This is a genomic window from Vreelandella sp. V005 (assembly GCF_052645115.1).
On the sequence record NZ_JBQXYA010000005.1, the window covers coordinates 170,070 to 227,740 of the forward strand.

Annotated in this window: 49 protein-coding genes, 1 tRNA gene and 1 pseudogene (2 of these 51 cut by a window edge); 20 read left to right on the plus strand and 31 right to left on the minus strand. The window is 53.6% G+C overall.

All coding sequences use genetic code 11. The annotated features are described in order from the left end of the window. The 3 genes from ACUN8H_RS13370 to ACUN8H_RS13380 form a co-directional block, all read left to right on the plus strand. Nucleotides 1-349: the 3' end of an argininosuccinate synthase gene (locus tag ACUN8H_RS13370; protein WP_445532566.1), read on the plus strand. 872 nt of this gene lie to the left of the window's left edge; only the last 349 of its 1,221 coding nucleotides appear in the window; its start codon lies off the left edge, out of view; the stop codon is at nt 347-349. 66 nt (nt 350-415) lie between these two features. Continuing rightward, nucleotides 416-748, plus strand: a complete 333-nt coding sequence (locus tag ACUN8H_RS13375) for an HlyU family transcriptional regulator (RefSeq protein ID WP_445532567.1) — start codon at nt 416-418, stop codon at nt 746-748. Between the two features lie 33 nt (nt 749-781). Next, a complete protein-coding gene (locus tag ACUN8H_RS13380) occupies nt 782-1,915 on the plus strand; it encodes a DUF294 nucleotidyltransferase-like domain-containing protein (protein WP_445532568.1) in 1,134 nt (377 codons plus the stop codon). A 31-nt stretch (nt 1,916-1,946) separates the two neighbouring features. Here ACUN8H_RS13380 and ACUN8H_RS13385 read toward each other — a convergent pair whose 3' ends face one another. The 4 genes from ACUN8H_RS13385 to ACUN8H_RS13400 are packed head-to-tail and all read right to left on the minus strand — an operon-like array spanning nt 1,947 to nt 7,349. Next, complete coding sequence (locus tag ACUN8H_RS13385; protein WP_445532569.1) at nt 1,947-4,706, minus strand: ATP-binding protein; 2,760 nt, start codon at nt 4,704-4,706, stop codon at nt 1,947-1,949. Between the two features lie 2 nt (nt 4,707-4,708). Further along, entirely contained in the window at nt 4,709-4,918 is a 210-nt protein-coding gene (locus ACUN8H_RS13390) for a hypothetical protein (RefSeq protein ID WP_445532570.1), read from the minus strand. Further along, nucleotides 4,915-6,978 (minus strand): exonuclease domain-containing protein, encoded by a 2,064-nt coding sequence (locus ACUN8H_RS13395; RefSeq protein ID WP_445532571.1) that lies wholly within the window; start codon nt 6,976-6,978, stop codon nt 4,915-4,917. Before ACUN8H_RS13395 ends, ACUN8H_RS13390 begins: the two co-directional genes overlap by 4 nt. Further along, complete coding sequence (locus tag ACUN8H_RS13400; protein ID WP_445532572.1) at nt 6,975-7,349, minus strand: response regulator transcription factor; 375 nt, start codon at nt 7,347-7,349, stop codon at nt 6,975-6,977. Before ACUN8H_RS13400 ends, ACUN8H_RS13395 begins: the two co-directional genes overlap by 4 nt. Nucleotides 7,350-7,543: 194 nt before the next feature. On the opposite strand from ACUN8H_RS13400, the gene ACUN8H_RS13405 reads away from it, so the two are divergent. Then, complete coding sequence (locus tag ACUN8H_RS13405; protein ID WP_445532573.1) at nt 7,544-8,611, plus strand: tRNA-queuosine alpha-mannosyltransferase domain-containing protein; 1,068 nt, start codon at nt 7,544-7,546, stop codon at nt 8,609-8,611. Nucleotides 8,612-8,637: 26 nt separating this feature from the next. Here ACUN8H_RS13405 and nth read toward each other — a convergent pair whose 3' ends face one another. From nth to ACUN8H_RS13465, 12 genes are all read right to left on the minus strand, one after another. Beyond that, nucleotides 8,638-9,276 (minus strand): endonuclease III, encoded by a 639-nt coding sequence (gene nth / locus ACUN8H_RS13410; protein WP_445532574.1) that lies wholly within the window; start codon nt 9,274-9,276, stop codon nt 8,638-8,640. A gap of 25 nt (nt 9,277-9,301) precedes the next feature. After that, the gene (locus ACUN8H_RS13415) at nt 9,302-10,003 is read right to left on the minus strand and encodes an electron transport complex subunit E (protein WP_445532626.1); all 702 of its coding nucleotides are present in this window, start codon (nt 10,001-10,003) and stop codon (nt 9,302-9,304) included. A gap of 26 nt (nt 10,004-10,029) precedes the next feature. Beyond that, nucleotides 10,030-10,665 (minus strand): electron transport complex subunit RsxG, encoded by a 636-nt coding sequence (gene rsxG, locus ACUN8H_RS13420; RefSeq protein ID WP_445532575.1) that lies wholly within the window; start codon nt 10,663-10,665, stop codon nt 10,030-10,032. Then, complete coding sequence (locus ACUN8H_RS13425) at nt 10,662-11,708, minus strand: RnfABCDGE type electron transport complex subunit D (RefSeq protein WP_445532576.1); 1,047 nt, start codon at nt 11,706-11,708, stop codon at nt 10,662-10,664. Before ACUN8H_RS13425 ends, rsxG begins: the two co-directional genes overlap by 4 nt. Beyond that, nucleotides 11,705-13,363: an electron transport complex subunit RsxC gene (gene rsxC, locus ACUN8H_RS13430; protein ID WP_445532577.1), complete on the minus strand. Its 1,659-nt coding sequence runs from the start codon at nt 13,361-13,363 to the stop codon at nt 11,705-11,707. The genes ACUN8H_RS13425 and rsxC overlap by 4 nt, the downstream gene beginning before the upstream one ends. Next, the gene (gene rsxB / locus ACUN8H_RS13435) at nt 13,347-13,958 is read right to left on the minus strand and encodes an electron transport complex subunit RsxB (protein WP_445532578.1); all 612 of its coding nucleotides are present in this window, start codon (nt 13,956-13,958) and stop codon (nt 13,347-13,349) included. The genes rsxC and rsxB overlap by 17 nt, the downstream gene beginning before the upstream one ends. Before the next feature lie 12 nt (nt 13,959-13,970). Beyond that, nucleotides 13,971-14,552: an electron transport complex subunit RsxA gene (gene rsxA, locus ACUN8H_RS13440; RefSeq protein WP_445532579.1), complete on the minus strand. Its 582-nt coding sequence runs from the start codon at nt 14,550-14,552 to the stop codon at nt 13,971-13,973. Then, a complete protein-coding gene (locus ACUN8H_RS13445) occupies nt 14,549-16,147 on the minus strand; it encodes a sensor domain-containing diguanylate cyclase (protein ID WP_445532580.1) in 1,599 nt (532 codons plus the stop codon). Before ACUN8H_RS13445 ends, rsxA begins: the two co-directional genes overlap by 4 nt. A 103-nt stretch (nt 16,148-16,250) precedes the next feature. After that, the gene (gene metG / locus ACUN8H_RS13450; protein ID WP_445532581.1) at nt 16,251-18,287 is read right to left on the minus strand and encodes a methionine--tRNA ligase; all 2,037 of its coding nucleotides are present in this window, start codon (nt 18,285-18,287) and stop codon (nt 16,251-16,253) included. 106 nt (nt 18,288-18,393) lie between these two features. Further along, nucleotides 18,394-18,675: a hypothetical protein gene (locus tag ACUN8H_RS13455; RefSeq protein ID WP_445532582.1), complete on the minus strand. Its 282-nt coding sequence runs from the start codon at nt 18,673-18,675 to the stop codon at nt 18,394-18,396. A 166-nt stretch (nt 18,676-18,841) separates the two neighbouring features. After that, entirely contained in the window at nt 18,842-20,023 is a 1,182-nt protein-coding gene (locus ACUN8H_RS13460) for a 1-acyl-sn-glycerol-3-phosphate acyltransferase (protein ID WP_445532583.1), read from the minus strand. 81 nt (nt 20,024-20,104) lie between these two features. After that, the gene (locus ACUN8H_RS13465) at nt 20,105-21,034 is read right to left on the minus strand and encodes a recombination-associated protein RdgC (protein WP_445532584.1); all 930 of its coding nucleotides are present in this window, start codon (nt 21,032-21,034) and stop codon (nt 20,105-20,107) included. A gap of 178 nt (nt 21,035-21,212) precedes the next feature. Here ACUN8H_RS13465 and ACUN8H_RS13470 point away from each other — a divergent pair, with 178 nt between their 5' ends. From ACUN8H_RS13470 to ACUN8H_RS13510, 9 genes are all read left to right on the plus strand, one after another. After that, the gene (locus ACUN8H_RS13470) at nt 21,213-21,647 is read left to right on the plus strand and encodes an acyl-CoA thioesterase (protein WP_445532585.1); all 435 of its coding nucleotides are present in this window, start codon (nt 21,213-21,215) and stop codon (nt 21,645-21,647) included. A gap of 153 nt (nt 21,648-21,800) precedes the next feature. Beyond that, nucleotides 21,801-24,527 (plus strand): DNA gyrase subunit A, encoded by a 2,727-nt coding sequence (gene gyrA / locus ACUN8H_RS13475; protein WP_445532586.1) that lies wholly within the window; start codon nt 21,801-21,803, stop codon nt 24,525-24,527. Further along, entirely contained in the window at nt 24,511-25,614 is a 1,104-nt protein-coding gene (gene serC / locus ACUN8H_RS13480; RefSeq protein ID WP_445532587.1) for a 3-phosphoserine/phosphohydroxythreonine transaminase, read from the plus strand. Before gyrA ends, serC begins: the two co-directional genes overlap by 17 nt. Before the next feature lie 4 nt (nt 25,615-25,618). Then, nucleotides 25,619-26,710: a prephenate dehydratase gene (pheA, locus tag ACUN8H_RS13485; protein ID WP_445532588.1), complete on the plus strand. Its 1,092-nt coding sequence runs from the start codon at nt 25,619-25,621 to the stop codon at nt 26,708-26,710. 5 nt (nt 26,711-26,715) lie between these two features. Next, a complete protein-coding gene (locus tag ACUN8H_RS13490; RefSeq protein ID WP_445532589.1) occupies nt 26,716-28,995 on the plus strand; it encodes a bifunctional prephenate dehydrogenase/3-phosphoshikimate 1-carboxyvinyltransferase in 2,280 nt (759 codons plus the stop codon). After that, the gene (cmk, locus tag ACUN8H_RS13495) at nt 28,988-29,692 is read left to right on the plus strand and encodes a (d)CMP kinase (protein ID WP_445532590.1); all 705 of its coding nucleotides are present in this window, start codon (nt 28,988-28,990) and stop codon (nt 29,690-29,692) included. Before ACUN8H_RS13490 ends, cmk begins: the two co-directional genes overlap by 8 nt. A 183-nt stretch (nt 29,693-29,875) precedes the next feature. Beyond that, complete coding sequence (rpsA, locus tag ACUN8H_RS13500; protein WP_445532591.1) at nt 29,876-31,555, plus strand: 30S ribosomal protein S1; 1,680 nt, start codon at nt 29,876-29,878, stop codon at nt 31,553-31,555. A gap of 335 nt (nt 31,556-31,890) precedes the next feature. Next, entirely contained in the window at nt 31,891-32,265 is a 375-nt protein-coding gene (locus ACUN8H_RS13505) for a histone-like nucleoid-structuring protein, MvaT/MvaU family (protein WP_445532592.1), read from the plus strand. Between the two features lie 1,255 nt (nt 32,266-33,520). After that, the gene (locus ACUN8H_RS13510) at nt 33,521-33,871 is read left to right on the plus strand and encodes a hypothetical protein (RefSeq protein ID WP_445532593.1); all 351 of its coding nucleotides are present in this window, start codon (nt 33,521-33,523) and stop codon (nt 33,869-33,871) included. 24 nt (nt 33,872-33,895) lie between these two features. Here ACUN8H_RS13510 and ACUN8H_RS13515 read toward each other — a convergent pair whose 3' ends face one another. The 6 genes from ACUN8H_RS13515 to pilB form a co-directional block, all read right to left on the minus strand. Further along, nucleotides 33,896-34,771 (minus strand): DNA replication terminus site-binding protein, encoded by an 876-nt coding sequence (locus ACUN8H_RS13515; RefSeq protein ID WP_445532594.1) that lies wholly within the window; start codon nt 34,769-34,771, stop codon nt 33,896-33,898. 50 nt (nt 34,772-34,821) lie between these two features. Continuing rightward, entirely contained in the window at nt 34,822-35,055 is a 234-nt protein-coding gene (yacG, locus tag ACUN8H_RS13520; RefSeq protein ID WP_445532595.1) for a DNA gyrase inhibitor YacG, read from the minus strand. 33 nt (nt 35,056-35,088) lie between these two features. Further along, nucleotides 35,089-35,691 carry a dephospho-CoA kinase gene (gene coaE, locus ACUN8H_RS13525; protein WP_445532596.1) on the minus strand — a complete coding sequence of 201 codons (603 nt, stop codon included), beginning with the start codon at nt 35,689-35,691 and terminating at the stop codon, nt 35,089-35,091. 100 nt (nt 35,692-35,791) lie between these two features. Next, on the minus strand, nt 35,792-36,637 hold the full coding sequence (locus ACUN8H_RS13530; protein ID WP_445532597.1) for a prepilin peptidase: 846 nt from the start codon (nt 36,635-36,637) through the stop codon (nt 35,792-35,794). A gap of 33 nt (nt 36,638-36,670) precedes the next feature. Next, nucleotides 36,671-37,903: a type II secretion system F family protein gene (locus ACUN8H_RS13535; RefSeq protein WP_445532598.1), complete on the minus strand. Its 1,233-nt coding sequence runs from the start codon at nt 37,901-37,903 to the stop codon at nt 36,671-36,673. 3 nt (nt 37,904-37,906) lie between these two features. Then, a complete protein-coding gene (gene pilB, locus ACUN8H_RS13540) occupies nt 37,907-39,661 on the minus strand; it encodes a type IV-A pilus assembly ATPase PilB (RefSeq protein WP_445532599.1) in 1,755 nt (584 codons plus the stop codon). A gap of 241 nt (nt 39,662-39,902) precedes the next feature. Between pilB and ACUN8H_RS13545 the strand changes: the two genes are divergently transcribed. From ACUN8H_RS13545 to ACUN8H_RS13560, 4 genes are all read left to right on the plus strand, one after another. After that, on the plus strand, nt 39,903-40,403 hold the full coding sequence (locus tag ACUN8H_RS13545) for a pilin (protein WP_445532600.1): 501 nt from the start codon (nt 39,903-39,905) through the stop codon (nt 40,401-40,403). A 106-nt stretch (nt 40,404-40,509) separates the two neighbouring features. Beyond that, nucleotides 40,510-40,959 (plus strand): anti-virulence regulator CigR family protein, encoded by a 450-nt coding sequence (locus ACUN8H_RS13550; protein ID WP_445532601.1) that lies wholly within the window; start codon nt 40,510-40,512, stop codon nt 40,957-40,959. A gap of 85 nt (nt 40,960-41,044) precedes the next feature. Continuing rightward, on the plus strand, nt 41,045-41,860 hold the full coding sequence (locus ACUN8H_RS13555; protein WP_445532602.1) for an inositol monophosphatase family protein: 816 nt from the start codon (nt 41,045-41,047) through the stop codon (nt 41,858-41,860). Nucleotides 41,861-41,998: 138 nt separating this feature from the next. Then, nucleotides 41,999-42,075: transfer RNA gene (locus ACUN8H_RS13560), tRNA-Pro, on the plus strand. A 154-nt stretch (nt 42,076-42,229) separates the two neighbouring features. On the opposite strand, the gene ACUN8H_RS13565 is transcribed toward ACUN8H_RS13560, so the two are convergent. From ACUN8H_RS13565 to ACUN8H_RS13600, 8 genes are all read right to left on the minus strand, one after another. Beyond that, complete coding sequence (locus ACUN8H_RS13565) at nt 42,230-43,243, minus strand: SDR family oxidoreductase (protein WP_445532603.1); 1,014 nt, start codon at nt 43,241-43,243, stop codon at nt 42,230-42,232. Between the two features lie 652 nt (nt 43,244-43,895). Further along, nucleotides 43,896-45,053, minus strand: coding sequence for an alpha-hydroxy acid oxidase (locus ACUN8H_RS13570; RefSeq protein ID WP_445532604.1), 1,158 nt, complete (start codon nt 45,051-45,053; stop codon nt 43,896-43,898). Then, the gene (locus ACUN8H_RS13575) at nt 45,053-46,069 is read right to left on the minus strand and encodes a 2-hydroxyacid dehydrogenase (RefSeq protein WP_445532605.1); all 1,017 of its coding nucleotides are present in this window, start codon (nt 46,067-46,069) and stop codon (nt 45,053-45,055) included. The genes ACUN8H_RS13570 and ACUN8H_RS13575 overlap by 1 nt, the downstream gene beginning before the upstream one ends. Further along, nucleotides 46,062-46,991, minus strand: coding sequence for a dihydrodipicolinate synthase family protein (locus tag ACUN8H_RS13580; protein ID WP_445532606.1), 930 nt, complete (start codon nt 46,989-46,991; stop codon nt 46,062-46,064). Before ACUN8H_RS13580 ends, ACUN8H_RS13575 begins: the two co-directional genes overlap by 8 nt. A 27-nt stretch (nt 46,992-47,018) precedes the next feature. Then, nucleotides 47,019-48,140 (minus strand): mandelate racemase/muconate lactonizing enzyme family protein, encoded by a 1,122-nt coding sequence (locus ACUN8H_RS13585; protein ID WP_445532607.1) that lies wholly within the window; start codon nt 48,138-48,140, stop codon nt 47,019-47,021. A gap of 26 nt (nt 48,141-48,166) precedes the next feature. Continuing rightward, complete coding sequence (locus tag ACUN8H_RS13590) at nt 48,167-49,672, minus strand: tripartite tricarboxylate transporter permease (RefSeq protein WP_445532608.1); 1,506 nt, start codon at nt 49,670-49,672, stop codon at nt 48,167-48,169. A 101-nt stretch (nt 49,673-49,773) separates the two neighbouring features. Further along, the gene (locus ACUN8H_RS13595; RefSeq protein ID WP_445532609.1) at nt 49,774-50,274 is read right to left on the minus strand and encodes a tripartite tricarboxylate transporter TctB family protein; all 501 of its coding nucleotides are present in this window, start codon (nt 50,272-50,274) and stop codon (nt 49,774-49,776) included. Nucleotides 50,275-50,322: 48 nt separating this feature from the next. Beyond that, nucleotides 50,323-51,294 carry a tripartite tricarboxylate transporter substrate binding protein gene (locus tag ACUN8H_RS13600; protein WP_445532610.1) on the minus strand — a complete coding sequence of 324 codons (972 nt, stop codon included), beginning with the start codon at nt 51,292-51,294 and terminating at the stop codon, nt 50,323-50,325. A gap of 213 nt (nt 51,295-51,507) precedes the next feature. Here ACUN8H_RS13600 and ACUN8H_RS13605 point away from each other — a divergent pair, with 213 nt between their 5' ends. Together ACUN8H_RS13605 and ACUN8H_RS13610 are read left to right on the plus strand one after the other, a co-directional pair. Further along, entirely contained in the window at nt 51,508-53,301 is a 1,794-nt protein-coding gene (locus ACUN8H_RS13605) for an IlvD/Edd family dehydratase (RefSeq protein ID WP_445532611.1), read from the plus strand. Between the two features lie 59 nt (nt 53,302-53,360). Continuing rightward, a complete protein-coding gene (locus ACUN8H_RS13610; protein ID WP_445532612.1) occupies nt 53,361-54,062 on the plus strand; it encodes a GntR family transcriptional regulator in 702 nt (233 codons plus the stop codon). A 347-nt stretch (nt 54,063-54,409) separates the two neighbouring features. On the opposite strand, the pseudogene ACUN8H_RS13615 reads toward ACUN8H_RS13610, so the two are convergent. Next, nucleotides 54,410-55,264, minus strand: a pseudogene (locus ACUN8H_RS13615) (IS3 family transposase); the annotation flags it as partial. A gap of 668 nt (nt 55,265-55,932) precedes the next feature. Here ACUN8H_RS13615 and ACUN8H_RS13620 point away from each other — a divergent pair. Next, nucleotides 55,933-57,671 carry the 5' portion of a CHASE2 domain-containing protein gene (locus ACUN8H_RS13620; RefSeq protein ID WP_445532613.1) on the plus strand. 475 nt of this gene lie beyond the right edge of the window, so the window shows 1,739 of its 2,214 coding nt (coding positions 1-1,739); its start codon is at nt 55,933-55,935; the stop codon falls past the right edge of the window.

The window sequence follows — 57,671 nt, forward strand, 5'->3', positions numbered from 1 at the left end:
GATTGAGTCGCTCACCTTAGACCGCGAAGAAGCCCACCTGAAAGATCAGCTGATGCCGAAATACGCGGAAGTGATCTACAACGGTTACTGGTGGAGCCCTGAGCGTCGCATGTTGCAAGCGGCCATAGACGAAACCCAAAAGAATGTAGCGGGTGTCGTGCGGATGAAACTCTACAAGGGCAACGCCACCGTGGTGGGCCGCAAGTCTGATGAGTCGTTGTTTGATGAATCAATCGCGACGTTCGAAGATGACGCGGGCGCTTATAACCAGAAAGATGCCGAAGGCTTTATCAAGCTGAATGCGCTGCGTTTGCGTATTGCAGCAGGTAAAGGGCGTAAGCAGAGCTAACGCTAAAAGCGCAACCTTGCTAGGGCGGCAGCGTACAGCTGCCGCCCGGCATGTTAAGGAGCCACTATGCTAAAAAAATTATTATCCGGACTCTTTGGTGGTGATCGCCAAGCCGCTGCAGGCGCTACCACCAAAGCAGCTGATGCGGTTGAGTACAAAGGCTATGAGATTGTGTCTCAGCCAGATGATCAAAGCGGCCAATACCGTGTCAGCGGCTGGATTCGCAAGCAGGATGACGCCGGTGAAATCCTTGAACACCGCTTTGAGCGATCCGACATGCTGCCCGCCCGTGAAGCTTGCGATACCATGATGGTGACCAAAGCACAGCGCTATATCGATGAAGTGGGTGAGGGCATGTTTGCCCCCGATCCTCGTCGCGCTGGCGATCATGCCGAGTAAGGTTCATGCTCATCTTTAGCGAAGGAGAGGTGTATGCGTGTTATGCACCAAGCCTCACCCTGGCGCGCTCTATTTGATCAGCAAGGCCAGCTAACGACCTTGGCGCTTGATGCGCCGCTTCAGCCGCTTTTTGAGCAACGCCCTTCACCATCGGCTTCCCTCTCCGACGCCAATGCATGGCAACTCTCCCTCGTTGAAACCTTGGCGCATTACGATCTGCCCGCTTGGCGCATTAGCCAAGTGATCAGTGATCATAATGCATGGTTGTACCGGTGCGCTATTGCCCAATCGCTTGAAGAGATGCAGGCACAGGGGTGGGGGACACCTCCCGTCGATTACTGCGTGTTGCTATTGGGTTCGGCGGCCCGTTTTGAAAGCCTGCTGGGCCCTGATCAAGATAATGCGCTCATTATCGATGACTACCCTGACCATCGCCATGTGGAGATAGACGGCTACTTCCAGGCGTTAGGCGAGCGATTTACCCATCGGTTGGATGAGGCCGGCATGCTGCTATGCCGTGGCCATGTGATGGCGCGCTGGCCAATGTGGCGCAAACGGATAAGCGAGTGGTGCGCGCAGCTCGAAATTTGGAGCGCAGACCGCCGAGTAAAACGCGTTCAGCAGACCAATATCCTGCTTGATTTCTATCCGGTGGCCGGTAGCTCATCGCTTGCGATGCGGCTAGGCGAGAGCATTGCTTCGATACTCCCCAATGCACCGCTTTTTATGAACGAAATGGTGGCACTACTGGATGAATTGCCGGTAGCGCTTAATCGCTTGGGGCAGCTCGCCTCCAGCCCACACCTGGATGCGCCGCATGAGCATGCCATTAACCTAAAGCGTCAGGGCTTGCTGCCGTTGATCAGTGCTGCACGTTTACAATGCCTACAGCATGGACTGGGCGATATAGCGACACGGGAGCGATTGATGGCGCTAAGCCATTGCAAAGATGCGCTAACGCCGGCTGAGTCGGCACTGCTTATCGCCGCTTTCGAACGCCTTCAGCAGCGCCTATTGGATCAACAGCGCTATAACAAAGGCCGTGGTCAGGTTGCCGATGGGTGGATTGATCTACGTCGTCTACGTGAAGATCAGCGCCTGCTGTTAAAATTTGATCTTCAGCAGATCAGGGCGTTCGTTCAGCGTACCAAAAGCGCATCACGCTGATTGCCTTGCGGGCTGGGCAATCTATTCGCTTTCAAAGCGGAGGCGTGGCGGGCGTTGGCGCGGCGGGTAACTCCAGTGTGAGGCAGGCACCGCCTAACGTGCTGGCATCTTCCACCCAGAGCCGTCCTCCCAGATGCGCGATAATTCCCCTGCTAATCGGTAATCCTAAGCCACTGCCTCTTGGTCGACCGCGGGGGATATCGTCCTCCTGCTGGATTTGGTGAAATTTCTCAAACACTCGCTCTCGCTCTTCTGTACTAATGCCTGCCCCGTTATCTTCCACGCTTAAACGAAAATGGTGACGGTGGCGATACAGAGAAAGCCGTACTTTGGGCTGTTCACGATCGGCAAACTTACTCGCGTTATCAAGCAGGTTGATCACTACCTGCTCTAAACGGTCATGGTCGCCCACCACCATCGCGGGGTCAGCGGCTAAATCTACCTCAAGCGCAATACCGCGCTCTTGATGCAAATGCGCAATGGCATCGATGCTGTGGCGGGTGAGCGCGGCCAAATCGAGCGGTACTGGGTTAAGCGTTAAACGTCCGCTTTCAAGCCGCGCCAAGTCTAAAATCTCTTCGATTAGGCGTGAGAGCCGCTGGCTTTCGTGGACAATGACACCTAGAAAATGCTGGCGCTTCTCGTCTGGCAATTGACCGCTATCGCGTAAAATTTCAGCAAAGGCACGAATAGAAGTGAGCGGCGTTCGCAGTTCGTGGCTAACCATCGCGACAAACTCGTCCTTGAGGCGGTCCAGCTCGCGCAACCGCTCATTGGCACTGCGTAACTCTTCGCCGATTTGTACCAACTGCTGAGATTTCTGCTCTAAACGACGGTTGTACTCAAGGGTTTGAGAGGTGGTATCAAGAATGCTGAGAATCGACTCGATATCGAGCGCTTCGCCGCGTACCACCGAGTTGATCAATACCCGCGCTGAAGAGCTGCCCAGCGCGCCAGCCAATGCCTGCTCGGCACGCGTAATCAGCTCGGCGGGAGCGGGTTCGTCGGCCGCAAACGTGCTTTTAGCGTTACTATGGCTAAACACGCGGCGGGTGGTTTGCGCGCCCAGGTAGCGAACCAACAGCTCCCTGAGTGCCCCCTGGGTGGTTTGCCCACGCCAAAGTGACGTTGAGAGTGAGGTGGTTTGTAGATTGGGGTGCAGCGCTTCGGTAAACAGCGCCGCTTGGGTCTGCTCAAGGGGCGTTGGGCGGGTGAAAAGTGAAACGCCTACCAAGAGGCCGACGTTAGCTAGCATGCTCCACAGCAGCGAATGGGTATAGATATCCCACTCTTCGAGACCAAATAGCGCATAGGGCTTCAGCCAGCCAATGCCCAGCGGACCTTGCGTCAGTAGCGAGGCGTCTAACCAGCCGGACTGGGCAAAACCGGGTAGCAGTAGCGTATAACACCACACCAAAAAGCCCGCGATTAAGCCGGTAGTAGCGCCCTGGCGAGTGGCGCCACGCCAGTAAAGACCAATTAACAAGGCGGGAGCGAACTGCGCCGCCCCGGCGAAAGAGACCAGCCCAATAGTGACCAGGCTATAAGAGTCGCCAATCAGCGCATGGTAGAGGTAACCGAGCAGCAGGATAAGCAAGATAGCGACGCGACGGATCCCCAGCAGCCACCCGGCAAGCTCGCCTTTGGTACTCAGGTGCAGCCGCCGAGAGCGCAGCAATAGTGGCATCACCAGTTGGTTACTCACCATGGTGGAGAGCGCGATTGTCTCGACGATCACCATTCCCGTTGCTGCCGATAGTCCGCCAATAAAAACCAGCAGCGGCAGCCCTTCAAGCCCAGCCGACAGAGGCAGCGTTAGCACGAAGCTGTCGGGGTCGCCTGCGCTTGCCCCAAGCAACAGTCCGGCCAGCGCTATAGGTATAACGAACAAGTTGATCAGCAGCATATAGAGAGGGAACAGCCAACTGGCTCTGGCTAGGTGCTGCTCATCGACGTTTTCCACCACCAATACCTGGAATTGCCGGGGCAGCGTTAGAAAGGCCAGGAAGGCGAGAAGCAGCATGCCGACCCAGCCGGTCACTCCACCCGGAACGCTATCGAGTCGCATGCTATCTGCTAGTGCTGGCGTTGCGGCGACTTGGGCAAACAGCGCCCCCGGCCCCTCAAACATGACGAACACCACAAACAGGCCGACGGCCATGAAAGCAACCAGCTTGACCAGGGACTCCAAGGCAATGGCAGCCACCATGCCTTCGTGGCGTTCACTAGCATCTAAATGGCGCGTACCAAAGAGAATGATAAACACCGCCAGCACCATAGCGACCCAGAGCGACTTATCCATCCAAAAATGCTCATCCACTAGCGTAGTGTCGGCCGCGTTGGGGTAGTTGATGAGTACCGCGTGGCTCACGGTAATGGCCTTTAGCTGCAGCGCAATGTAAGGGGTAATGCTGATCAGCGCCATTAAGGCCACCAGGGCGCCTAAGCCGGTGCTTTTACCGTAGCGGGCACTGATAAAGTCGGCAATCGAGGTGATTCGCTGGCGGGCGGCGATGCGTACCATCTTGCGCACCACAAACGGCGCTAGCAGCATCGCCAGGGTGGGGCCCAGGTAAATAAGTAAAAAGCTTGGCCCATACTCGGCGGCACGCCCCACGCTGCCGTAAAAGGTCCAGGCGGTGCAGTAAACGGCAATGGAAAGAGCATAAACCGTGGGCGAACCAATCAATGATCGGCCTTGTTCGGCGCGTCGATCACCCCAGGCGGCGACCACAAACAGCAGCGCTAAATAACCAAAGGCAGTGCCCAGAATCACCGCTTCAGTGCGCATGGTTAAGGTCCCGCACGGTGTTCCATTAACCAGGCGGTTAACGCGATCACAGCTGCCCACGCACAAAATAGATAAAGCGGTAGCCAGCCAACGTTAAAGGCAGGGAGTCGATCGACCACGATAATCAGGGGCGGGCAGAACAGCAGCAGGGCAACGGCTACCAACGCCAATAAGCGTTCGGTTTGTCGCGATTTAATGCCTGTCTTTTTCATAAGGCGCTGGCATCCTGGCGGTCGAAGGCATTGGCTTGCAACGTAAGCAACTGTTCGAGGGTGTCGACGCCGCGGGCCTCTAAGCGTGGCAGTAGGGCCAGCCATAGCTCCGCGGTCACGCGAGCATCGCCTAATGCAGTGTGGCGAGTGCCGGGCGGAAACGCCAGATCGTAGCGTTGGGCAAGGCTATCCAGGTCATGCCCATCTAGGGCTTCATCCAGTGCCCGCGAAATTAGCAAGGTATCGATGATAGGAATATCAAAAGCGACGCCTTTATGACTGATGGCGAGCAGATCGAAAGCGGCATTATGGGCAAGCAGCACGGCTTCGCCCACAAAGTCACGAAAGCGAGTCAGTACGATATCCAGCGGCGGCGCGCCGATCACATCCGCATCCGTGAGGCCATGAATGGCAGTGCTGGTCGCGGGAATGGGGCGTTTAGGATCGACTTTTTGATCGAAGGCTTCACTGGCTAACAGCCGTGCGTTGACCACCCGGCAGGCTCCCATGCTAATCACCGTATCGCCGCGGCGAAGCTCAAGACCGGTAGTTTCGGTATCGAAAGCGACTATCTCGAGACTGCGCAGGGAGCGACTGGCGAGAGCTTCATCCGGCGGTGGCAGGTCGGCAATCCCAAAGTCGTGAAATTCAGGACGCGGTGGAGCGGGTTCGCGCGGTGCGCCGACCCGTTCCACGGCAGGGAGAGGAAGGCGCAGCCGGGCATGCACGCCGTCATCGTCGCCAAGGCTCCAAATGTCACTAGCGTGCTGGCGCAATACATCAGCAACACTGGGCGTCAAGGGCAACGAGCTAAGTGGCTGCTGGCGCCACGCAGCCAGCTCATGCTCGGGGATCGATTTGCCGCGCCAAATAAGGTCGAGGTAGACGCGTTTATTGCCCAGGCAAATTTCCCCTTCAAATCCGTTGTCGGGCAAGTGAGTACGTAGGTGTTTCACTAACGAATCAAATAGCGCAATGAGTGCGGGAGCATCGCCCTTGAACCAGGCAGGCATACCGACCGGAATAATTAAGCGGTGTGCAGGGTCGAGTCGCTCATCCAGCGCTTGCCAGAAATCGTTTGACCACATAGGGGTCAAGCGTTCGCCCTGGTGCTGCATATCATCCAGTAGCTGACCTATTTTCGCCACGTTATCGCCTAGTGTAACCCCTTCCTCGTGAATAACCCGTTCGAAGCGCTGGCGCATTAATGACGTGCTGGCATCGTTTTGATGGCGTAATTGGATGAGGGCGTCGGCGGCGCTGGTAAGACTGGCCGTGTGTTGACGAAGTGGTGTCAACATCTCGGCAAGCTCGGCTCTTACCCCCATTTCACTCGACCAGGATGCCGTTGCATCGCTAAACGTCAGCAGGGTTTCGCCATCGCTGCCTGGCACGCGGCGCAACATCACCTTTAGCCATCGGTTGTCGCAAGGTGCGAGTAGTTCTCTTGGAGAGCCATCGTTGGGTAACTGGCTGAGCGCTTGTTGCAAGCTGGCAACCGGGAGCAGTGCTTCCAGGCGTTTGCCCAGGCCAAGCCCGGTATTGCCGGCAAAAAAGTCCTCTGCTGCCTGATTAAATAGCATCACACGGCGGTGATAATCACACAGCAGCAGCGGTGTCTCGAGTACTTGCAGCAGTGTTTCCAACTCCTGACGAATGCGTGCTGCGCTGCGGGCGCCGTCAGCGTGAGCGGTAGCGAGACGGCTGCGATCCTCACGCCAACTTTCACGGACACGGCGTAAGTCGGGCCCTAACCCTTTAAGCCAACCCTCGGGTGGGTATTCGTCGCGGGCATCGGGATTGGCGACCAAGCGCGCCAACTGCACCTGCAAATGGCGCAGCGGCATAAACAGCATGCGCTCCAGCATCAGGCCGACCAACAAGAGCGTCGCGCCGCCGGAAAAACTGCCTAGCCACAGCGCGATTCGCGTGGCACCGTTTGGGGCAAGCTGAGTATCCAGCCAGGCGGCAAAAATAGCTCCGCCGAGTAAACTGATGCCGCTTAGCAAGAGCCACAGACCCATCAGCCGCTGGCGCTTGGGCAGCCCACTGCGCGTCATGGCTGATCCTTCAGGAGTAACTTTTTGACTTTTTCCACCAGCGCTTGGGTGGAAAAAGGCTTGGTAATGTAATCGTCGGCGCCTAGTGCCATGCCTTTTTCACGCTCGACGTCTCGCCCGTGGGCCGTGAGCATAATAATCGCTAGTTTGGACGTGGCCTCTTCGCTGCGCAGGCGTTCTAATACATCAAAGCCGCTAATCCCTGGCAGGCTAATATCGAGTAGCAGTAGGTCGGGTTGGCTATCCGTCACCTGGGCAAGCGCTTGTTCACCATCTTCAGCGGTGACCACCTCAAACCCGGCTTGCTCCATCAAAAACTCAAGCGATAAAACAATATTGGGTTCGTCGTCGACGACAAGCACTCTGGCCATGAAGCTCTCCTGCTTTTATTTGTTTTAACGGTGCCTATGGGCAGTCTAGATAGATCAAGTCAGTCAGCCAAGACGACCTTGGCCGAATGCAGCGTTAGCGCCGCGAGCAAGCGGGCTTGCTTTGGTACACTACTCGCCTATGTTCATGGCTTGGAGTGCCAGGCTTACCACCGACCTTCTTGTTAAGGCTATCAATGCGTGTACTACTGTTATCCGCCTATGAAGCGGTAAGTCATCGCTACTGGGCACAAAGTTTAATGGCCCAGCTTGAGGAAGTGTCGTGGACGCTTTTGGCTTTGCCGCCCCGTCACTTTGCCTGGCGTATTCGTGGTAACCCATTGAGTTGGATGTTGAAAGAACACGATACCTTAAGCCAGCAGTTTGACGTGGTGTTAGCGACTTCGATGGTCGATTTGGCGACCCTGATCGGGTTGTTTCCACACCTGGGCCGAGCCAAAAAGTTAGTCTACTTTCATGAAAACCAGTTTGCCTACCCAGAATCTAGCGACCAGATACCGCAAGTAGAGGCGAAAATGGTCAATATCTACACGGCGTTAGCGGCGGACTGTGTTGCGTTTAACAGTGCCTACAATCGCGACTCTTTTATTGAAGGAGCACGCGCTTTCCTGAAAAAAATGCCGGAAAACCTGCCGGTGGCAAAGCCACTGGCAGCGTTACGAGAGCGGTCTCAGGTGTTACCTGTCCCCATTCCGGCCCGATCAGAATCACCGCAGCCTAAGGGTATTAAATCCGCCGTGCCGCAGCGCATTGTCTGGAATCATCGCTGGGAGTATGACAAAAACCCCGACGACTTTTTTGCCGTGCTGTTTGCGTTAAGCGATGCTGGGGTGCCCTTTGAACTGGCCGTGCTTGGCCAACGCTTTCGTCAGGCCCCGGCTATTTTTGCCGAGGCCGAACAACGCTTAGCAACGCATATTGTTGCTTGGGGGCCGCAGCCGGAAGAGGCGTATCGAGACGTATTGGATAGCGCAGACATTGTGGTGTCGACCACTTGGCATGAGTTCCAGGGCTTGGCGATCATGGAGGCGACTCAGCGGGGGGCGCTGCCTCTTGTGCCGGACAGGCTCTGCTTTCCTGCACTTTATCCCCCCGAGTATCGCTATGACGGCACTCGGGAAGGGCTTTACGCACGGTTGCAGGCGTGGTTAACCGATCCCGCAGCTCGGCCAGAGCGCCTTGATACGACTGCTTGGGAGTGGCCTGCTTGGCGTGAGACTTATCGCCAGTGGCTGTTGTGCTGACTCGTTGGCGGGACTTTCGTTAACCGTTAAGTTAGTTCGGTTTTGTCTTTGTAATCGCATAGATCTTCAATAATACAGCTACCACAGCGGGGTTTGCGCGCAATGCAGGTGTAACGGCCATGCAGAATCAGCCAGTGGTGAGCATCCTGAAGAAATGGTTTAGGCACATGGCGAAGCAGTTTCTGCTCCACCTCAATAACATCTTTCCCTTTGGCAATACCGGTTCGGTTCGAGACGCGAAAGATGTGGGTGTCCACGGCCATGGTGGGTTGCCCAAACGCTGTGTTGAGGATCACGTTGGCCGTTTTTCGACCGACCCCTGGCAAAGCTTCTAGGGCTTGCCGGGTTTGAGGCACTTCGCCAGCGTGCTGGTTAACCAGTATATGGCAGGTTTTCATGAGATTTTCGGCTTTGGTGTTGTAAAGGCCGATGGTTTTGATATGCGCTTTAAGTTCGTCGATGCCTATGTCAATGATGGCTTGGGGCGTATTGGCGACAGGGTAGAGACGTGCGGTTGCCTTGTTAACGCCTACGTCGGTGGCCTGGGCAGAAAGCAGTACCGCGGCAAGCAGTTCAAAAGGGGTGTGCCAGTTAAGTTCTGTCGTGGGGTGGGGGTTTTCTGCCTGAAGACGAGCAAAAATCTCATGACGCTTTTGGGCATTCATGGCGAGTCTCTTTATGTAAAAGCAATTATTTAATCGTGCCGGTGACCCGCACGCGGCGATCCACACGGGTTTCGATGGCCGCCGGGTGAGTGCGGCTGGCCCTGCGTTGATCGATAGCATTTTTGAGGGCGATGAGCATGCCAGCGACAAAGAAAGCGCCTGGGGGTAGCACAAAAAACAGGAACTGGTAGTCATCCGCTATCGTGAGCTGCCAATGGGCCGATTGTGGCCCAAACAGCAATGCCATATCGCTAAACAGGGTGCCTTGGCCGAGTAACTCACGCAGGGCGCCCAGCAGTATCAATACGGCGCCAAACCCCAGCCCCATCATCAAACCGTCGATGGCTGCAGGCACTACGGGTTGGCGTGAAGCGAACGCATCCGCACGGCCGAGGATGGCGCAGTTGGTGACAATCAGTGGAATAAAAATGCCCAGCACTTGATAGAGCGGATAGGCATAAGCGGCCATAAGTAGTTCGGCACAGGTAACAAAAGCGGCAATGACCATGACGAAGGCGGGTAGGCGCACGGCGCTGGGAACTTGGTGACGAATCAACGAAATCGCCGTGCTGGCCCCTACCATCACCAACAGGGTCGCGATGGCTAGGCCTAACGCGTTCACCACGCTGCCGCTAACCGCTAATAGCGGGCAGAGCCCTAACAGTTGCACCAGCGCAGGATTATTCGACCAAAGCCCATCGCGGGCTAGCTGGCGCCAATGGCTCAACGGGCGCTCGCTCGTGGTTGGGTTTTTCACGTGCCTGGCTCCTCAAAGGTAATCGGTAACGGCGTTTCGGCAGCGTACTGCAACGCATTATGCACTGCATTTACGACGGCTCGCGGGGTAATGGTGGCGCCGGTAAAGGCGTCAAAGGCACCGCCATCTTTAGTGACTGCCCAACCGTCGGGTGGCAGGCTGTCTAGCCCTTGCCCATCAAAGTGAGTGATCCAGTCGCTGCGGCGGCGCTCAATGTCATCGCCGAGGCCGGGTGTTTCCTGATGATGGGTCACGCGGACGCCGCTAATGCGTTGCTGCTCGTCTATGCCTACCAGCAAATGGATTTCGCCGTTGTAGCCTTGCTTTGTTACTACCGGCAGTATGACCGCACTGCTGTTCTGATCTTTTACCCACCAGCCCTGGCTATCGCTTTCGAGCCCCAGCACTTCTGGGTGGGGAAGCGCAAAAGTGCTCTCTAGCACACGCGTAACGGGCGTATAAGCAAGCGCTTCAGGCAGCACTTGCTGCAATTGGCGGTGTTGATAAGCCATTTGATGTGCCGTTATGCGCTCGGCAGTGACGGCGCGTGTCAGGGCAATACTGCCCGCCGTGACGAGCGCAAAGGTACCTAATGCGAGTGCGCTGCGTTGCATAGCCTGGAACAGCGTCATGGCTGTTCTCCTGGCTTGCCCGGAGAGGTTCTTTGCTGGCCTGTGGGGCGCGGTACGCTATACATATCGAGCAGCGGCACACACAGGTTCATCAGCAAGACCGCAAACGCCACCGCGTCAGGGTAACCCCCCGCAGTGCGAATAATCATGATCAGGGCGCCAATGCCAGCCCCATAGATAAGCTTGCCGCGTCGGCTGGTGGCTGCAGATACTGGGTCGGTGGCGATAAAGAACGCCCCAAATAGCGTTGCTCCGGTCAACAGATGAAACAGCGGTGACGCGTAGTGGCTGGGGTCGCTGAGATAAAACAGGGTGGCCAGTACGACTAGGCTGCCTAGCAGGGCGGCTGGGATGTGCCAGCTGATAATGCGTTTTACCAGCAGCAATACACCGCCCGCTAACCAGGCGAGCGCTACCCAGCGCCAGGCCCTCAGGGTGTCATTGGGCAGTGGGTCAGTGGCCCAAAATTCGCTGGCCAGCACGGCCTCGCCTTTGTGTTTGAACGCATCGAGCGGCGTCGCGCCACTGAGTCCATCTAACTGGGCTGTCGGCAGTGTTCCCGCGATTTGTGCCCATAGATGACTTGGGATGAATTCCTGGGGAGGCGCCCAAAGCGTCATATAGGTAGGGAAAGACACTAAAAGCAGCGCATAGCCTACCATGGCAGGATTGAAGGGATTATGCCCCAAGCCACCATAAAGCTGTTTCGCGACAGTGATCGCCGCAATCATGCCGACGCCAATTAGCCACCAGGGGCTTGCGGGTGGCAGTGAGCAGCCGAGTAAAACGCCAGTGAGCAGGGCACTTGAGTCGTTTAACGTTACCCGTATGGGCCGTTTGCGAAGCCGCAGCACGGCGGCTTCAAGTCCAAGGCCAAAGATGCCCGCCAGCACGACATTGCTCACTACGCCCAGGCCAAAGAAATAGCTCATCGTGGCGATACCCGGCAGCGTAGCCATGATCACCCAACGCATTAAATGTGCGGTGGACGGCACGCTAGCAGCGTTGCGGCTATTCACCTGTGATGCGTGCATACGGCTCATGAGGATTCCTTGCTGGGCTGCTGCTCACGCGCTTGGGCAAGCTGTAACTCGGCGGCACGTAAATTTTCCTGGGCAGTTGCAAGCTGCATTTCCAGATCGTCTAACGGCTGCTTAGGATCTTCCTGTGCCACCCGTGCGAGGGTTTTTTCCGCTTTTTTCACCGATGCCTTGGCGGCGGCATGGGCGATGCGTAAACCGCGAAGGTCTACCTTTTCACTGTTTGCATTGTTCGCATTACTATTAGGCCGTCGATTTTGCGCTTGGCGGGCCTCTCTCCGCGCCTGCTTCTCGGCCTCCTCACGAGCGAGCCGCGCTTGACGAAATTCAAAGCGGTGTCTGGCGTGCTCTGCTTTGACGGATTCGATACGCTGGAGGCGTATGCGGCCCTTAGCTGCGCGGTAATCATCAACCAACGGAATATGGCTGGGGCAAACGTAGCTACACGCACCGCATTCTATGCAGTCGAATAGATGATACCGCTCCATTTTTGCATCGTCTTGGGCGCGCGCGTACCAGTGTAGCTGCTGTGGTAACAGCGCCACTGGGCAAACGTTTTCGCATTCGCCACAGCGGATGCAGGGCGATTCCGCAGGGGCGGGAGGAAGCTCGGCAATCGTCGCGGCGATTAAACAGTTGGTGAGTTTGGTCACCGGGGTATCGAGCGTCAGCAGCGGTGTGCCCATCATCGGCCCACCCTGGATCACTTGTGCAACGCTGGTTTGGTTGAGGCCTGCCTGGGTGAGCACTTCTTTAACACTAGTGCCCAGTCGTACCCAGCGATTGCCTGGCTGAGTAAGCGCTTCACCGGTCAACGTCACGACTCTGGACACCAGTGGCTGCCCGTCGCGAACGGCTTGAAGGACGGCCAATAAGGTACCGGGATTATGGCAAAGCACACCTACGTCAGCGGGTAGGTCGCCGCTAGGCACATTAAGGTCTAGCAGTCGTTTAATGAGCTGACGCTCGCCGCCGCTGGGGTAGCGTGTAGCCACTACCTTTAGCGCGACGGGCACCGGCTGGCTGTTGGGGAGCGCTTTGTTCAACGCCTTAATGGCCTCGGGTTTGTTATCCTCGATACCTATAAGGACCTGCTGTGCGCCGCACAGTTTGGCGAGTATCTGTGCACCTTCCAGTACCTCATTAGGGTAATGGCGCAAAGTGAGGTCGTCAGCGGTGATATAAGGCTCACATTCGGCGGCGTTGATGACCAGGGTGTGAATGACATGCTGCTCCACTACCCGTGCTTTAACCGAGGTAGGGAAACCGGCGCCACCCAGGCCGACAATGCCGCTCTCATTCACACGCTCCAGTAGCTCGGCAGGAGCGCTATGCTGCCAGTCGAGGCTAGGCAGCCGCTGCCACGTATCCTGGCCGTCGCCCTCAATGCTGATGTGCGAGGCGCTTACTTCTGCAACAACGCCGCTAATGCTGGCGTGCAGGTTGCTGGAGATCATGCCTTCGCGTCTGGCTATGATACTACCTACGTGAACCGGCTCACCTTTGGCCACGCAGGGAGTGGCTGCCTGGCCGCTGTGTTGTCGCAACGGAAGGGTGACTCGCAAAGGCAGTGGCGCATCCACCAGCGCTGCCTGGTTAGAGCGCTGCTTATGTTCAGGGGGATAAATCCCGCCGGGGAAATCAAAGGCGCTCGGCATGTGCACCCCCTAAAACAGACTGGCGGTCGCTAGCAATTAAACCCGCTGAGTGCGCGGTGACCGGTTGCCACTGGTGTAGCGGTGCAGAGCGCGGCAGCATATCGATACAATCCACGGGGCAGGGCTCCAGGCACAGGTCGCAGCCAGTGCACTCGTCTTCAATTACGGTGTGCATTAGCTTGGCGGCACCGATAATGGCATCGACGGGGCAGGCTTGGATGCACTTAGTGCAGCCAATACACTCCTCTTCACGAATAAATGCCACTTTGGCTTCGCTTTGGGCTTCGCCATCAAGCGGCTCGGGCTCACGGCCTAGCAGGTCGGCAAGTGCATGGATCGTTGCTTCGCCGCCGGGTGGGCATTTATTGAGCGCATCGCCCTGGTTAATCGCCTCCGCGTAAGGACGGCATCCTGGGTAGCCGCACTGACCGCACTGCGTTTGCGGCAGCAGCGCATCAATTTGTTCAACCAGCGGGTTATCTTCACGCTTGAAGCGCTCGCTTACCACGCCCAATAGGGCGCCGAAACCAAGGCCTAAGCCGGTCAATACCGCAACGGCGCTAAGCATGCTGATAGCATCGAATGTATCACTCATTAAGCGCTGCCTTTACCCTTGTACTAATCCGGAAAAGCCCAGAAATGCCAGCGACATAAGGCTAGCGGTCACCATGGCAATCGCCGCACCTTGAAACGGTTTTGGGATATCTGCCCCGGCCAGGCGTTCTCGCATAGCGGCAAACAGCACCAAAATAAGCGAAAAACCTAGCGCTGCGCCTAATCCATACAAGGTGGTGTGAAAAAAGCTCAGCTCGCGATTCAGCGACAGTAAGGCAACGCCCAATACGGCACAGTTAGTGGTGATCAGAGGTAAAAAGATGCCCAACACTTGGTGCAACAGCGGGCTCAATTGCCGCACCATCATTTCGGTAAACTGCACTACGGCGGCGATCACCACAATAAAGCTGATGGTGCGAAGATAAGTCACCTCCATCGGCACCAGCAGCCCATGATAGACCACGAAGCTAGCCGCAGACGCCAGCGTCAATACAAACGTGGTGGCCAGTGACATCCCCATGGCCGACTCCAGTTTATTAGAGACGCCCATAAACGGGCAGAGGCCGAGAAACTGAACCAATACGAAGTTATTGACCAGCGCTGTGCTGACCAAAATAATAAATAGCTCGCTCATGGTGGCGTATTGTGCGTAGAAAGTGAGACGTTGACTAGCGAAGGGGTGTAAACCTTCGCGCAATGTCTTCCCGCTGCTTTGGCGGCGTAGAGCGCTTGGTCAGCGGCGGTCATTAATCCGCTCGGTGTTTTAATGCCTGCTATATCCAACTGGCTAATACCTATGCTCACAGTAACATGTGGCGCGACGGGGGACATAAAATGAGGATGCTGTAATTGGTCAATGGCATGACTTAGCGCTAAGCTTTTTTCCATCGCTTGAGAGGCTGTCGTAGCTGGCAGCATGGCACTGAACTCTTCGCCCCCCGTGCGTGCGATGAAGAAACCATGAGCAGTCGCAACGGCATGCATAGTCTGCGCTACTTGCTGCAAACATATATCGCCTTCGAGGTGGCCATAACAATCATTAAATAATTTGAAATGATCAATATCGAGCATCATGACCGACAATGGCTGTTCTGTTGCTAGGGCAATATTAACGACCTCTTGCAAGCGCTTATCGAATAACCGTCGGTTAGGCAAGCCGGTCAAAGGGTCATGGGTAGAGAGCTCGGTGAGTTCGGCATTAAGCTGTTGTTGGTGCTTAAACTGGCGTTGAAAAGCACGTGCTAGAACGCCGATTTCGTCACTCCGCTTAACCAAACTGCTTGATACTTCAATATCGCTTTTAGCTTGCTGGGTAAACTGGGTAAGCGCTCGTAATGGCTTTAGAATAATGCGCTCTAAAAGCAGTAGAACCAAGCCGATAACCAGCAGCATTAAACAAGCTGTCCAAAGTAGCACATAGCGAAACGTTTCTAAGCTTGCTAAATAGCTGGTGCGCTCAAGCTGAGTACCCAGTGCCAGTTGTTTACTGTTGGGGTAGGTAGAGAGTTGTTGCTTTGCCTGGATGGTATTTCCATTGATGGTAACGGCAAATTCCTGATCCATAGGTTCATCAAGCACCGATAGTGTTGCTGGTAACCCCGTGTAGTCTTCAATGAGATCAAGCCAAGCATCATCCATAAGCCGAACTTTGAATAGCCACCCTTGGGGCGGGCCGCTTTCATCGGTGCGCAGGATGGGATTGGAGGCGACCATCATGGGTGAGGAGCCTATATAGAGACTGCTTTTCCCCTGCTGCGGATCTTCATTAATAGATGCCTGCATATGACGAACAGGCTCTGCCATCCAACTGCACGCCTGCTCTACCGTTTGGCAAGTGTGGTAACGTCCGGTAGTCGGATCGATTCCTGCGAAAAAGTATACTTCACCTTGCGCATCAAAAAAGACCATAGCTTGGTATTGCATTTCTTCAAACATTTGCTGGCTGAAATTGGTATCGGAATAGCCGGGGTAGTTACCTTGTATAAACGCGTAGGTGTCGTCCCATATTGACCAGTCGCGTGCCTGGGCCAGCAGTTGTTGCTTGCTAATCTCGAGGCTACGTTGAATCTGCGCTAGCTCTTGCAATACCACGGCACGCTCTTCCTTGTGGAGTGCTGGGAATATGACCCATTGACTCAATGCACCTAAGGAAATCAGTGCAACCAGCAATACTCCCCCTAAGGCTGCTAAAAAGCGAAAGCGTAAAGAGCGTGAGAAGCGTTGGGCCATAAGATATGCCTGAACAGAGCGGTGATGATGTGCGACGAAAACAGTGCCAAAAATAAAAAGGGGCAAAGACGATTAGCCTATGCCCCTATCGCTTGAGGGTGCCTTAGGTGACCCGCTGGCCAGGCGCTGCACCGGTATCCGGCGACAGTAGGTAGATGCCTTCTTCGTTGGCCGAAGCTAATACCATCCCTTCAGACATTCCAAAGCGCATTTTACGCGGCGCTAGGTTGGCAACCATGACGGTCAAGCGACCCTCCAGCGCTTCCGGCGCATAAGCGGAACGAATGCCGGAGAAGACATTGCGCGTTTCGCCGCCCAGGTCGAGCGTCAATTGTAGCAGTTTATCCGCCCCTTCCACGTACTGAGCCTGGATGATGCGGGCAATCCGCAGATCCACCTTGGCAAAGGCAGCAAAATCGATTTCAGCAGCGATCGGGTCCTCCGCCAGCGGGCCTTTAGGCGTTTCTTTCAATTTTTGCTCTTCCACTAAATCTTCCTTCGACGCTTCAATCATAGCGTCGATTTTATCGCGCTCAACACGGGTCATGAGCGGTTTGAATTTATTGATCGAATGATCGGTAAGTACGCTTTGACGAGTGTGCCAGTCCAAGGACTCAACATTAAGGAACGCACGCGCCTCTTCAGCCATGGCGGGTACCACTGGGGCTAGATACACCATCAGCTGGCGGAACAGGTTAATGCCTACCGAGCATATTTCATGGACTTCTGCATCGCGGCCTTCCTGTTTAGCCAGTGCCCAGGGCTCTTTCTCCGCAATATAAGTGTTGGCTTCGTCAGCCAGTTCCATAATTTTGCGCATTGCCCGGCTAAATTCACGGGCTTCAAAGTCTTCGGCAATATCGTCCCCGGCGGCAATAAAGCGAGCGACCATTTGTGGTTCTGCGCAGTGGTTAGAGAGCGTTCCGCCGCCGATTTTCTTAACAAAGCCAGCACAGCGACTGGCAATGTTGACGACTTTGCCGACCAAATCTGAATTTACCCGGGCGGCAAAATCATCCAAATTCAAATCCAGGTCATCGACTTTGGAGGTGAGCTTGGCCGCAAAGTAGTAGCGCAAGTATTCCGGATTGAGGTAATCGGCGTAGGTCGCTGCTTTAATGAACGTGCCGCGGGATTTCGACATCTTGGCGCCGTCCACAGTCAAAAAGCCATGGCAGTTAACCGCGGTGGGCGTGCGTAAGTCAGCGCCGTGCAGCATGGCGGGCCAGAACAGCGCGTGGAAGTAGACGATATCTTTGCCGATGAAGTGGTATACCTCAGCATCAGAACTCTTGTTCCAATAGCTGTCGAAATCAATCCCTTCACGGTCGCACAAATTCTTGAAGCTAGCCAGATAGCCAATCGGCGCATCCAGCCATACGTAGAAGTATTTGCCGGGCGCATCCGGGATTTCAAAGCCAAAGTAGGGTGCGTCGCGGGAAATATCCCACTCATTAAAGCCCGATTCGAACCACTCCATTAGCTTGTTGCGGATTTGCGGTTGCACATGGCCGTCATCGATCCAGCGCTGTAAAAAGCCGGCAAAGTCGGGCAGTTTAAAGAAGTAGTGAGTGGATGTACGTACTTCAGGTGTGGCACCCGATATCGCCGAGACAGGATTGATCAAGTCAGCGGGCGTGTAAGTGGCGCCACACTTCTCGCAGTTATCGCCGTACTGATCATCAGAACCGCATTTGGGGCAGGTGCCTTTGATAAAGCGATCGGCTAAAAACAAGCCTTTCTGCGGGTCATACATCTGCTCGATATCACGCGTGGCAATATGGCCTTTGTCGCGAAGACGCTTATAAATCATTTCGCTGAAGTGGCGATTTTCAACGGAATGGGTCGAGTGGTAATTATCGAACCCAACGCCAAAACGGGCAAAATCGGTTTGGTGATCTTCGGCCACTCGTTCAATCAGTGCTTCTGGCGTAATACCTTCCTGCTCGGCGCGCAGCATGATGGCGGTGCCATGCGCGTCATCAGCACATACGTAGTAGCACTGTTGGCCACGGCTTTTCTGGAAACGAACCCAGATGTCCGTCTGAATATATTCAAGAAGATGACCGAGGTGAATGGCTCCGTTGGCGTAAGGGAGCGCGCTAGTCACCAAAATGTTGCGCGTGGCGGTAGTAGACATGGTGAAGGTTTATTCCAAGTGAATATAAGGATCGTTCGAGCGTTAACAAATAAAGACGGCGAAGTCGCTGAAAGCGCTTCGCCGATAACAGGGCGCTTAACAACGCTTAATAGAGTGCTTGCTCTTCTTGAACCACTTCGCGTAGCAGTTCTAAAAAGAGTTTATCAGCCTCAGAGTGCTCAGTTGGGTCTTCCGGGATATGCACGCTGGTGGTGTCGGAAATTTCGTTAGCAATGCGCGCCATCGCCGCGGGGCTATTACCATCTGTCAGCTGCTGGCGAGCAATCGTTAAGGATTGCTCGAGGATTTTGGGGTCTTGTAGCAGCTTGCGAATAAAGCCACGTAGCTCGTTGATGACACGTGTTTTCTGAATTTCTGAACCGGACATGGGAGTCTCCTAGGGATCACGGTCGACGGCAGCGCCAAGCGGAACCAATCAATGCGTTGACCATAGCATTTTTTCGGCCAACGGGCATGAGTTGCCTGGTAGAAAAATGACCACCAACAACGGCAGATTAAAGCGCTGATTCCGTGCGCTGATTTATCGCGCCGAATTAGAGCGTTAGACGACCCGCCTTATGCTTGACAGGGTTGGCGTACTGGGCAAGCCAGTAGGGGCGTAATGCCTCTGGTACCTCGGCAAGCCGCGCATTAAAGCGCTCTCTGTCTTGGCGTGTAATGGCTTTGCGGGCCACCAATTCAGGCGCTTCACCCAATGCCTCAAGGGCCAGGTAGTGACTCGGAAACAGGCGATAGCCACCGATAACCTGCCGGTCGATCTCAGCCGCTACTTCATCGGGGGTAGCCATATCAGCGCCCACCGGCGTGCCGAAGTGCAGCCGTACGCGTCCTTTCGAGCCAGTGATGCCCGCAACAATGGAGCGAATATCTTCAAACTCGCCTTTTGCGTAGCTGCCCTGGGTATCAATATCGTGCAGCTCTTGGGCCTTTTGCACATCGCAGGGATCATACTCATAGCTAATCGATACCGGCACCAGCTTCAGTTCAGCAATGGCGTCGCCGAAAACCATATCCCGCTCTGCCGCCCGTCTAGCCATAATCAGCATTTTGATAATGGCGGGCTCGGTGTGGTCGATGCCATTCTTGGCTCGGCCTTCGCGCTGCGCCATCCAAATCGAGTGCTGGTCTTCAGTAATCGTATGGCGAATATAGGCGGAAAGTTGCTGATATGCGGCCAGCATGGCGCGCTTGCCCCGGGCGCTGCGCGGTACGATAAAGCTTTTGTTGAGCCGCATCAGGTCGGTGACGTAGGGCTTTTTAAGCAGGTTGTCACCGATGGCGATACGCACGGTGTCTCGATTTGCTTGGTACAGCGCATAGTTGACGAAAGCTGGGTCCAGCGAGATATCCCGGTGGTTACCGATAAACAGGTAAGCACTGTTGGGGTCGAGCTTATCGAGGCCAGTCACTTCAAAGGCATCGGTAGTGGTACGAATCATGCGCTCCATATAGTGCGCAATACGCATTTGAAATTCGTAAACCGATGAAACATCTTTGACTTCACGGCGCACGGCGCGGCTGGCAAAGCCACGTGCCAGCGAGGGCGCCCAGCGTGCCAGGCGCGGGAGCCGAAAGCGGGTAAGCGCATCGAGCAGCTCGTTATCGCGAGAGAGCCTAGCGAGAACAGCGGCCACTTCATGGTCCATAAAGGGACGAATATCGGCCCATGAGTCTGTTTCGTTTGCGGCGTTGGTAGCGTTATTGTGATGAGTCATGCGAACCGTTGGATGAAAAACCGTTGGTGATTAGGAATAGGTGTGAATCATTAGCACCGAGGCGCAAAGCTATAGAACCCTTTATTGCGCAGCGGGTTCCCGCTGTGTCTCGCCACCGAGCCACTCTATCAAACGTGGAATGTCAGTAGATAAGGCTTGTGCCATTAAAATAAAGTCGGTCTCCAGGCGAGCAAGTGCGTCATCGCCATCGTCTGCGTGGTCGGCTTCTTCGATAAGCGCATCGCCAAAGCGCAATGATTTCAGTGCCAAATCATCGTGAAGCACAAAGCTCAAGCGTCCTTCCAGGCTCACCGCGAGCTTGCTGGCCTGTCGACCGCTTTCTAATAGCTGTTGGATCTCATCGCTATCCAGGTCGACTTGGCGCGCGCGGAGCACACCGTCATCGCCTTTGGCTTTTAGCTCAACTTGGTCACCAAGCTGCAGGTCGGCAGGACGGCTCGCTGCGTCACCCAGCCAAGTGGTCATGGCGCGAATGGGCAGTGTTTGTGAACTCAGCGGGGTAACTTTCAAGCTGCCTAGCGTCTCGCGAAGTAGGTCAAGAATGTCTTCGGCGCGGGTGCGCGAGCTGGCATTGATGGCGATCATCTGGCCATTCACGTCCCACCAGAGATCCACTTTCTGGCTGCGAACAAAGGCGCGGGGCAGGAGATCTTCTGTGACCTGCTCTTTGAGCGCGGTTTTCTCTTTGCGCGTCACCTTGCGGCTTTCACTGGCTTCGATATCAGCCACCAGCTCGTCAACTTCTTCTTTGACGACAGACGCTGGCAGCAGCCGTTCTTGGCGCAGTGCTGAAAGCAGGCGGTGTGATTGAATTTCATGAACGAGCTGCCCTGCACCCAGGCGACCTGCGGGAGCGGTCCATCCCAGGCGGCGTGCATCGGCGTTGCCAAGTGGTTTGGCGGCATGCTCTTGTAAGGCGCTAGCGAGCGCATCGCTGGATAACGTGGGCGCGTCGTGCAGGCGATATAAATGCAGGTGCTTAAACCACATGAGGCCAATCCTGTTTAAAAGGTGGCACATTATGGCGAAAGAGGGGCATTCCTACCAGCGTGCTACTGCCAATCCCTATTGTTGCGTGTGTTTCAAACTTGTGTTTGATTAAGAGTTTGCTAGCTACAGACACAGGCTGGCAGCTCACAGCATTTTTAACGGAACATGAGGAGCGCTTATGAGTGCATCGCTATCGCGGGTTCAGTTGCGCGTACGTGGCTATCACCTGGATGGCTACGGGCACGTGAATAACGCCCGGTACTTGGAGTTTATGGAAGAGGGCCGTTGGGATTTTTTTGACCAGCACCCGGCAATGATCAAGCAGCTCCACCAAGCTGGGCGGGCATTTGTGGTCGTCAATTTGAATATCGATTATTTGGCGGCGGCCCGTCACGGCGATGATCTTGAAATAGTCACGGGCATTGTTGAGGTGGGTGAGCGTAGCGGGCTTTGCCATCACCGTATCGTGCGTAAAGACGGTACCGTGATCGCCCAGGCGGATTTGACCTTCGTACTGCTGGATATGCGGGCTAATAAAGCCGCTGTCATCGAAGGAGATGTCCGTGATGCGTTAACGGCGTTAACCTTGCCGAAAGAGGCATTTACCCTCTAAAACGCTTTGGTGAGCTCCCTGGCTGCCCTTGCTGCTTTTGCGGTGGTATGATGGCAGAGTATTTGCGCGCCGTTCTATCGTAGTTAATAGGGCGGTGTTTTTTAGCGCTTTCAACTCTCGCAGTGCCAATGCAGTGCAAAGGATCTGACTTTCATGGGTGACATCGCCAGAGAAATCTTGCCCGTCAATATTGAAGACGAGCTTAAACAGTCGTATCTCGACTATGCGATGAGCGTCATTATCGGTCGCGCGCTTCCAGATGTGCGGGATGGCCTTAAACCGGTTCACCGGCGTGTGCTGTTTGCCATGCATGAACTGGGTAATGATTGGAATAAACCGTACAAGAAGTCGGCGCGTGTCGTCGGCGATGTCATCGGTAAATACCATCCGCACGGCGATAGCGCGGTTTACGATACTATCGTACGGATGGCGCAGCACTTTTCGATGCGCCATGTCCTGGTCGACGGCCAGGGTAACTTCGGTTCTATTGATGGGGATAACGCAGCCGCCATGCGTTATACCGAGGTGCGCATGTCGCGCCTTGCCCACGAACTGCTCGCTGACCTGGAAAAAGATACCGTCGATTGGGTGGATAACTACGACGGTACCGAGCGTATCCCCGCCGTATTGCCTACCAAAGTACCTAACCTGCTGATCAACGGCTCGTCGGGTATCGCGGTCGGTATGGCGACCAATATCCCACCGCATAATATGCGTGAAGTGATTGACGGCTGTTTGGCTTTGATCGACGACTACACGCTGTCGGTGGATGATTTGATGGAGTACATCCCGGGCCCTGACTTCCCCACCGGCGCTATCATCAATGGCCGTGCGGGTATTTTGTCGGCGTACCGTACCGGGCGTGGGCGTATTTATGTGCGTGCTTGTCATACCATTGAGCATCACGACAAAACCGGTCGCGATCACATCATCATCACCGAGCTGCCTTACCAGGTGAACAAGGCACGGTTGATCGAGAAGATCGCCGAGCTGGTAAAAGAGAAGAAGATCGAAGGCATCGCCGAATTGCGCGATGAGTCTGACAAAGATGGCCTGCGCGTGGTGATTGAGATCAAGCGCGGTGAGTCCGGCGAAGTCGTGGTCAATAACCTGTTTGCTCAAACACAGCTGCAGAACGTGTTCGGCATTAACATGGTGGCGCTGGAGAATGGCCAGCCGCGTACGCTCAATCTTAAAGAGATGCTGGAAGCTTTTATTCGCCATCGTCGCGAAGTGGTGACCCGGCGTACGCTCTACGAGCTGAAAAAGGCCCGTGAGCGTGGGCATCTGTTGGAAGGCCTGGCTGTCGCGATCTCTAATATCGATGAAGTGATCGAGCTGATCAAAGCCTCGCCCAATGCGGCTGAGGCACGTGAAAAACTGCTCGATAAAACCTGGCAGCCCGGTCAAGTAACCGCGATGTTGGAGCGGGCTGGCGCTACTTCTTGCAAGCCAGAAGAGCTGGAAGAGGGGTTTGGTTTAAACACCGCCGCTACTACTTATCGTCTTTCGCCTGCCCAGGCGCAGGCGATTCTTGAGCTGCGTCTGCACCGCTTGACGGGTCTTGAGACCGAGAAGCTGCTCGATGAATATTTGACTATTCTCGAGAAAATTGCCGAGTTGACTGAGATTCTGGCCTCCGCCGACCGCTTGATGGAAGTGATTCGCGAAGAACTCCACGCGGTGCGTGATCAGTTTGGCGATGATCGCCGCACTGAGATTCAGGCTAGCCATCTTGATCTCTCGATGGAAGATTTGATCGCCGAAGAGGACATGGTCGTTACCGTGTCGCGCTCCGGCTATGCCAAAACCCAGCCGCTATCCGATTATCAGGCTCAGCGCCGTGGTGGCCGTGGTAAGTCTGCCACCGCCATGAAAGACGAAGATGTGATTGAGCACCTACTGGTCGCGTCCACGCACGATACCGTGCTGTTGTTCTCTAATCGCGGCAAGGTCTACTGGCTCAAGGTCTACGAAATGCCTAATGCCAGCCGCGGTTCGCGGGGTAAACCGCTAGTCAACATGCTGCCGCTGGAAGAGGGTGAGGCGGTTAACGCTATCTTGCCGGTACGTGACTACGATCCCGAGCACTATATCTTCTTTGCTACGGCTAAAGGCACCGTCAAACGGACGAGCCTTGAACAGTTCTCGCGCCCGCGCAGCGTGGGTCTTATCGCTATTGACCTGGAAGAGGGAGACCGCTTAGTTGGCGCTGCCATTACCACCGGTAATGATCACGCCATGCTGCTGTCTTCCAATGGCAAGGCGATTCGCTTCGAAGAGGGTAATGCCCGCGCCATGGGGCGTACTGCCCGCGGTGTGCGCGGTATGCGCTTGGCCGGTGACGCAGAAGTTATCAGTCTGATCATTCCCAAGAGCCAGCAGATTGACGCGGAAGCAGACGCCGACAGTGAATCGCAAGACGGCGGACAAGAGAGTGCGGTGACACAGTCGGCGGATGGTCAAATCTACATTATGACCGCCAGTGAAAATGGCTATGGCAAACGTACGCGGCTTGAAGAGTTCCCGCTGCGTGGCCGGGGTGGTCAGGGTGTTATCGCCATGCAAACCAGTGAACGTAATGGTTCGCTAGTGGCGGCGATGCAGGTTTATGACAGCGATGAAATGATGTTGATCACTGATCGTGGCACGCTCGTCCGCACCCGCGTAGAAGAGGTCTCAACTACCTCGCGTAATACCCAGGGCGTAATGCTGATTCGTCTTGGTAAAGAGGAGAAACTGGTCAAGACGGTACGTGTCGATGAGCCGGAAGAGAGCGATGAAATAAGCGTTCTTGAGGAAGTCAGCCCTGACGGCACCCAGCCCAGTGAATCATCCGATGACGCACAGGAAATAGGGTCCGATGACACGTCACTATAATTTCTGCGCAGGGCCAGCGGCCCTGCCAGTCGCCGTGCTTGAACGCGCCCAGGCAGAATTGCTGGACTTCCAGGGTCGTGGCCTTTCTGTGATGGAAATGAGTCACCGCAGCGATGAATTTGTCGCCATTGCTGAACGTGCTGAATCGGATTTTCGCCATCTGCTAGGCGTGCCAGATAACTATCGAGTGCTGTTTTTGCAGGGCGGTGCCAGCATGCAGTTTGCCATGCTGCCCATGAACCTGTTGGGGCAGGGTGGTAGCGGCAACTTTATCCAGACCGGCATCTGGGGCAAAAAAGCGCTTAGCGAGGCCAAACGGCTTGGGTTCGCCTGTCATGTGGCGGCTAGCAGTGAGGCTAACGGCCATATGATGGTGCCTCAACTGGATGAGATTGACGTCAGTGATGATGCTGCCTATTTGCACTACACCTCCAACGAAACCATTGGTGGTTTGGAATTCGACTATACACCTCACGTACAGCGCACCGATGGAGCTAATGTGCCGTTGGTGTGCGATATGTCGTCGAATATTCTTTCAGGGCCGATCGACGTCAGTGAATTTGGCGTGATTTACGCAGGGGCGCAGAAAAATATTGGCCCTGCGGGCCTAACAATGGTGGTTGTTCGCGACGACCTGGTAGGCAAAGCCCGCGCCACTATCCCTTCGTTGTTTGATTATAAAATGCTGGCGGAAGCGGGTTCGATGGTAAATACGCCGCCCACCTATGCCTGGTATTTGGCCGGTTTAGTATTCGAGTGGCTGAAAAACGATATCGGCGGGCTTGCTGAGATGGATGCTATGAATCAGCGTAAGGCCGATAAGCTTTACGCGGCGATTGATAGCAGTGCGTTTTATAGCAACCCAATTGCCAAGCACAACCGTTCGCGAATGAATGTGCCCTTTGTGTTAGCTGATTCGGCGCTGGATAAAGCGTTTTTACAGCAGGCCGATGCGGCGGGGCTGCTTAACTTAAAAGGCCATCGCAGCGTGGGCGGTATGCGCGCTAGCCTGTATAACGCGGTGCCTGAATCTGCCGTCGATGCGCTAATAGCTTTTATGGCCGATTTCGAACAAACAAGGGGCTAACACCATGTCCGACACGTCGATCAATCTGGATGAGCTGCGCCAGCGTATCGATCAACTCGATAGCGATATTCTGAATCTTATCAGTGAGCGCGCCAACTGCGCCCAGCAAGTGGCCCACGTTAAACTGGCCGAAGATAAAGATGCGGTGTTTTATCGCCCTGAGCGAGAAGCGCAGGTATTGCGGCGCATTATGGCGTTGAACAAGGGACCGCTTGATTCAGAAGAAATGGCGCGGTTATTCCGTGAAATAATGTCGGCGTGTTTGGCACTTGAGCAACCGGTTAAAGTGGCCTATTTGGGTCCTGAAGGTACCTTTACCCAGCAGGCGGCGCTCAAGCACTTTGGTGAAAGCGCGGTGAGCCTGCCCATGGCCGCCATTGACGAGGTGTTCCGTGAGGTTGAAGCGGGCGCCGTGCATTACGGCGTGGTGCCGGTGGAAAATTCCACCGAAGGGGTGGTCAATCACACCCTTGACACTTTCATGGACTCCTCCATCAAAATTTGCGGTGAAGTGGTGCTGCGTATTCACCATCATCTGCTGGTCAGTGAAACGACCCGCCGCGATAAAGTCTCGCGTATTTATTCGCACCCGCAATCCTTCGGTCAGTGCCGTAAATGGCTCGATGCGCACTACCCCCATGCGGAGCGTGTGCCGGTTTCCTCCAATGCCGAAGCGGCCAAGTTAGTAAAAACCGAGTGGCACAGTGCGGCTATCGCAGGCGATATGGCGGCTAAGCTTTATGGCCTTTCGCACATTGCGGAAAAAATTGAAGACCGCCCGGATAACTCCACGCGGTTCTTGATTATTGGTAACCAGGACGTGCCCATGGCGGGGGAAGATAAGACCTCCATAGTGGTTGCCATGCGTAACCAGCCGGGTACGCTGCATGCGCTGCTAGAGCCTTTCCATCGACACCAGATCGATTTAACCCGCCTTGAAACCCGTCCTTCGCGTACCGGTGTTTGGAACTACGTCTTTTTCATCGATTTCAAAGGCCATCGTGATGAACCCCGTGTTGCTGCGGTGCTGGAAGAAGTGCGCCTACGGGCGGCAGATCTACGGGTATTGGGTTCCTATCCCATCGGTGTGCTGTGACAATAATGGTTGAAAGGCACGTAAAAAAAACCGCTTGTCATGAGTCGCATCTGTTAATCGTTGGCTTGGGGCTAATTGGTGGTTCACTAGCAGCAGCGCTGCGCGCTTCCGGATTCCAGGGCCGTATTGTTGCCTGCGACCCTGATGATGGTGAGATCACCCGTGGTATTGAGATGGGCTTGATCGACGCTGGGGGCACTGTTCTAGCCGAGCAGGTGCGTGACGCTACCATGATAGTGCTGGCTGTGCCGGTGCTTGCTATGGAGCGTGTGATGATGGCGTTGGTAGAGGCGCTAGAGGGTGCGTCTCCCGATGTCGTGATTACCGATGTGGGTAGTACGAAAGCGACTATCCGCGCCTGTGCCGAGCGAGTGTTTGGCCAGGTACCCACCAATATGGTGCTAGGGCATCCGATTGCTGGTTCTGAAAAAAGCGGTGTTGCGGCGGCGAATCCACATCTCTACGTAAATCATAAAGTCATCCTGACGCCTGAGCCCAACGTGGACCGGTGCGCTTTACAGCGTGTGCGCTGCTTATGGGAAGCTTGTGGTGCTGACGTGCTGGAGATGGACGTCGAGCGGCATGACCAAGTATTGGCGCGTACCAGCCATTTGCCTCATTTATTGGCTTTTTCGTTGGTCGACACCTTGGCCCGCCAGGATGAGCGGCTAGATATTTTTCGCTACGCGGCGGGTGGCTTTCGTGATTTCACACGGATCGCCGGTAGTGACCCCGTTATGTGGCGAGATATTTTTATCGCCAATAGGCAGGCGGTACTAGCATCGCTGGATGATTTCGAGGCAGGGCTTTCTCGCTTGCGGCATGCGGTAGAAACCGGCGACAGTGATGCGCTGATTGCCACCTTTGATCGGGCGAGCCACGCTCGGCACTATTTCGACTCTTTATTGAACAAAACCAGCTATCAGGCGGAATATCATATGCAACCACAAGGTAAGGTCACCTACCGTGTGCAGCCGGGCGGTCAAGCTCAGGGGCGTTTGCGCGTGCCCGGCGATAAATCCATGTCTCACCGCTCTATTATGCTGGGCGCGTTGGCAGAAGGTACAACGGAAGTAAAAGGCTTTTTGGAAGGCGAAGACAGTCTGGCGACCCTGCAAGCGTTTCGTGAAATGGGCGTGGCGATTGAAGGGCCTCACCAGGGTCGAGTGACTATCCATGGTGTCGGTATGCAGGGCTTAAAAGCGCCTGCAGGTCCCCTGTATGTAGGTAACTCTGGTACCGCCATGCGGCTGTTTTCTGGGCTGCTGGCAGGTCAGGCCTTTGATAGTGAGCTGACCGGCGATGAGTCGCTGACCAAGCGTCCTATGGGGCGCGTGGCAGACCCGCTTCGCTTGATGGGCGCGACTATCGATACTGCTGAAGGAGGGCGACCGCCGCTGAAAATTCATGGTGGCGCTGCACTTAAGGGGATTGATTACGATATGCCCATGGCCAGTGCTCAGGTTAAATCCTGCCTATTGCTGGCGGGGCTCTACGCCGAAGGTGAAACCCGCGTACGTGAGCCGGCGCCTACCCGTGATCACACTGAGCGGATGCTCAATGGTTTTGGCTATACGGTAGCTCGCCAAGGTGATACTTGCTGGCTGCAGGGCGGCGGTAAGTTAACTGCTGGCCCGATCGATGTGCCTTCCGATATTTCCTCTGCCACTTTCTTTTTGGTGGCGGCGGCCATTACACCCGATTCTGATATCACTTTAGAGCACGTGGGGATTAACCCTACCCGCATCGGCGTTATCAATATTCTGAATTTGATGGGTGCCGATTTAACGCTTGAAAATGAGCGTGAGGTCGGCGGTGAGCCGGTGGCGGATATTCGTATCCGCTATGCGCCGCTGAAAGGGATCGATATTCCCGTTGATCAAGTCCCGTTAGCCATTGATGAGTTTCCCGCCCTCTTTATTGCTGCCGCTAACGCAGAAGGCGTGACCCGCCTAAGAGGCGCTGAAGAACTGCGCGTCAAAGAGTCTGATCGTCTTCAGGCGATGGCGGATGGCATGGCGATTCTGGGTGTTGAGCACACCCTGCTTGATGACGGTATCGATATTACCGGCAATGGCGATGCACATAAGGCTAGCTATGGAGGCGGTCGCATCGATAGCCTAGGTGATCACCGTATCGCCATGGCATTTGCGATTTCATCGCTACGGGCCAGCGCGGAAATTGAGATTGATGACTGCGCCAACGTGGCGACGTCCTTCCCGGATTTCGTTGAATTAGCGACCCGAATTGGTATGGGCGTTAATGTGGAGGGGGCGCATGAATGATCGTGGGGCCACGCTGACTGTGCCTGTTCTCACCATCGATGGCCCTGGCGGTGCGGGTAAAGGCACGATCAGCGGTTTAGTAGCAGAGCGTTTAGGCTGGCATTTGCTGGATAGCGGCGCGCTATATCGGCTGACGGCGCAAGCGGCTGTTAAGCATAACGTGGCCGTCGATGACGAATTAGGGCTGGCGAGTTTAGCCGAACAGCTGGATGTGGCATTCCCGGTCGAAGATGGTCAGCCCCGTACGCTGCTTGAGGGCGAAGATGTTGGCCAAGCGATTCGTACCGAGCAAGCCGGTGAGCGTGCTTCCCAAGTGGCGGCGCTACCTGCAGTGCGGCAGGCATTACTGCAACGTCAGCGTGATTTTTGCCAAAGCCCGGGATTGGTAGCCGATGGTCGTGATATGGGAACAGTGGTTTTTCCAGACGCGCCCCTCAAGATTTTTTTGACCGCAAGTGCCGATGAAAGAGCGCGTCGACGTTATCTGCAGTTGCAGGAAGCCGGGGTGAATGCTAGTCTTTCGAGTCTTTTGAAGGAGATTCAGGCACGCGATGCACGCGACATGCAGCGCAGCGTGGCCCCTCTCAAGCCGGCAGACGATGCCATTACGCTTGATACCACGCGTCTGAGCATACCGGAAGTGGTTGATCGATTGACCGAACTGCTCGCCCAAAGAGGGCTGGTAAGCGGCGTATGATTCTCCCTTGCGGCGCTTTTGGATAGGTGTCACGACGTGGCAGGGCACTAAACTCACATCGGTGAGCCCGGTCAGGTCTAACCAGCGTTAACACCCCCGAAAGCTGAGTGACATTAGGCCCGCACTTGCTGGTGGTGCGGAGAAGGCATTTATGCCTCAACAACGTAATTACGTAGGAACACCATGAGCGAAAGCTTTGCTGAGCTGTTTGAACAGTCTCTTAACGACATCAACATGGAGCCAGGCGCTATTGTCGCGGCTCAGGTTGTCGACATTGACGGTGACTGGGTTACTGTCAACGCTGGCCTGAAATCTGAAGGTCAAATCCCGGCGTCACAATTCCGCGATGAACACGGTAATCTTAACATCGCTATCGGTGACGACGTGCACGTTGCGCTGGAAGCCGTTGAAGATGGCTTTGGTGAGACGCGTCTGTCCCGTGAAAAAGCCAAGCGCGCAGAAGCTTGGAAGATTCTGGAAGCAGCCTTCGAGAAAGACGAAATCATCAAGGGCGTTATTAACGGTAAGGTTAAAGGCGGCTTCACGGTTGAAGTTGACTCTATCCGTGCCTTCTTGCCTGGTTCGTTGGTTGACGTTCGTCCGGTTCGCGACACTGCGCACCTTGAAAATAAAGAGCTGGACTTTAAAGTCATCAAGCTCGATCCGAAGCGCAACAACGTAGTAGTATCGCGTCGTGCGGTTCTGGAAGCAGAGAACAGTGCCGAGCGCGAAGCGCTGCTGGCAACTCTGCAAGAAGGCCAGCAGATCAAGGGTATCGTTAAGAACCTGACAGACTACGGCGCTTTCGTAGACCTGGGTGGTGTTGACGGCCTGCTGCACATTACCGATATGGCGTGGAAGCGTATTAAGCATCCGTCTGAAATCGTTGCTGTTGGCGACGAGATCAACGTCAAGGTTCTGAAGTTTGACCGTGAGCGTAATCGCGTTTCACTGGGTCTGAAGCAGTTGGGCGAAGATCCGTGGGTCAACATCAAAGAGCGTTATCCGGAAGGCATGAAAGTACACGCGGTCGTCACTAATCTGACTGACTACGGTTGCTTTGCTGAGCTGGAAGAGGGTGTCGAAGGTTTGGTTCACGTGTCTGAAATGGACTGGACCAACAAAAACATCCATCCGTCTAAAGTCGTTCAAGTCGGCGATGATGTTGACGTTATGGTGTTGGACATCGACGAAGAGCGTCGTCGTATTTCTCTGGGTATTAAGCAGTGTACTGCTAACCCGTGGGAAACCTTCAATACGGATTACAATAAGGGTGACCGCGTTTCAGGTACCATTAAGTCAATCACTGACTTCGGTATCTTTATCGGCCTAGAAGGCGGTATCGACGGTCTGGTTCACTTGTCTGATATTTCTTGGACTGATACCGGTGAAGAAGCCGTACGCAGCTTTAAGAAAGGTGACGAAGCTGAAGCCGTTATCCTATCGATTGATCCTGAGCGTGAGCGTATCTCGCTGGGTATCAAGCAGATGGATTCTGACCCCGTTGCTGAGTACTTGTCAGTCAACGATAAGGGCAGCATCGTAACGGGTCGCGTGATTGAAGTTGATGCTAAAGAAGCTCAAGTTGAATTGGCGACTGACGTTGTTGCTGTGCTGAAAGCATCTGAAATCAGTGCTGATCGCGTAGAAGACGCGCGTAATGTTCTGAATGAAGGCGATAGCGTCGAAGCGCGTATCGTTAGTGTTGATCGTAAGAGCCGTCAGATTAACCTGTCGGTTAAAGCGAAAGATCAAGACGATACACGCCAGAACCTGAAGAAAATGCGTGAGCAAGAGCCGGAAACAGCGGGTGGCCCGACCACTATCGGTGACTTGATCAAGCAGCAAATGGGCCAAGACTAATTGCTAATTAGTTATTGGTTTTAAAAAGCGCCGCCCTTATGGGCGGCGCTTTTGTTTGTATCAGATTGATTATCTCTATTCTACTAATGCAATACATAGTTCCACTGAGATTGTGAGGTGTTAGGGTTAAAACTTTTTAAATAGCAATTGTGTTTAAAAAAACGATTAGTAATTGGATGAAAATCAACTAGACTGTTGTCAGTTAGTCTTTTTACAGCAATAATGTCCTAGCATTCTGAACTCGTGGGAGCCATGGTCGTCAAGTTAGCGCCTAAACCAGTTGAGCCCCTTCAGTTGGACCACGTTCAGTTGGATACGATACTAAAGGAACCCCGATGTCATTACTTAATGAATATATCCAAAAAGAACAGCAGCTAAAGCAGCTCCAAGAAGACCTGCAACGCTTAGAAGGTGATCAGCGCTTAAAGAGTGAATTGGAATTTAAGGCCAAGCTTGAAGCGCTTATGAATGAGTTTGGCAAGCGTCCCAGTGACGTCATTGCTTTATTAGATCCGGCTTCTGACCAGCGTAGCCCTAAAACGACGGCAAGTGGCAATGCCCGCCGTAAGCGCCGTCTTAAGATTTACAAAAACCCTAAAACAGGGGAAGTCATCGAAACGCGCGGTGGCAATCATAAAGGCCTGCGTAGCTGGAAGGACGAGCATGGCGATGAGGCCGTCGAGTCCTGGCTAGTCCGTATGGAAGATTAATAGATTTAGTAGCCGGCATTTCTCTACAGGAATGCCGGTTTTTTATTGCCATGTGCTTAGTTATTCTGCCCTGCAATGTTATCCATCCAGCTGCCCCATTATCGGTATCCGAAGTTCCAAATTATTAGCTTTCCATAATACCTGAGGCGGGTGACCGCTTACGTGAAAACCATTTTGACTGTAAAGCAAATGGATAGGGTATGTATCAGCGCATCATAGAGATTCGCTAAATTGTCAAAGTGTGTACTTGAGCAGTAGTGGGTTGGAATATTCACTTGGCGGTAGGCTACTGGGAGTGCGATGTCTTGACCGTTATCTGTTTGATCTAGATATAGGCCCACATCGGTACGGTTGTGATGAATGTATTCATTATTAAGCGCATCGATTTTAACCGCTAATATATCAGGCAGCGCAATGATGGTCGTCGATCGCCCTAATCGTGCCTACAAGCAAGCTAGCTGCTCATTGTGATAGCTTGCTTCCCCGAGGGCTTGGATATGCTCGGGCGCTTGCTAGAGCCGCATTAGAATTATCTGGCGGTCGCTGATTTTTTCAATCTCAGTTTTATAGTGTTTACTGGGCATAGAAGATGCCAATGAGTTTTTGAGCATTTGGCACAAGTAACATGGATTAAATTGGTCGCGACGCTGAAATGCACGTGAGAAAGAAGAGTGGCTATGATAGCCACAACGTATCGCAATTTGCGCTATATTGAAGAGGCGTAAGTGCAAGTAATACGACCGCACGTTCCAGGCGCCTCTTTTTGCGCTAGGTGAAAAGTGAAAACATTGACGAAACCGGCGGCGGACTTGAGAAAACGAATAACCAATAGGGTTAGCAAAGTCCTCGATACCGAGTGACTTATCAAGTGTGTCCTGCAGCCAGATCTCAGCTCGTGTCATCGCGTTGAACATTGTCTGGCTTCTCATGCGTGAATGGTACAGGTCGTGCTTATTTCACCTGTAGTGCACTCTTCCGGTGCGTTAGTATCGGTAACCTAGTGAAGTATCTAGTCAGCGTTTAAATGAGCGTAGAATCTCTGTACAGGCTACTTGTAGGTATGGTGATGCACCGCATTAATTTTTGTGTCATCGCTAGCTGTGTCGTCATTACTTATAGTGTTGCTTTTATGCTGGCAACAGGGTGGCAAAGGCAAGTTTGCTCGTTAATTTTAGGGGTTTGTGCGTAGTTTTGCTAAAAAAGCTACGTTTGTAGTCATATCGACCATTTCAAGTAAGGTGTAGATGAAACATCGATGAAATATCAAAAGGTTCAAAAGCCGGTAGATGAACGCGAAAAGCTGCGCAAGTTTCGTGAATTAGATGATGCGTTTGCGGAGGCTTTGCGTCAGTTAGACGACCCTGAAAGCGATTTTGATATACCGACAGGTCCGCCTGTCAGGTCGCTTGCGGCATTAGAAAAAGAGGATGTAGAAACCAAACAGCAGGCGTTACAACTAGAGCAGGCGCGAGCGTTTAAACAGCGCTTTGATGCGTTGTTAAAAGAGTATGAAATAGAACAAGGCGATTTAGCTGAGCTAGTGGAAACATTACTTGGCTATGGATTGTGGCAGCAAGATCTCGTGCCAGGCAGCCAGCACCTTTAAAGTGCTGGGCATAACATAGATGCGCTACCGGTAGCGATAAATTCGCAAGCTGGGTAAAAATACGTCCTGCTCTAGTTTTTCATCGCGCCTACGGGCTCTTGTACGCGTGGTGGGGGGCTCTGAAGCGGGCAGGTTGATGTGGGGCAACTGCTGGTGGGTAGTGGGTACAAAAATTGGCATGGCGGCATTCAGCGCCTTTCGCGTATGACCATCTTCAAGTGGCTCGGTAAAAAAGAGATTGGCGCGCATAAGGGGCGCCTGGGTTTGTACTTGAGCGAGCACTTCGCTACTTGGGAGGCTAGCCAGTTTGCGAAGCTGAATCCGCACATGCGGTGCATCGGTATCGAGTTGCAATAGCTTCTTTTCAGCTTCTTGAACCGTTAGTCGCTTAATAGAGCGCCCGCTGCTATACCACGCAAAGCGAACGCGCGAAACAGGTGCTTCGGCGATCGGTAATTGACGCCAACTCTGCTTTAGATGCAAACGGGCAAGTCCAGTACGGCGTAATACGTCGTCAATATTGGGATGCCGTTTTGTTAAGCGATGTTTGGCGTCATTCAATGCCTGTGGAAAATCCTGTTTAACAGTTTGTAGCAGCTCAGCAAATCTTTTTTTGGCTTGGTTAACTTCACCTATCGCGGTAAGCAATTCTTCATCGGCTGCCACGATGGCGATGTAATTACGCGTTTCTCGACCGTCTTGATCTTGCGCATGCCACATATCGAAAAGCGCTTCGCGCAGCCAGTGGCGGGTAGGGGTGTTTTGATGGAAAACCCACGAAGCTGGCTGCTGCCGCTCGTAGAGCGAGACAGCGGCTTCAGTAGTGCCAATTAAATCGTCAAACTGCTGCTCCAACTGAAGCAGCAGGTGATAGGCTGAAGGCGAGGATGGTTCAGGCATGATCATCGTCATCTGGTTTGCCGGGCTGAATGCGCTAGATGTGCGGCCCGTTAGGTGAGCGGTGCATCTTTATCGGCTTGCGCCAGCAGCGTTTCTATATCGGCTTCATCCATCGCCGATTCGCCTGATATGCGATGGGACTCATCGGCCCAGGCACCCAAATCTAACAGCTGGCAGCGTTTACTGCAGAAAGGACGATACGTGCTTTCGGGCAGCCAAGGCACTCGCTTAGCGCAGTGAGGGCAATTAACTTCAAGCGGGGAATCATTTGCAGGGCGAACCATAAAAACTCCGATGGCAATATCAGGTGCTGTATTTTAGCAGTTAAGCAGATGACGAAAGTATTGGTCCAACTTAGCGACCTGCGCCATCATGCTGGCGTGGTCACGGCTGTTATCTATCACATCATCTGCTTGAGCTAACCGCTGTTCACGGGGAAGTTGGGCGGCGAGAATAGCATGCACTTGGCTCTCGCTCACCTCATCGCGTTGTAGGGTTCTTGCTACTTGTAGCGCTTGCGGCACATCGACAACGACAGTCCGGTTAACGAGTGCATTTTGGCCAGATTCAAACAGAAGAGGTGATACTAACAACACGTAGGGAGCACCGTGCGCTTTAAGCTGCGTTAAGTGCTGCGTTATTCGTTCTCTTATTTTGGGGTGTGTAACCGATTCCAGCCATAACCTTTGTTCTGGTTTTTTAAATATAATGTCACGTAGGGCAACACGGTTTAGCGTGCCATCGGAATGAATAACCTTTTCGCCAAAATGTTGCTTAATGGCCAATAGGGCTGGCTCCCCTGGTAACACAATTTCTCTGGCGACATCGTCGGCATCGACCCAGGCGGCACCGAGGGTTTCAAAGGCGCGGGCAACGGTCGATTTACCCGAGCCAATACCACCGGTTAATCCGATAATCATCTGCTGCCTCATATCGTTAGGTTATCATTACCATTGTGATTATTAGCGTCTTTTTCAATAGACAAGCTTTCAGATTAGCTAGCCTTTGCGTCATGAAATGTTAAATCAGTAGGCTGAGATAAAGCGCCATTAGTTCATCGCCGACCAATAACGCAATCCAACCAGCGAGCGCCAAAAAAGGCCCAAAGGGCAATGGTTTGCCACGTAAACGGGGGGCAAAGGCCTGAGCAGTCAAACCGACCATCGCGCCAAGCCCTGCTGAAAGTATCAAAATAAGCGGTAAAAAACTCCAGCCTAGCCAAGCCCCCAACGCTGCCAGCAGTTTAAAATCGCCAAAGCCCATGCCTTCTTTACCGGTGGTTAATTTAAATAACCAGTAAAAACTCCACAGAGAAAGATAGCCCACTATGACGCCAATCACCGCATCGGAGAGCATAAGTGGCTGGAAAAGAAGCTGGAAAAGCAAGCCTGCCCACAGCAGCGGTAGGGTCAGGACATCAGGCAATAGCTGAGTACGAAAATCGATAACAGCGAGCGCTAGCAATACCAGGCAAGCGCTATAAATGGATAGCGCCTCTAGGGTGGGGCCATGAAGCGCCAATACTGCTACGGCCAGTAGCCCGCCGACTAACTCCACTAGGGGATACTGAATACTTATGCGAGTGTTACACGCAGCGCATCGCCCGCCGCGTTTCAGCCAGCCCACTAGCGGAATATTGTCGTGCCAGGCAATCGCCGTCTCGCAACGTGGGCACAGGGAGCCTGGTGTGGCTAAATTGAAAGCCGGTGAGTGTTCATGTGCTAGCTCGAGGGCAGCCTGCGCCTCGCGGCGCCAATGGCGCATCAACATAACCGGGAGGCGCGTGATTACAACATTAAGGAAGCTGCCTAGGCATAGCCCAAAGAGTGCCACGATAAACCATACGATAAGCGGAGGGTGATGCATGTCGCTCCTTAGCGTTTTAATGCGTGGGTGGGCTTAGAGGGCAGACCCTAAGTCGAAAATGGGTAAATACATTGAAACAACTACGCCGCCGACCAGTACGCCTAACACCACAATAATAATCGGTTCCATGAGCGAAGTGAGAGCGTCGACTTTATTATCGACCTCTTCTTCGTAGTAATCGGCGACGCGGTTCAGCATGGCATCCAATGAGCCCGCTTCTTCACCAATACTCACCATTTGGATCGCCAAGGGGGGAAAGCGATTCGTCATTCGCATGGCGAAATGTAGCTGTTGCCCGGTCGCCACGTCTTGACGCGTTTGCACCACTGCGCGTTCATAGACTTTATTACCCGTGGCGCCGGCGGCGGTGTCTAAACCCTCGACTAATGGCACGCCAGAGGCAAAGGTGGTGGACAGGGTGCGTGAAAAACGAGCGATAGCAGACTTGTGCATAATGTCGCCAATGACGGGTAAGCGAAGCAGTAACGCGTGCATACGGTAGGCGATTTTAGGTGAGCGCTGAATACTGACTTTAAGCAGAATCACGCAAGCGATGACGGCCGCGAGCGCGACTAACCAATAGCGTTGAGCAAGCTCAGATAAATTTACTGTCACCTGGGTTAGCGCAGGCAGTTCAGCACCAAAGCTTTGAAACATGCTTTCGAATTCAGGTACTACCTTAATTAATAATAGCATGGTAACGGCGATGCCAATGGACATAACGGCAGAGGGATACCAAAGGGCTTTTTTTACCCGTGCTTTAAGCGATTCTACTTTCTCTTTATACGTCGCAATACGATCTAGCATTTGATCCAGCGCACCTGACTGCTCGCCAGCGTCGACGAGGTTTACAAACAGCCGATCAAAGTGTTTAGGGTGGCGACGTAGCGCATCAGAAAAACTAGCCCCCGAGGAGACGTCGCTCATCATATGCTGGACAAGGCTAACCATCGCCGGTTTTTTGAGGCTTTCCGCGACTACCTGCAACGCTTGTAGCAGCGGTATGCCAGCGCGAATCATGGTGGCCATTTGGCGCGCAAATACCATCACATCGGTTGGCTTGATGCGGCCACTGCCGCCCAAGTTGCCTTTTTTAGTGATGCGCTTAATGACGATATTCTGTTTGGCGAGTTCGGTGGCTACTTCGGCTTTGCTACGGCCAATCATCTCGCCGCTTAACAGCCTGTCTTGAGGGCCTTTACCTATCCATTTCCAGCGCGATAACTTAACAGTGGGCGCTTGGCGGCGACGTGCCGTTTTAGCCATGCCTTACTCCTTGCTTACTCGGTTAACCTCTTCCAGGCTGGTAATGCCCTGCATGACTTTCAATAAACCGCTGCGATGAAGGCTAGGGTAGCCCTCTTTGCGTGCTTGATGATCAATGTCTAGCGCATTGGCATCACGCATAATTAACTGACGCATGGCTTCTGTAATGGGCACTACTTCGTACATGCCAATACGGCCTTTATAACCATGGGTACAGTGTTTACAGCCTACTGGTTTGTAAATGGTGGCTTGGTGAATTTCTTCTGCATTAAACCCCTCTTTACGCAGCGCCTCGTGGGGAATATCAATCGGCTCCTTACAATGCATGCAGAGTTTACGTGCAAGACGTTGGGCAATAATCAGGCTCACCGCACTGGCGATGTTAAACGATGAAACGCCCATGTTAGCGAGGCGTGTAAGCGTTTCAGCAGCCGAGTTGGTGTGTACGGTAGATAACACTAGGTGGCCCGTTTGCGCAGCTTTGACGGCTATCTCGGCAGTTTCAAGGTCACGAATCTCGCCTACCATGACCACATCAGGATCCTGGCGTAGAAATGCACGCAACGCACTGGCAAAATCAAGGCCTATTTTGGGTAGCACGTTAACCTGATTGATGCCCGCCACTTTGATTTCCACCGGGTCTTCAGCGGTGCAAATATTGCGCTCTACTTTATTGAGGATGTTGATGCCGGTGTAGAGAGAGACCGTTTTACCGCTGCCTGTAGGGCCAGTGACCAAAATCATGCCCTGAGGCTGCTTCAACGCTTGCTCGTAGTGGCCACGCTGTTCATCGCTAAAGCCCAATTGCTCAATGCCAAGCTGGGCAGCGGTGGGGTCTAAAATCCGCAGTACTAGCTTTTCACCATAGACGGTCGGTAGCGAGTTAACGCGAAAATCGAGCGATCGCGTGCGTGATAGCTTGAGCTTGATGGCTCCATCCTGAGGTAAACGACGTTCCGAGATATCAAGTCGCGCCATGATCTTCAAGCGTGCGGCAATGCGGCTGCGCATGGCAAAAGGGGGGCGTGCCACTTCTATTAGCATGCCGTCAACACGAAACCGCACCCGGTAGAGCGTCTCATAAGGCTCAAAATGAATATCCGACGCGCCGCGGCGGATGGCATCTAAGAGTATCTTGTTTACAAACTTAACGATGGGAGCGTCCTCGCTATTCGAAGACTCTTCTAGCGGGACTTCGTTACCATCGTTACTTTGCACAACATTGAGTGCGCTGACCGCATCATCAATACCTTCGAGCTCATCGAGCATGCCGCGCTCATTTTGAGCTAAGTAGTTATTGAGCGTGGCCGTAATTTGTTCAACGGGGGCTAAAACACCTTCAACGCTTAGGCCGGTAGCAAATTGTAATTCATCCAATTGCGTTAATGTTGCAGGATAAGGCACTGCGACAGTGAGACGATGGCCATGGCGTGCTAACGGCAGCACATTAAGGCTCTGCAGCACTTTAATAGGGTAATCGGAGGCGGGCGGTAGAGTATTCAGGCGCATTGCCTCTAAATTGATCACCGGTAGCCCATACTCCCAACCAGCAGCCACGGTCGCTTTAATAGGATCAACCAAGCTGCTTTCGATAACATACTGAAGAAATGAAATCTCTAAATCAGAGGCCGTGGATTCAGCTGTGGCGGCTTGGGCATCGGTCAGCAGGCTGTGTTTTACCAAGCGCAGGGCAATGCCGCGTAGGCCACCGCGAGCAGCGGCGTGACTAAGAGTCGATTCAAAAGGGGGGTGGCTCATTCATTAGACCTGTTTGTACATCGGCGTAGGCTTACTACTTGTACCATAAACTAGCGTTTACAGGCATTAAATGCCTAGTCATCAAGATATGCTCAAGAAGTAGGAAGCTAGGCCGATAACGTTAAGAGAGCGCATTGTAAAAACGTACCGCGTAAGCTAGTGTAATGCCTATTATTCCTAACTCTTTTTAAGGGCTTGCTTCCTTATAAAGAACTGACTTGTCCCTTCAGGAGATGCCTGCATGCAGCAATCTGCACAACCTATCATCCGCAACGCGAAACAAGGCGGTTTTACGCTAATTGAGCTAATGATCGTGGTGGCGATTATTGGTGTATTGGCGTCCATCGCTGTGCCGCAGTACCAGAATTACGTAGGCCGGGCACAGGCTACAGAAGCTTTTACTGCCACCGCGGGTTTGCGCACCGATATTGGTTTATATTTTTCTGAGAATGGCAACTTTGTGGGATATCAAGCTGCAAACGGTAACGACACATACATTGTCGATACAGCAGATGATATTGGCGGAGAATATATTGATGATGTAGAACTTAATGGCCAAGCCAGCGGTGGGTTCACTGTGGCATTTGATAATGGGGTTCACAATGGCTCATCAATGGTTATTCAGCCACTTGTTGAAGATGCAGTAGCGAACGCTGATACTAGCGGTGGACAAATTACAGGCTGGCGTTGCTCCAGCGATGACATTGATGACACCTACCTTCCTTCAGCTTGTCGCGAATAACCGTATATAGTTTGTATTAAGGGCCTTCGGGCCCTTTTTCATTTTCATGCTTCTTGCTTATTCATTAAGTACACTGCTAGCTCTGATCTTAAGCCAGGAGCTTACAATGACCCCTATCAAACTGATTATTCTGAGTGCGCTTGGCGCTAGCCTACTCAATAGCGCTGCCTTTGCTCAACCTGACCATGCACAAGCCCATGGTGCCCGTGACAAAGGCCACGACCATCGCGATCAGGCCCATCAGAATGAAGCTCATAACTCTGGAAACACCCGAGATAATCGGGTTGATTTACCACGTATCAATGAGCGTGAACTACGCCAGCTCTTGCGCCAGCACGATGCGCCAAGAGCCGAAGCATTGCCGCCGGGTATTCAGCGTAATCTAGAGCGCGGTAAACCCTTGCCTCCAGGCATTGCCAAGCGCTTTGATGGTCGTCTAGCATCTCAGTTACCCCAATACCCAGGCTATGAATGGGAGCGTGTAGGAGCCGATGTAGTATTGATAGAAGCAGCCACGCGCATCGTGGTCGATGTATTAGTGGATGTTTTGCGTTAGCCAGCGCGATTGATGGCTCGAAAAATACCTCATGTCGGCTTATGGTGAATGGTCATAGGATTAAATGTCTTCAATAGGAGATTCAATGGCTGACCACACACTGCAAGCACGCCTAAAGATCGCGATTTCTATCGCTGAAGAAGCTGGGCAAATGATTATTCAAGCCCGGGAGCAACAAGGCTTTGCTCGACGGTTAAAAAAGGATAATGAGCTGGTCACCGATGTGGATGTAGCCGTTGATCAGCTTATTAGCCAGCGGCTTGAAGAACACTTTCCAGGAGAGGCGCGGCTGAGTGAGGAGCTTGCTCCCGAGAGTGCTTTGCATGTCGAAACGCCTAGGCTTTGGGTAGTGGATCCTATTGATGGCACTGTCAATTTCGCACAGGGGTTGCGCCATGTGGCAGTGTCCATCGGCTGGATGGAAGAGGGCGTTGCTAAAGTCGGGGTGGTGCATGCTCCGTTCTTAGGCGAAACCTTTAGCGCTGCGGAAGGCGGCGGTGCTTTTTGCAATGGCCAAACTATACAACCGAGCAGCGCGGATTCGTTAGCGCACTCGCTGGTAGGTACTGGATTTCCCTACCGCAAAGAGGAGCGCAAACATCTTTTAAAACGATTAGAGGCCGTGCTGGTTGAGTGCCAGGATATTCGTCGTAACGGTGCGGCAGCCATCGATCTGTGTGATGTCGCCTGCGGCCGATTAGATGCATACTATGAAAGTGTCTCGCCTTGGGATTTTGTGGCGGGCTGGGTCATTGCCCGTGAAGCCGGTGCGCGTGTAGGCCACTTGTATGAGCCACCTAAATCGGTGCCCGAAGACCTTTACCCTGAGCATTTGCTAGTGACGGCACCTGGCGTTTATGACGCCATGGCCTATTTGCTACTCAATGCCGACCAGGGCTAACGACAAAGGGCTAGCGCGTGTCAGGCGTTGTATGACAAATACTTGAAAAGAAAGCGCTATAAGGGCTTTTCATTTATGCAAGAAGACGCTAGTATACGCACCGTCTTGAGGCAAAGCAGTAACGGCCAATAAAGGCAGCGGAGCGTGGCGCAGCTTGGTAGCGCGTTGCAATGGGGTTGCAAAGGTCGCAGGTTCGAATCCTGTCGCTCCGACCAAAGATTATTGAAAGCCGCCGACTAGGGTGAAACCTATCGGTGGTTTTTTGTTGACTGGGAAAACTCCCTACGCCAGCTAGTCTAGTCTAACTGCTAATTGGCAAAACCATAGCGGCAGCCGGCGTAACTAGCAAAGTGCTATCGCTCGTCAGCTTTACGAGCGCCGCCCGGCTAGCACAACGGCACCAATTAATGCGCTGGCCAATACGGTCGTGGTCAGTAACGGGTGCATTGAGGCATTGGTGTATAGGCTAGTCTTGGAAACATGGCTGGCGTATCGGGCACGTTCGCGCCTATCGGTAGCCGCTTCTTGCAGCGCGAAGTGGCGGCGATGCTCGGGCTTATCGGTCTGCTGCTGTCCGATGATCTTCGCCGACATGATCTTGTCCATCAACCATGGTGCGCAGTGTCCAAGGGCTGTCATGAACCGCCCGCCGCCACCGACGTACATATCGCGGCGGGGATGCTCGGCACAGTAGAGGATACTGCGCGCAACGATGCGGGGGTCGTAAAGCGGTGGCGGCAGAGTCGGTTCCCTGTCCATGGCGTTGCCAGCGTGTTCGGGGAAGGGCGTGGCGATACTGGCTGGCTTGATTAACGTCACCGAAATGGGCGCGCCGGCATGCTCGAGTTCCATACGCAAAGCGTCGGTGAAGCCTTTGACAGCATGCTTGGCGGCCGAATACATGCCCTGATAGGGGATGGCTTGGTCCGAGGCGATCGAGCCGATGTTGATGATCCCCCCGGCGTAACCATCGCGGCTCTTGCTAAGGTGGCGGGCCGCTTCCAGCGACCCGTACACGACACCCCAGTAAGTCGTGTCGAACAGGCGCCGGTAATCCTCCTCGTCGATATCGAGCAGGTTGCCGAAAAGCGAGACACCGGCATTGTTGATCCAGGTATCGAAGCCGCCAAACGTGTCGATGGCAGTTTGCGATATCCGGTGAACTTGCGTTTTATCGCCGACATCCACCGCGACGTAGATGGCTTTACCACCGGCGAGGTTGATTTCGTCGCAAAGATTCCGCAACGAATTCTCGTCACGTGCCGCCAGAACCAGGCGTGCGCCATGCTCGGCGGCCATGCGCGCCGTTGCCAAGCCGATGCCTGTGGTGGCGCCGGTGATGATTACCGTCTGGTGTTCTAAGTCTTTCAAATGCAGTGCCATTTCGCTCTCCTTGCTAGTGTCTGCGGTTTTGGGAAGGAACTGTTGAACTTCAGCTTTTCAGTTCGCTCCACTTTCTCAGAATAGACGCTCTGCAAAGATTGCAAAATGCTGTGACACAACGGGCATATGCTTAATGACTAAGTACCTTCTCGTATAGTTTGGAAATTCTCTGGAAAGGTACCCCCTATATTTGGAATCAAGGGTTGTTGCCTTGCAATCGTAAATTCGTTTGGGTGCGTGGCACTCGCTTTAAGCGTTACCTTACAGACATTGGTATTTACGGGCGTGAGTAAATTTTGGATGTAGCCAGCAGCCCTAGGCTGGTTCTTTGGCCCCTGCAGCAAAGTACTGTTCCAGGTCATTGTTAAGCATGTCATTCGCTACTGAAAATCGGGATTAATGCTGGAAAAAATCAGACACCACATGCTTGCAACATTTTTTGCTCTCAAGTCTCTTCGGGGATTAGCAGGTAAGCGCTGGTGGCCCGCCAAAACCGTTTAGCTCCGCAGCGCATGCTGAGGCGCAAAAAAAACGTGAACAAGATGAGAACACGCGAGAGCACAAATCATCTATTTAATAAAAAGGCACTGTTTCACAGATGAGTAAAGCAGTGGCTGTTTCGCTTAGATACTTTTTTGTGGGGCAGATGAGGTCAATGCCGCCGTAACAAGTCGGTGGTCAAATTCTCCACACTGGTTGCCCCCAACAGCGCCATATTTCGCTCTATTTCGCTACCCAGCAGTGTGATAGCCTTTTCCACCCCGGCTTCACCAGCGATGCTGGCCGCATAGTTGAAGGGGCGACCAAGAAACACGAAACTGGCTCCCAATGATAGTGCCTTGAGAACTTGGCTGCCGCGGCGAAAGCTGCCATCGATCATAACGGGGACTGCTCCCTTAACAGCCTCCAGCACTTCAGGCAACATAGCGAGTGGGGCCACTGTACCATCGAGCTGTCGGCCACCATGGTTGGACACTATTAAACCATCGGCACCCGCGCTGATAGCACGTCGTGCATCGTCAGGATGAAGAATGCCTTTGACCACTAGTTTACCTTTCCACCGTGTCCGAACCTGATCGAACGTCGACCAATCAAGATGCCGGCGGCCCGAAAAATCACGGTTGACGTTCTTTGCCAGTACTGGCACACCACGTGTCGCCGCATTATTTTCGAAATGCGGAATACCGTGATACCACAATGTCTTCAGAAAAGTCCCGAATAGCCATCTCGGCCGTACCAAACCATCCCAAGCTAGCCGTACACTTGGACGTAATGGCGAAGAGAAGCCCGCACGACGATGGTTTTCAGGGTTCGGCGGCACAGCGTAGTCCACGGTGACCACCAGAGTGGTAAACCCGGCCTGCTCGACACGCGCCAGCAAGGCATCGATTCCCTCCGGTGTTCCGGGCAAGTAAGCCTGGAACCAATCCGAGCCATTCGGCCCTGCTAGCTCTTCCATGGGTATCAACGATGTACCACTAACAATCATGGGAATACCGCTGTCTGATGCTGCTTGCGCCAACACTTGGTCACCCCGATAGGCAGTTAGGGCGCTAATACCCATGGGCGCTATACCAAAAGGGTAGGCATAGCGGCGGCCAAAGAGTTCGGTTTCAGTCGATACGCCAGAGACATTGACCAGCGCCCGCGGGAGAAATGCGTAGTTATTGAAGACTTCATGGCTAGATCGTGCAGTGACGCCGTCCTCAGCCACGCTCGCCACGTACCCAAATAGCGGCCGCGGTAAATGGCGCCGAGCGGCTCGCTCGAAATCATCAAGGCTTAAAATGCGTTCTAAGCGGCGGTACATTATGCCTCCTTGGCGTTAGCAGCAGACCTTAGCCAGTCATTCACATTGACGGCGTTGAGCGGGCCGCTACCGATTAGCGCCCCCAGTAGATTAACGACTGCCAACTGTGCCATGGCCTCACGTGTTTCATGGGTCGCTGAGCCGATGTGCGGTGTCATTACTACATTATTCATGGCAGCCAGGGGCGAATTTGCGGGAAGAGGTTCTTCGGCGAACACGTCAAGCCCAGCTGCGCGGATCCCGCTGCAGCGTAGTGCCTCAATCAGCGCTGGTTCATCGACCACCTTGCCTCTCGCTATATTGATGAGGGCAGCCGTCGGTTTCATGCGTGCTAAGGCATCGGCGTCTATTAAGTGATGTGTATCGTCGTTGTAGGGCACGCTAATGCAGACGATATCCGATTCGGCTAACAGGTCATTTAGCTCTCGCCTTTGTGCCCCTAGCTGCTGCTCAAGCGCAGTCTTAGAGGAAGAGGCTGTGTAGAGGATAGGCATGCCAAAACCCAACGCCCCACGCCGGGCAATCGCTGTACCAATACGGCCTGCTCCCACAATGCCAAGGGTTTTGCTATGTACGTCCACTCCGAAGTGCTCGGCACCGATATGTGCCCGCCAGCCACCATCGCGGACCAGGCTGGCCAGTTCGACTAGCCGCCTCTGGGTAGCCATGATTAGCGCAAATGCTGTGTCGGCAGTGGTTTCGGTAAGCACATCTGGCGTATTGCAGAGCAGAATGCCACGCCGATTAAGTGCTTCAAGAGGCAGGTGGTCATAACCCACTGAAATGGTGGAGACCACTTGAAGCTCCGGCGCTTCGGCTAGCATTGTCTCGTCGAGTTCCAGCTTGCCGCCGATCAGTCCATGGGCCTTGGAAAGCGCTGTCATAAAGTCAGCACGATTTGATTCGTCCACGTCCTCAAAGTAATCGACCTCGGCAACCTCAGAAAGCGACTTAAGCTGGGCCTCGCTGAGCCGTCGTACGGCGACGATACGCCAAGATTTCGTTTGCTCATCCATGGCTCGCCTCACCTACGCCTTCCATCTGGAATCCTGTCGCTTTAAGCGAAGACACGAGTTCAGACACATGCTGCTCCTCCAGCTCTACTAAAGGTGGGCGCACACGCCTCCAATCGTCATTGTCCGAAAAGTAAGCTGTCGCTGCCTTCATGCCAGGAATCAGTGGGTACTTTTCAAACAAGTCGCGTATAGCATTCAGGCTCTGCTGACGCTCGTCGGCATCGTCCTCCTGCCAATGCCTTGCCAACTCAACAATGGCCGACGGATTGACGTTGGCAGTGGCACTGATACAGCCAGCACCGCCTGCTCGTAGGGTATCAAGCAAAAACCGCTCGCTGCCGGCATACACAGCAAAGTCTTGCCCAGCAAAGCGCTCGGTTAACCCTTTGGTGTGTGCCCAGTCTCCGCCGCTGTCCTTAATGCCAGCAATAATGCCCGGGAAGGCGTCACGTAAACGCTCGATCAGTTCAAACGAGAGCGGCACTTGGGTCACAGGTGGGATATGGTAGAGATAAATCCGCAGACGTGAATTTGCGACACGATTGATCACCTCACTGTAATAGCGAAACAAACCTTCGTCGCTAACACCTTTATAATAGAAGGGGGGTAGCATCAGCACACCGGCACAGCCAGCGTCCACTGCCACACGCGTCAGCGCCACGCAATCATCAATTGTACAACTCCCAGTGCCGGGCATAATCCTAGTGGGGTCGACACCGCCATCCACCAGCGCTTTTAACAGCGTCTGCTTTTCAGCCACTGTCATTGAGTTGGCCTCGGAATTGGTGCCGAACACGGCCAAGCCAACGCCATTTGAGGCCAGCCAGTGGCTGTGGGCCACAAAACGATGGGTATCCGGCGCCAAGTCGGCGCCGAAGGGGGTAATCACCGGTGACCATACATCACCACTCAATTGGGACATGATATTCTCCTTGTTGTTGTAAGGTCTTTATTGCCAGGGCTCGATGGCGTAGCGCTCAAGTGCAGCCTGATCAAAGCCAAAACCAAGTCCGGGTGCGGTGGGCAGTAGCAGTTGTCCGTCGGCAAACTCCAACTGGGTATCCACAAGGCGCCTGAAGTTAAGCACCTGATCGTCGGCAAAGAACTCGACCATCTTCACGTTGGGTGCCGATGCTACTAGATGGATATGCAAGTCGTGGAACCAGTGCGGATAGATATCAACCCCATAGCTGGCAGCGGTGGCGGCAATACGTCGAAACTCAGTGATGCCTCCACAAACGGCTGCATCGGTCTGCAAAATCATGGCTGCTTCTTTGTCCAGCAACTCCTTGAAGCGCCAGCGTCCCGCTTCGATTTCACCGGTGGCTACCGGAACTGGCGTGCGCTCCGCTAAGCGGCGATGGTTGTCGATGTCATCAGGGCTAAAGGGCTCCTCGATCCAGAACGGATTATAAGGTTCTGCCATGCGCATGAAGGCTAACGCCGACGGCAGATCCCGCCAGGCATTGTTGGCATCCATCATTACTTGCACATTGGGGCCCACTGCCTCACGCACTGCCGCCAGACGTGCCTCCTCTCCAGCCAAATCTTCTCGTCCCACTTTCATCTTTACCGCGGTGAAGCCCTTTGCTACGTAGCTGGCCATTTCTTCCCCAAGCATCGCGGGCGTCTTGCCATCCAGGTAGTAGCCACCGCTGGCATAAGCCGGCACGCTGTGAGTATCGCTGGCGCCCAGAAATTTATAGAGCGGGAGTTTCGCTGCCCGAGCGTTACGGTCCCACAGCGCGGTATCCAAAATACTGATGGCACGCATCACCGAACCGCTGCGGCCATGAAGAAGCGATTCCTGATACATTGCTTGCCACAGTGCTTCGGTCGCATTAGCGTCCGCTCCCAACAGCACCGGCTTTAGCAGTTCCCGTACCGCATTTGCCACTAGTGAGCCAGCATTATTGCCGCCATAGCAAAACCCAATGCCTATATGGCCATCATCACCCACCACTTCCACTAGCACATAATCTCGCTTAAGTACCTGTCGATTAGAAAAGCTGGTGGGGTTGTCTAGCGGTACATTGACCGTTCGAGTACGTACTTCGGTTATCGTTGTCATGATGAATCCTCGAATTGAGAGTAAGGTCACTCAGGCTGAGTACGCTGGCGCAGTGCAACCCGCAGCCAGCGAAAGAGGGGGGTCGCTTGCAGGATCGAGAAAGCGGCGATGCATAACAGCACCACGGCAATGGGACTGGTCAAAAAGATGCTCAGGTTGCCTTGCCCGATCAGCATTGACTGTTGGTAACTGGTCTCCATGACCGGCCCCAGAATCAGCCCGATCACCATTGGCGCTGGTGAGACACCGGCTTTGTTCATCCAGTAACCAAACAGCCCAAAGCCCAGCATCAGCCCAACTTCAAACAAGCTATTGTTGATAGCAAAGGCACCAATCACACACAGCGTGATGATGGAGCAGGCCACGAAGCTGTCAGGTACCCGCGTTACGCTTACACAGAGGCGAGTGAACAGTAGCCCGACCAGCAGTAGGCCAATGTTGGCGAAAATCACCGCCCAGATGAGGGTGTAAGTGACATCGCCATAGTCTGTCAGCAGGTTAGGACCGGGCAGGATGCCCTGAACCATTAGCGCACCTAACAGAATGGCAGTAGAGGAGCTGCCAGGAATGCCCAGGGCAATGGTGGGTATCAAGGCACCACCCACCACCGCATTGTTGGCCGCTTCAGGTGCAGCGACACCCGCAATGTCTCCCTTGCCAAAGCGACTCTTATCTTTGGCAAAGCGCTTGGCTTCGTTGTAAGCGAACCAACTGGCAGTATCGCCGCCGGTACCGGGAATTAGGCCGGTGATGATGCCGATGCCGCTGGAACGGAAGATGTTGGGTAACAAGCGGCGAATCTCAGCGAGAGGCGGAATTAACCTATCGGTGATTTTGCTTGCCACCTTCTGGGCACCATGGGCATTCTCGATTAATATCAACGCCTGTGGGATCGAGAATAGACCGATCAGTGCGACGGTGAATTCGATACCCGAAAACAGGTTAATGACCCCGTAGGTCATTCGTGGCGTGCCGGTGATGAGATCCATACCTACTGTGCTCAACAGTAATCCCAGGGTGCCAGAAAGCAGGCCACTGACGACTGAGCCTTGTGATAAAGAGCCAATGATGGTGATACCCAATACGGCAATCGCGAACAGCTCGATAGGGCCGAACTTGAGTACCAGTACGCCAAGCAACGGCGCTGCAGTGAGTAGGGCGATGCCGCTCAGCAGCCCCCCGATAAAAGAAGCGAAGAGCGACACCCCTAATGCCCTACCAGCCTGGCCTTGTTGCGATAGCGGAAACCCATCAAGTACCGTTGCCGCAGCTGAGGGGGTGCCAGGGGTCTTCAATAGAATAGCGGCGATAGAGCCACCGTAGGAGGCCCCCACATAGAGCGAGGCCAGCATGCTGAGACCCGAAGCCGGATTCATGCCAAAGGTTAGAGGTAACAACAGCGCCAACGCCATGGTCGCCGAGAGTCCCGGCATGGCGCCTACAAACAGCCCCAGCAGGGTGCCGCCAAGTATCAGGGAGATATTGGTGAACGTGATGACGTTGGTCAGGCCCACCAAAACAAGATTATCCATATGACTAGACTCCAGAAGCCTGCGTCAGACACCCCCCCTCCCAGCGCTGCAATGTCTTTCTAAGCCATGCGAGCCGGGAATAAGGGGTGCTCTAATTGTCGTTATGAGGAAAACAGAGGCGGCAGTAGCGGGACAGGCAGGCCTAGAAAGCCGATGAAAACCGCACACACCACCGCGACCAACATTACAATGCCTATGGCGGCGAAGCGCCACGACACATGTCCGATCATCGCTAACGCCACTACCATGAAACCAACAGTGGCAATCAGGTATCCTGTTATCGAAATGGTGTAAAGGTAGACGGCGGCCAATAAGAAAATCAGCATTGCCTTCCATGGCTTGCGGTGCCTAGCTTGGCCGCTGACGCTCTCCTCCTCTGTTGCGGCAGTATGGGAGGTTGCTGTTCCCTCAGCCGAGAGCTGACGCCGACGCAAGGTACCGAATACTTCCTGGCACACCATCGCCGCTCCCAACAAGGCGACGGCAACCGAATAGATAAGGGGCATGTTCGCCGCCTTAGCCGGATAGCCCATTGCAGTGATATAAAAGGTCGCTGCTATGCCAATGGCAAAAAATCCTAAGACTAGACGACTTATGTTCATTTCATACCCCTTTGTCGATTCGCCATTTCCCTCTGCCGGTTAAGCGACTTACTGGTTGACCTCATCTTTGACATCTGCCCAGATCTCTTCGAATTGGCCTTCCATGTCCTGCATCATCTGGCCGTAGTCGTCACCGGTCTGAATGTCGAGATTCAAGGCACGTTCCTGAGCCGTCTGCTGGAATTCCTCGTTATCTTTTAAAGCCTCAAAGGCAGCAATCAGCTCATCGCGTGCTTCATCAGGAATTCCCGCCGGTGCGCTATAACCGCGTGAAGAACCAGCCACAACATCAATATCTTTTTCAACCATGGTGGGCACGTCTGGCAAGATATCCAGACGCTCACGGGTGAACACGGCTAGTGGACGCAGACTGCCCGACTGAATGTGACCATAGACATTACCAAGGTTATTGAAACTGGCATCGACCTTGCTACCCAGGGCTGCTGTGGCGGAGGGGCCGTCGCCCTGGAAAGGTACTTTTTGGAAGGAGAGGCCCGTTGCCTTCTCAATCATAATGGTCGAGAAAAAGTCATCTCCACCGACGCCTGAGTTTGCCACCGTAATCTGGCCCGGGCGTTCCTCTGCAGCAGTCAGTAAATCTTCAACTGTTTGGTAGGGACTATCTTCCGGCACAACGATGACGCCCGGGTCAGTGACTACGTTGGCAATTGGCGTCAGCTCATCGATGGAGTAATTAATAGCGTCATTCATAATGTAGTTTGTCATCAGCATTGGTGTATTGGTGATGCTGATGACGCTGCCATCATTAGCCGACTGTTGGGTTAAACGCGTCCAGGCAATCGCACCTGTAGCGCCAGGAATATATTCATTAATGAATTCTACGCCCAGCAATTCCCGCAAGTAGGGCTGAGTCAACTGGGCCAAGGTATCGCTGCCTCCACCAGCCTTGAACCCTTGAAGTACCTTGATTTCATCAGATGCTGAATACTCCGCTTGAGCGGCTCCTGAAAGCATCAGGGCCGATAGAAGGGTAATGGCGTGAGTTCCTCGGATTTGCATAGTTATTTCCTCAAGTGCTGTTTGTAGTTGTGGTGCACATTGGCACGCAAGTCGTGCTTGCACTAACCAACGTAGTTGTATATCAATAATATTGTCAATAATATTATTGATAATCTTGCCAGTGAGATTTTTACCACCTAGCCTAGAGGTTAAGAACGGTAACGACGGACCCTTCTACAACGACAAGCCGCGAACAAAATAGAGGAAAATGTAATGAGCCAGGACTTCAATAAAGACAACAAAGAAAACGGCACCAACCGTAAAGAGACGGACGCCCAACGCCCCACCTTGGGCATGTCCAACCGCCTGACCAATTATGGTGATGCAGATTTTTCACTGTTTTTACGCAAGGCCTTCATCAAGGGTATGGGATATACGGATGATGCGCTCTCGCGTCCGGTCATTGGGATTGCCAACACCTACAGTGGCTACAATGCCTGTCATGGCAATGTTCCAGGGCTGGTCGAGAGCGTAAAGAGGGGGGTTATGCTCGCGGGTGGTCTACCGGTGGACTTTCCCACCATTACCCTTCATGAATCTTTCGCTAACCCCACCAGCATGTATTTGCGCAATCTTATGGCGTTGGATACTGAAGAGATGATCCGCGCCCAGCCGATGGATGCCGTTGTGCTGATCGGCGGTTGCGATAAGACAGTGCCCGCACAGTTGATGGCCGCCGCTAGCGCAGGTGTTCCGACAGTCCAAGTAGTCACCGGGCCTATGCTTGCAGGCTCACATCGTGGGACTCGCGTCGGAGCCTGCACCGACTGTCGCCGTTACTGGGCCTCCTACCGTGGTAATGACATCGATGAAGCGGAAATTAACGAAGTCAACGACAAACTGGTTCCTACCGTGGGCACTTGCTCGGTAATGGGCACTGCGAGCACCATGGCCTGTCTCGCCGAGACTCTGGGCATAATGCTACCCAACAGTGCCACTGCCCCGGCCGTTTACGCCGATCGGCAACGCATTGCCGAGCAGTCAGGCGCGCAGGCCGTTGCACTTGCCCACGCAGGCGTTACTCCAGATCAAATTCTTACTCCTGAAGCTTTTGAAAATGCTCTGCGCGTACTGCTCTCCTTAGGCGGCTCCACTAATGCCCTGATTCATCTGACCGCCATCGCAGGTCGCCTGGGTATTGATATCGATCTTGAGGCATTTGACCGCATGAGCCAGGAAACCCCAGTACTGATGGATCTCAAACCATCAGGAGAAGGGTACATGGAAGACTTGCATCGTGCAGGCGGCCTACCCACCTTGCTACGTGAGCTAAAACCGTTATTACATTTGAACGCCATGACTATCAATGGCCATACCTTGGGTGAGAACATCGATGCTGCCGTTCATCTCATTGATCAGAAGGTCGTGCGATCCATGCACAGCCCGGTCTACGCTCAGGGTGGCATAGCAGTATTGCGTGGGAACTTGGCTCCGTCCGGCGCCATTATTAAGCAATCAGCCGCCTCGGCCGAGCTTATGACACACCGCGGTCGTGCTGTCGTGTTCACAGGTTTAGAAGACTTGGCTAACCGCATCGATGACCCGGATCTGGATGTGCAAGCTGAGGACGTGTTAGTGCTACAGAATATCGGGCCCAAAGGGGCACCGGGTATGCCAGAAGCGGGTTACATTCCGATTCCCAAAAAACTCGCCTCACAAGGCGTCAAAGATATGGTTCGCATATCCGACGGACGTATGAGCGGCACAGCGGCTGGTACTATCGTGCTCCACGTCTCGCCAGAATCCGCTGAGGGCGGCCCGCTTGGGTTGGTACGTGATGGTGATTTCATATCGCTGGATGTTGCTAACAATCAACTGGATTTAGAAGTAGATAACAAGGAACTTGATGCTAGACGCCAAGAACTCAAGGGTGAGGAGGGCGGGGCACCGCTACTAGGCTATCGACGCCTGTTTATGGAGCAAATCCTTCAAGCCGAGCAAGGGTGCGATTTCCGCGCTTGTCGACCTGAACCTACGTGCCGGATACCAAGACAGAATGAAGCCTGAAAGCGATTTTGATACACTTATTTTCTTTGTGCACTGCAAAGAATGCTGAGAATGCGATCATGAACCGAACTGCCCAGCCGCTCACTGCAAGTGGCGCCGAGACTCAATCTTCTAAACCTTCAAACGGTGTCGAAGACATCGTGGCCGCTGTAGAAGAGGATATTGTACTCGGCCGACTGCACCCACGAGAGCGGCTGGTCGAAGAGGCCATGATGGAGCGCTTCGACTGCAAGCGACACGTTGTTCGCCAGGCTCTCTTCCAGCTCGATACCATCGGTTTAACTGAGCGTATCAAAAACAGAGGTGCTTTCGTGCGAAGCTATCCGCCGGAAGAGGTCGAGGATATCTACGCTATGCGCGAGATTCTCGAATTAGCGGCAGTGAGCAGGCTACCATTGCCGGCTCCGCAGAAATGGCTAATAGAGCTTGAAGAGGTACATAAGCGCCACAGTGAAGCTGTGAATGCTCATGACCTTAGACAGGTGTTCCATATGAACATCGCTTTTCACCGTACCTTATTCAGAGCGTGCGGGAATGACTATCTGTACACTACTATTAATGAGTTTGCACAAAAAGCTCATGGCATTCGCTTCATTGCGATTACGGATCGCGATGCTCTGGCTCAAGCCAGAAATGAGCACCAGTTGATGATTGATGCTATTCGTGACGAAGATCGTGAACTCCTGTCTGACTTGTGTCGCCAGCATCTACTACCTTCCAAAAACCGCTATTTAGAGCTTTATTCTGGAACTCAAGATTAAATGGCTCAGTTTGTAGCAAATTGTAGAAGCTTTTGTGTCTTAGCTACGTTTAAAAAATCATCAAACATCACAAGCCAGCCGGTCGCCCAGCTGGGCTTTATCGTATTGATGGATTAGCATGCTGCGGGATTTTTAGATGTTTGCCTGCCATGCAGCCAGTGTTTGAGGGGTTAGATCGATCAGCTTAGTTGTTGCTAAAGCATCGCTCTGTTGAATTGCGTTGAATGTCCCGCAGCTCTGGTGTTGTCTAATTCGAAGAACTCCTATCACGAAACTTGCTCCATGCAGATTTGGCTTTCTGTTGATTTTCTGGCTTTCGCAACCTGTTAGCCGACGTCACCCCATCCTCAGTAGCATCCGTGTTTAAAGTCTGAAGTTACTTTATCGTGTTTTACCACCAGTTGCTCGGCATAGGCTGAAGGGGTCAATCCACCAAGACTCTTCTTCGGCCTTTCTTCGTTGTATTCTCGCCGCCATGCTTCGATGACCACCTTGGCGTGAGGAAGACTGGTGAACCAATGCTCACTCAGGCATTCATTGCGAAAGCGCTCGTTGAACGATTCGATATAGGCGTTTTGGTTGGGTTTTCCAGGTTCGATTAAAAACAAAGCAACACCCCGTAGATGCGCCCACGAAATCATGGCGCGCCCACAGAATTCTTTGCCATTATCCGTACGGATGGCGCGAGGTAGCCCACGTTGTAAAGCCAACTGATCCAGAATTCGTGTTAACGACAGCCCGCCAATGGCACGTTCAGGCACGATCGCCACGGCTTCATGGGTAGCGTCGTCCACAACGGTGAGGTTCTTGATCACGCGTCCTTCCGCTGTTCGGTCAAACACAAAATCCATTGACCAAACCTGGTTGGCGGCACCAGGGCGGCCAAGGGGCTTTCGCTCAGACGCAGGAACCTTCTTGCGCTTGCGGCGTTTTAGCTGCAACCGAGCCGCCGCGTAGAGGCGTTCGACGCGCTTATGATTGATCTGGTCACCCGCTTGACGCAGCTTCAGGTAGATCATGCCCGCGCCATAGCGACGATGCCGATGTGCCAGGGCAATAATGCGTTCACGCAATGCCTCATTGCGGTCAGGGGCCGATTGATAGCGCAACGTACTGGCAGTCTGCGGATGACACGGAGCGCTCGGCGCTCACTCGGCCACGTGACACCATAAAGCGCGTACAGGGGCACTCACCACTTTCTTCTCAGCTTCGCCAAATAATAGCGATACGGGGTTGCTCGGTTATTTCAAACTGGACGGGTTGGCGCATTTTTTGCTGCATCACAATGACTCGTGGGGGGCTGCACGCACCATGGGCTACATCCGGTACTCGTAAATTGACGAGGTCGCAGCCTCATAATCTGCTGTCGATGGCTCAATTGAAGAGGACAAGGTCTCTCATCTTTTTAGTGTGCTGTAGACGAACGGATGCCCAAATATCTCTTAGGCGCAGAGGAGCCTTCTGCCCAACCAACTTGCCTTGATTAAGGTGTAAAAAAAATTTCAGCCGAAACGTTTTATAACATGATCCTTCATCAGGTGGAGGTAAAGAATGGACCAGTTCTTGCTCGTCATTTACTAAGGCTAATGTAAGGTCGGGGCTCGACCCAAAGCGGCCTATTTTGATTGCCAACAGCGGGGCTTAAAGCGGACACCGAGTGCCTACGTAACTAAGGGGATTCAAGTTTTTATTGGGTCGCCCCCATTCACGCTGAGGGTTTTCTCTCTAGTGTGGTAGTACATTAATGTTTAACAAGAACTTTTAAAATGGTTTCCCCTCTTTTGTTATCGAAGAGAAATACCAACAATTCTCAGGATTTCAATACAACGAACATGGTACTTTATCATTACATTAGTAATGAGGCCTTAGCGTGGCGATAGTCCCTTCTCTACAGAATCCTTCCATGGAAAACCGCTATTGGTACTGGCTACAGTTCATCGGAGGTGTGATTATTACTGCTCTCTTGTTAGCAGAGAAAGTAGGCTGGGTACCAATACCGGTTCTGGAACGCCTTGAATGGCAGGCGTATGACCTGAAAGTGCGCAGTACGCTCAGTGAACAGGCCGATCCGTCATTGGCGATTATTGATATAGATGAGCGCAGCCTCTATGAAATAGGCCAGTGGCCATGGCCACGAGCTACTGTAGCGGAGCTGGTGAATACGCTGTTCACTGAATACGACGCCGGGCTTTTAGGCGTCGATGTGGTTTTTGCCGAGCCAGAGATCACGCTTTGGCAGCAGCACTGGAAAAATTTTATCCGTGACTACCCGCAGTTAAGTTACCTATCCCCACCTATGGATGGCGATGAACAGTTGGCAAGTGCCTTATCAGCCCACCCGGTGGTGTTGGGGTACTATTTTCAAGCTTCCCGCCAACCTGGTGACCCACCCGCGCTTGGGCAGTTACCCGTGCCTACCAGCGTCGCAGAGCCCCGGCCTCTCACTTTCCCCGAGCCTGAGCGCTATACCGCTAACCTGCCCATACTGCAGAATAATGCACTGAGTGCGGGCTTCTTTGATAATCCTCGCGTGGATGAAGACGGGGTGTTTCGTCGTGTGCCCATGCTGCAACGCTGGGAAGGGGAGTTGTATCCCAGTTTACCCATGGCGATGCTACTCGCGTTATTGGGGCAACCAGTGATCACGCCTATTATTGGCGAAGGAGCTGGCGTTACCCAACTGGAAGCGTTGGATGTCGGTGGCTTCGAAATCCCCGTCGATGCGGGGGGGGCCGCACTGGTGCCCTGGTATGGGCCGCGTGGCCACTTTGATTACTTCTCAGCGACCGATATTTTGAAAGGGCGGCTTGATCAGGACGCACTGGCGGGAAAAACACTGATCCTAGGCGCATCTGCCCCGGGGCTAATGGATTTACGTTCAACGCCGGTCGGGGGTGTCTATCCAGGGCCCGAGATTAATCTCAGCCTGTTGGCTGGCATGTTGCACCAGCGCATACATGCTCAGCCACCCTGGGTGCTGGGCTTGGAGGTAGTCAGCCTGATTGCCTTGGGCGCTTTTATGGTGCTGTTATATCCCCGGTTAAATGCGCCGCTACTACTAGTGGTGAGTGGGGGACTGCTTTTCTCGGCGGTAGGAGGCAACCTGTGGGCATGGTATCAGGGGCTTTCGTTGCCTATTGCAGGGTTATTGGTATTACTGGTGGCACAGATGCTGTGGCACTTAGCAATGAACTTCCTGCGTGAGACACAGCAGAAACGCTGGGTGGCCGAGCGTTTTGGGCAGTACATTCCGCACCAGCTGGTTGAAGATATGGTCGAAAGCGGTGAAAGCTTTGGCTTAGAAGGGGAGGAGCGAGAGCTAACGGTATTGTTTTCTGATATGCGGGGTTTTACTGCATTTTCCGAATCGATCCCGCCCTCGGAGCTTACCGAAATCATGAACCGTTTATTGACACCGTTAACAGGCGCTATCCATCAGCACCATGGCACCATCGATAAGTACATGGGGGATGCCATTATGGCCTTCTGGGGCGCGCCGCTGCACGACGAGCATCACGCTCATCATGCTCTTGAGGGTGCTTTTGCCATGTTAGACGCGCTCGATGGCATCAATAATGAGTTTATCTCCGAAGGTAAACCGGCGCTGGC

Coding starts and splice junctions, on each gene's coding strand:
- ACUN8H_RS13375 (WP_445532567.1), top strand. CDS start 416: ATGCTAAAAAAATTATTATCCGGACTCTTTGGTGGTGATCGCCAAGCC.
- ACUN8H_RS13380 (WP_445532568.1), top strand. CDS start 782: ATGCGTGTTATGCACCAAGCCTCACCCTGGCGCGCTCTATTTGATCAG.
- ACUN8H_RS13385 (WP_445532569.1), bottom strand. CDS start 4,706: ATGCGCACTGAAGCGGTGATTCTGGGCACTGCCTTTGGTTATTTAGCG.
- ACUN8H_RS13390 (WP_445532570.1), bottom strand. CDS start 4,918: ATGAAAAAGACAGGCATTAAATCGCGACAAACCGAACGCTTATTGGCG.
- ACUN8H_RS13395 (WP_445532571.1), bottom strand. CDS start 6,978: ATGACGCGCAGTGGGCTGCCCAAGCGCCAGCGGCTGATGGGTCTGTGG.
- ACUN8H_RS13400 (WP_445532572.1), bottom strand. CDS start 7,349: ATGGCCAGAGTGCTTGTCGTCGACGACGAACCCAATATTGTTTTATCG.
- ACUN8H_RS13405 (WP_445532573.1), top strand. CDS start 7,544: ATGCGTGTACTACTGTTATCCGCCTATGAAGCGGTAAGTCATCGCTAC.
- nth (WP_445532574.1), bottom strand. CDS start 9,276: ATGAATGCCCAAAAGCGTCATGAGATTTTTGCTCGTCTTCAGGCAGAA.
- rsxG (WP_445532575.1), bottom strand. CDS start 10,665: ATGACGCTGTTCCAGGCTATGCAACGCAGCGCACTCGCATTAGGTACC.
- ACUN8H_RS13425 (WP_445532576.1), bottom strand. CDS start 11,708: ATGAGCCGTATGCACGCATCACAGGTGAATAGCCGCAACGCTGCTAGC.
- rsxC (WP_445532577.1), bottom strand. CDS start 13,363: ATGCCGAGCGCCTTTGATTTCCCCGGCGGGATTTATCCCCCTGAACAT.
- rsxB (WP_445532578.1), bottom strand. CDS start 13,958: ATGAGTGATACATTCGATGCTATCAGCATGCTTAGCGCCGTTGCGGTA.
- rsxA (WP_445532579.1), bottom strand. CDS start 14,552: ATGAGCGAGCTATTTATTATTTTGGTCAGCACAGCGCTGGTCAATAAC.
- ACUN8H_RS13445 (WP_445532580.1), bottom strand. CDS start 16,147: ATGGCCCAACGCTTCTCACGCTCTTTACGCTTTCGCTTTTTAGCAGCC.
- metG (WP_445532581.1), bottom strand. CDS start 18,287: ATGTCTACTACCGCCACGCGCAACATTTTGGTGACTAGCGCGCTCCCT.
- ACUN8H_RS13455 (WP_445532582.1), bottom strand. CDS start 18,675: ATGTCCGGTTCAGAAATTCAGAAAACACGTGTCATCAACGAGCTACGT.
- ACUN8H_RS13460 (WP_445532583.1), bottom strand. CDS start 20,023: ATGACTCATCACAATAACGCTACCAACGCCGCAAACGAAACAGACTCA.
- ACUN8H_RS13465 (WP_445532584.1), bottom strand. CDS start 21,034: ATGTGGTTTAAGCACCTGCATTTATATCGCCTGCACGACGCGCCCACG.
- ACUN8H_RS13470 (WP_445532585.1), top strand. CDS start 21,213: ATGAGTGCATCGCTATCGCGGGTTCAGTTGCGCGTACGTGGCTATCAC.
- gyrA (WP_445532586.1), top strand. CDS start 21,801: ATGGGTGACATCGCCAGAGAAATCTTGCCCGTCAATATTGAAGACGAG.
- serC (WP_445532587.1), top strand. CDS start 24,511: ATGACACGTCACTATAATTTCTGCGCAGGGCCAGCGGCCCTGCCAGTC.
- pheA (WP_445532588.1), top strand. CDS start 25,619: ATGTCCGACACGTCGATCAATCTGGATGAGCTGCGCCAGCGTATCGAT.
- ACUN8H_RS13490 (WP_445532589.1), top strand. CDS start 26,716: ATGGTTGAAAGGCACGTAAAAAAAACCGCTTGTCATGAGTCGCATCTG.
- cmk (WP_445532590.1), top strand. CDS start 28,988: ATGAATGATCGTGGGGCCACGCTGACTGTGCCTGTTCTCACCATCGAT.
- rpsA (WP_445532591.1), top strand. CDS start 29,876: ATGAGCGAAAGCTTTGCTGAGCTGTTTGAACAGTCTCTTAACGACATC.
- ACUN8H_RS13505 (WP_445532592.1), top strand. CDS start 31,891: ATGTCATTACTTAATGAATATATCCAAAAAGAACAGCAGCTAAAGCAG.
- ACUN8H_RS13510 (WP_445532593.1), top strand. CDS start 33,521: ATGAAATATCAAAAGGTTCAAAAGCCGGTAGATGAACGCGAAAAGCTG.
- ACUN8H_RS13515 (WP_445532594.1), bottom strand. CDS start 34,771: ATGCCTGAACCATCCTCGCCTTCAGCCTATCACCTGCTGCTTCAGTTG.
- yacG (WP_445532595.1), bottom strand. CDS start 35,055: ATGGTTCGCCCTGCAAATGATTCCCCGCTTGAAGTTAATTGCCCTCAC.
- coaE (WP_445532596.1), bottom strand. CDS start 35,691: ATGATTATCGGATTAACCGGTGGTATTGGCTCGGGTAAATCGACCGTT.
- ACUN8H_RS13530 (WP_445532597.1), bottom strand. CDS start 36,637: ATGCATCACCCTCCGCTTATCGTATGGTTTATCGTGGCACTCTTTGGG.
- ACUN8H_RS13535 (WP_445532598.1), bottom strand. CDS start 37,903: ATGGCTAAAACGGCACGTCGCCGCCAAGCGCCCACTGTTAAGTTATCG.
- pilB (WP_445532599.1), bottom strand. CDS start 39,661: ATGAGCCACCCCCCTTTTGAATCGACTCTTAGTCACGCCGCTGCTCGC.
- ACUN8H_RS13545 (WP_445532600.1), top strand. CDS start 39,903: ATGCAGCAATCTGCACAACCTATCATCCGCAACGCGAAACAAGGCGGT.
- ACUN8H_RS13550 (WP_445532601.1), top strand. CDS start 40,510: ATGACCCCTATCAAACTGATTATTCTGAGTGCGCTTGGCGCTAGCCTA.
- ACUN8H_RS13555 (WP_445532602.1), top strand. CDS start 41,045: ATGGCTGACCACACACTGCAAGCACGCCTAAAGATCGCGATTTCTATC.
- ACUN8H_RS13565 (WP_445532603.1), bottom strand. CDS start 43,243: ATGGCACTGCATTTGAAAGACTTAGAACACCAGACGGTAATCATCACC.
- ACUN8H_RS13570 (WP_445532604.1), bottom strand. CDS start 45,053: ATGTACCGCCGCTTAGAACGCATTTTAAGCCTTGATGATTTCGAGCGA.
- ACUN8H_RS13575 (WP_445532605.1), bottom strand. CDS start 46,069: ATGGATGAGCAAACGAAATCTTGGCGTATCGTCGCCGTACGACGGCTC.
- ACUN8H_RS13580 (WP_445532606.1), bottom strand. CDS start 46,991: ATGTCCCAATTGAGTGGTGATGTATGGTCACCGGTGATTACCCCCTTC.
- ACUN8H_RS13585 (WP_445532607.1), bottom strand. CDS start 48,140: ATGACAACGATAACCGAAGTACGTACTCGAACGGTCAATGTACCGCTA.
- ACUN8H_RS13590 (WP_445532608.1), bottom strand. CDS start 49,672: ATGGATAATCTTGTTTTGGTGGGCCTGACCAACGTCATCACGTTCACC.
- ACUN8H_RS13595 (WP_445532609.1), bottom strand. CDS start 50,274: ATGAACATAAGTCGTCTAGTCTTAGGATTTTTTGCCATTGGCATAGCA.
- ACUN8H_RS13600 (WP_445532610.1), bottom strand. CDS start 51,294: ATGCAAATCCGAGGAACTCACGCCATTACCCTTCTATCGGCCCTGATG.
- ACUN8H_RS13605 (WP_445532611.1), top strand. CDS start 51,508: ATGAGCCAGGACTTCAATAAAGACAACAAAGAAAACGGCACCAACCGT.
- ACUN8H_RS13610 (WP_445532612.1), top strand. CDS start 53,361: ATGAACCGAACTGCCCAGCCGCTCACTGCAAGTGGCGCCGAGACTCAA.